This window comes from Arthrobacter sp. zg-Y20 (genome assembly GCF_030142075.1).
Lineage (GTDB): Bacteria > Actinomycetota > Actinomycetes > Actinomycetales > Micrococcaceae > Arthrobacter_B.
In genome coordinates this window covers 3,131,207-3,187,782 of sequence record NZ_CP126241.1, presented here as the reverse complement: position 1 = coordinate 3,187,782, position 56,576 = coordinate 3,131,207, and the positions used below count along the sequence as shown (strand labels likewise).

General features: G+C 66.4%; 53 protein-coding genes and 1 other RNA gene (1 of these 54 cut by a window edge). 24 read left to right on the top strand and 30 right to left on the bottom strand.

All coding sequences use genetic code 11. From position 1 onward, the window contains the following. The 3 genes from QNO06_RS15260 to QNO06_RS15250 all read left to right on the top strand — a co-directional run. Nucleotides 1-255 carry the final stretch of a GNAT family N-acetyltransferase gene (locus QNO06_RS15260; protein WP_227911889.1) on the top strand. The gene continues 297 nt to the left of window position 1, outside the view, so the window shows 255 of its 552 coding nt (coding positions 298-552); the start codon falls outside the window, past its left edge; the stop codon is at nt 253-255. 70 nt (nt 256-325) lie between these two features. After that, nucleotides 326-1,198: an ABC transporter ATP-binding protein gene (locus QNO06_RS15255; protein ID WP_227911888.1), complete on the top strand. Its 873-nt coding sequence runs from the start codon at nt 326-328 to the stop codon at nt 1,196-1,198. Continuing rightward, on the top strand, nt 1,195-2,070 hold the full coding sequence (locus QNO06_RS15250; RefSeq protein ID WP_227911887.1) for an ABC transporter permease: 876 nt from the start codon (nt 1,195-1,197) through the stop codon (nt 2,068-2,070). The genes QNO06_RS15255 and QNO06_RS15250 overlap by 4 nt, the downstream gene beginning before the upstream one ends. Before the next feature lie 96 nt (nt 2,071-2,166). On the opposite strand, the gene QNO06_RS15245 is transcribed toward QNO06_RS15250, so the two are convergent. Together QNO06_RS15245 and QNO06_RS15240 are read right to left on the bottom strand one after the other, a co-directional pair. After that, entirely contained in the window at nt 2,167-2,610 is a 444-nt protein-coding gene (locus tag QNO06_RS15245; protein WP_227911886.1) for a hypothetical protein, read from the bottom strand. A gap of 39 nt (nt 2,611-2,649) precedes the next feature. Continuing rightward, nucleotides 2,650-4,284 (bottom strand): HNH endonuclease signature motif containing protein, encoded by a 1,635-nt coding sequence (locus QNO06_RS15240; protein WP_227911885.1) that lies wholly within the window; start codon nt 4,282-4,284, stop codon nt 2,650-2,652. A gap of 246 nt (nt 4,285-4,530) precedes the next feature. Here QNO06_RS15240 and trxB point away from each other — a divergent pair, with 246 nt between their 5' ends. Next, nucleotides 4,531-5,508 carry a thioredoxin-disulfide reductase gene (gene trxB / locus QNO06_RS15235; protein WP_227911884.1) on the top strand — a complete coding sequence of 326 codons (978 nt, stop codon included), beginning with the start codon at nt 4,531-4,533 and terminating at the stop codon, nt 5,506-5,508. 68 nt (nt 5,509-5,576) lie between these two features. Here trxB and QNO06_RS15230 read toward each other — a convergent pair whose 3' ends face one another. From QNO06_RS15230 to QNO06_RS15200, 7 genes are all read right to left on the bottom strand, one after another. Beyond that, nucleotides 5,577-6,851, bottom strand: a complete 1,275-nt coding sequence (locus QNO06_RS15230) for an Nramp family divalent metal transporter (RefSeq protein WP_227911883.1) — start codon at nt 6,849-6,851, stop codon at nt 5,577-5,579. A gap of 250 nt (nt 6,852-7,101) precedes the next feature. Then, complete coding sequence (locus tag QNO06_RS15225; protein WP_227911882.1) at nt 7,102-7,464, bottom strand: DUF1622 domain-containing protein; 363 nt, start codon at nt 7,462-7,464, stop codon at nt 7,102-7,104. A 39-nt stretch (nt 7,465-7,503) separates the two neighbouring features. Continuing rightward, nucleotides 7,504-7,806 (bottom strand): hypothetical protein, encoded by a 303-nt coding sequence (locus QNO06_RS15220; protein ID WP_227911881.1) that lies wholly within the window; start codon nt 7,804-7,806, stop codon nt 7,504-7,506. Between the two features lie 54 nt (nt 7,807-7,860). Continuing rightward, nucleotides 7,861-8,259, bottom strand: coding sequence for a hypothetical protein (locus QNO06_RS15215; protein ID WP_227911880.1), 399 nt, complete (start codon nt 8,257-8,259; stop codon nt 7,861-7,863). Between the two features lie 139 nt (nt 8,260-8,398). Next, nucleotides 8,399-9,865 carry an amino acid permease gene (locus QNO06_RS15210; RefSeq protein ID WP_227911879.1) on the bottom strand — a complete coding sequence of 489 codons (1,467 nt, stop codon included), beginning with the start codon at nt 9,863-9,865 and terminating at the stop codon, nt 8,399-8,401. Between the two features lie 218 nt (nt 9,866-10,083). Continuing rightward, nucleotides 10,084-10,992 carry an SMP-30/gluconolactonase/LRE family protein gene (locus QNO06_RS15205; protein ID WP_227911878.1) on the bottom strand — a complete coding sequence of 303 codons (909 nt, stop codon included), beginning with the start codon at nt 10,990-10,992 and terminating at the stop codon, nt 10,084-10,086. Nucleotides 10,993-11,125: 133 nt separating this feature from the next. Continuing rightward, nucleotides 11,126-11,785, bottom strand: a complete 660-nt coding sequence (locus QNO06_RS15200) for a nucleoside/nucleotide kinase family protein (protein ID WP_227911877.1) — start codon at nt 11,783-11,785, stop codon at nt 11,126-11,128. A 177-nt stretch (nt 11,786-11,962) separates the two neighbouring features. On the opposite strand from QNO06_RS15200, the gene QNO06_RS15195 reads away from it, so the two are divergent. The 4 genes from QNO06_RS15195 (at nt 11,963) to QNO06_RS15180 (ending at nt 16,061) form a co-directional block, all read left to right on the top strand. Beyond that, nucleotides 11,963-12,451, top strand: a complete 489-nt coding sequence (locus tag QNO06_RS15195; protein WP_227911876.1) for a hypothetical protein — start codon at nt 11,963-11,965, stop codon at nt 12,449-12,451. Nucleotides 12,452-12,519: 68 nt separating this feature from the next. After that, nucleotides 12,520-12,816 carry a hypothetical protein gene (locus QNO06_RS15190; RefSeq protein WP_227911875.1) on the top strand — a complete coding sequence of 99 codons (297 nt, stop codon included), beginning with the start codon at nt 12,520-12,522 and terminating at the stop codon, nt 12,814-12,816. A gap of 163 nt (nt 12,817-12,979) precedes the next feature. Continuing rightward, a complete protein-coding gene (locus QNO06_RS15185) occupies nt 12,980-14,344 on the top strand; it encodes an MFS transporter (protein ID WP_227911874.1) in 1,365 nt (454 codons plus the stop codon). Nucleotides 14,345-14,402: 58 nt separating this feature from the next. Beyond that, nucleotides 14,403-16,061: a thiamine pyrophosphate-binding protein gene (locus tag QNO06_RS15180; protein ID WP_227911873.1), complete on the top strand. Its 1,659-nt coding sequence runs from the start codon at nt 14,403-14,405 to the stop codon at nt 16,059-16,061. 133 nt (nt 16,062-16,194) lie between these two features. On the opposite strand, the gene QNO06_RS15175 is transcribed toward QNO06_RS15180, so the two are convergent. The 5 genes from QNO06_RS15175 to QNO06_RS15155 are packed head-to-tail and all read right to left on the bottom strand — an operon-like array spanning nt 16,195 to nt 22,532. Further along, a complete protein-coding gene (locus tag QNO06_RS15175; protein WP_227911872.1) occupies nt 16,195-18,591 on the bottom strand; it encodes a bifunctional salicylyl-CoA 5-hydroxylase/oxidoreductase in 2,397 nt (798 codons plus the stop codon). Nucleotides 18,592-18,627: 36 nt separating this feature from the next. Further along, nucleotides 18,628-20,253, bottom strand: a complete 1,626-nt coding sequence (locus tag QNO06_RS15170; protein ID WP_227911871.1) for an AMP-binding protein — start codon at nt 20,251-20,253, stop codon at nt 18,628-18,630. Nucleotides 20,254-20,294: 41 nt separating this feature from the next. Then, the gene (locus tag QNO06_RS15165) at nt 20,295-21,164 is read right to left on the bottom strand and encodes an acyl-CoA thioesterase (RefSeq protein ID WP_227911870.1); all 870 of its coding nucleotides are present in this window, start codon (nt 21,162-21,164) and stop codon (nt 20,295-20,297) included. Continuing rightward, nucleotides 21,161-21,631, bottom strand: coding sequence for a cupin domain-containing protein (locus QNO06_RS15160; RefSeq protein WP_227911869.1), 471 nt, complete (start codon nt 21,629-21,631; stop codon nt 21,161-21,163). Before QNO06_RS15160 ends, QNO06_RS15165 begins: the two co-directional genes overlap by 4 nt. A gap of 43 nt (nt 21,632-21,674) precedes the next feature. Then, entirely contained in the window at nt 21,675-22,532 is an 858-nt protein-coding gene (locus QNO06_RS15155) for a fumarylacetoacetate hydrolase family protein (protein WP_227911868.1), read from the bottom strand. 161 nt (nt 22,533-22,693) lie between these two features. Between QNO06_RS15155 and QNO06_RS15150 the strand changes: the two genes are divergently transcribed. Then, nucleotides 22,694-23,095, top strand: a complete 402-nt coding sequence (locus tag QNO06_RS15150; RefSeq protein WP_227911867.1) for a RidA family protein — start codon at nt 22,694-22,696, stop codon at nt 23,093-23,095. 16 nt (nt 23,096-23,111) lie between these two features. Here the strand turns inward: QNO06_RS15150 and QNO06_RS15145 are convergent, their stop codons facing one another. Continuing rightward, nucleotides 23,112-23,978 carry a PaaX family transcriptional regulator gene (locus QNO06_RS15145; RefSeq protein ID WP_227911866.1) on the bottom strand — a complete coding sequence of 289 codons (867 nt, stop codon included), beginning with the start codon at nt 23,976-23,978 and terminating at the stop codon, nt 23,112-23,114. A 205-nt stretch (nt 23,979-24,183) separates the two neighbouring features. Here QNO06_RS15145 and ssrA point away from each other — a divergent pair. The 3 genes from ssrA (at nt 24,184) to QNO06_RS15130 (ending at nt 26,161) form a co-directional block, all read left to right on the top strand. Next, nucleotides 24,184-24,553: a transfer-messenger RNA gene (gene ssrA, locus QNO06_RS15140) on the top strand. Between the two features lie 163 nt (nt 24,554-24,716). Beyond that, nucleotides 24,717-25,760: a glucose 1-dehydrogenase gene (locus tag QNO06_RS15135; protein WP_227911865.1), complete on the top strand. Its 1,044-nt coding sequence runs from the start codon at nt 24,717-24,719 to the stop codon at nt 25,758-25,760. Nucleotides 25,761-25,858: 98 nt separating this feature from the next. Then, complete coding sequence (locus QNO06_RS15130; protein WP_227911864.1) at nt 25,859-26,161, top strand: hypothetical protein; 303 nt, start codon at nt 25,859-25,861, stop codon at nt 26,159-26,161. Between the two features lie 6 nt (nt 26,162-26,167). Here QNO06_RS15130 and QNO06_RS15125 read toward each other — a convergent pair whose 3' ends face one another. Beyond that, nucleotides 26,168-26,800, bottom strand: a complete 633-nt coding sequence (locus QNO06_RS15125) for a restriction endonuclease subunit S domain-containing protein (RefSeq protein WP_227911863.1) — start codon at nt 26,798-26,800, stop codon at nt 26,168-26,170. Nucleotides 26,801-27,078: 278 nt separating this feature from the next. Here QNO06_RS15125 and QNO06_RS15120 point away from each other — a divergent pair, with 278 nt between their 5' ends. Further along, nucleotides 27,079-27,876: a trimeric intracellular cation channel family protein gene (locus tag QNO06_RS15120; RefSeq protein ID WP_227911862.1), complete on the top strand. Its 798-nt coding sequence runs from the start codon at nt 27,079-27,081 to the stop codon at nt 27,874-27,876. Between the two features lie 95 nt (nt 27,877-27,971). Continuing rightward, entirely contained in the window at nt 27,972-29,351 is a 1,380-nt protein-coding gene (locus tag QNO06_RS15115; protein WP_227911861.1) for an NAD-dependent succinate-semialdehyde dehydrogenase, read from the top strand. 7 nt (nt 29,352-29,358) lie between these two features. Here the strand turns inward: QNO06_RS15115 and QNO06_RS15110 are convergent, their stop codons facing one another. From QNO06_RS15110 to QNO06_RS15090, 5 genes are all read right to left on the bottom strand, one after another. Next, entirely contained in the window at nt 29,359-29,850 is a 492-nt protein-coding gene (locus QNO06_RS15110) for a GtrA family protein (protein ID WP_227911860.1), read from the bottom strand. A gap of 139 nt (nt 29,851-29,989) precedes the next feature. After that, nucleotides 29,990-31,552, bottom strand: a complete 1,563-nt coding sequence (locus tag QNO06_RS15105; RefSeq protein WP_227911859.1) for an ATP-binding protein — start codon at nt 31,550-31,552, stop codon at nt 29,990-29,992. A 6-nt stretch (nt 31,553-31,558) separates the two neighbouring features. Further along, nucleotides 31,559-32,338, bottom strand: coding sequence for an alpha/beta fold hydrolase (locus QNO06_RS15100; protein WP_227911858.1), 780 nt, complete (start codon nt 32,336-32,338; stop codon nt 31,559-31,561). 125 nt (nt 32,339-32,463) lie between these two features. Beyond that, nucleotides 32,464-32,703 carry a hypothetical protein gene (locus QNO06_RS15095; RefSeq protein WP_227911857.1) on the bottom strand — a complete coding sequence of 80 codons (240 nt, stop codon included), beginning with the start codon at nt 32,701-32,703 and terminating at the stop codon, nt 32,464-32,466. A 197-nt stretch (nt 32,704-32,900) separates the two neighbouring features. Continuing rightward, nucleotides 32,901-33,434 carry a dihydrofolate reductase family protein gene (locus QNO06_RS15090; protein ID WP_227911856.1) on the bottom strand — a complete coding sequence of 178 codons (534 nt, stop codon included), beginning with the start codon at nt 33,432-33,434 and terminating at the stop codon, nt 32,901-32,903. Nucleotides 33,435-33,632: 198 nt separating this feature from the next. Between QNO06_RS15090 and QNO06_RS15085 the strand changes: the two genes are divergently transcribed. Next, a complete protein-coding gene (locus tag QNO06_RS15085; RefSeq protein ID WP_227911855.1) occupies nt 33,633-35,426 on the top strand; it encodes a thiamine pyrophosphate-requiring protein in 1,794 nt (597 codons plus the stop codon). Nucleotides 35,427-35,586: 160 nt separating this feature from the next. Here QNO06_RS15085 and QNO06_RS15080 read toward each other — a convergent pair whose 3' ends face one another. From QNO06_RS15080 to QNO06_RS15070, 3 genes are all read right to left on the bottom strand, one after another. Further along, nucleotides 35,587-36,873, bottom strand: coding sequence for an ammonium transporter (locus QNO06_RS15080; RefSeq protein WP_227911854.1), 1,287 nt, complete (start codon nt 36,871-36,873; stop codon nt 35,587-35,589). A 234-nt stretch (nt 36,874-37,107) separates the two neighbouring features. Beyond that, nucleotides 37,108-37,704, bottom strand: coding sequence for an HdeD family acid-resistance protein (locus tag QNO06_RS15075; RefSeq protein ID WP_227911853.1), 597 nt, complete (start codon nt 37,702-37,704; stop codon nt 37,108-37,110). A gap of 159 nt (nt 37,705-37,863) precedes the next feature. Next, the gene (locus QNO06_RS15070) at nt 37,864-38,568 is read right to left on the bottom strand and encodes a phosphoribosyltransferase (RefSeq protein ID WP_227911852.1); all 705 of its coding nucleotides are present in this window, start codon (nt 38,566-38,568) and stop codon (nt 37,864-37,866) included. Nucleotides 38,569-38,680: 112 nt separating this feature from the next. On the opposite strand from QNO06_RS15070, the gene QNO06_RS15065 reads away from it, so the two are divergent. From QNO06_RS15065 to QNO06_RS15045, 5 genes are all read left to right on the top strand, one after another. Then, nucleotides 38,681-39,433, top strand: coding sequence for an SDR family NAD(P)-dependent oxidoreductase (locus QNO06_RS15065; RefSeq protein ID WP_227911851.1), 753 nt, complete (start codon nt 38,681-38,683; stop codon nt 39,431-39,433). 446 nt (nt 39,434-39,879) lie between these two features. Further along, nucleotides 39,880-40,836: an ATP-grasp domain-containing protein gene (locus QNO06_RS15060; RefSeq protein ID WP_227911850.1), complete on the top strand. Its 957-nt coding sequence runs from the start codon at nt 39,880-39,882 to the stop codon at nt 40,834-40,836. Between the two features lie 138 nt (nt 40,837-40,974). Further along, nucleotides 40,975-42,675: a long-chain-fatty-acid--CoA ligase gene (locus tag QNO06_RS15055; protein WP_227911849.1), complete on the top strand. Its 1,701-nt coding sequence runs from the start codon at nt 40,975-40,977 to the stop codon at nt 42,673-42,675. 250 nt (nt 42,676-42,925) lie between these two features. Next, nucleotides 42,926-43,891 carry a YsnF/AvaK domain-containing protein gene (locus QNO06_RS15050; RefSeq protein WP_227911848.1) on the top strand — a complete coding sequence of 322 codons (966 nt, stop codon included), beginning with the start codon at nt 42,926-42,928 and terminating at the stop codon, nt 43,889-43,891. A gap of 157 nt (nt 43,892-44,048) precedes the next feature. Next, complete coding sequence (locus tag QNO06_RS15045; protein WP_227911847.1) at nt 44,049-44,525, top strand: hypothetical protein; 477 nt, start codon at nt 44,049-44,051, stop codon at nt 44,523-44,525. Between the two features lie 36 nt (nt 44,526-44,561). Here QNO06_RS15045 and QNO06_RS15040 read toward each other — a convergent pair whose 3' ends face one another. Then, nucleotides 44,562-44,939 (bottom strand): hypothetical protein, encoded by a 378-nt coding sequence (locus tag QNO06_RS15040; RefSeq protein ID WP_227911846.1) that lies wholly within the window; start codon nt 44,937-44,939, stop codon nt 44,562-44,564. A 174-nt stretch (nt 44,940-45,113) separates the two neighbouring features. Beyond that, the gene (locus QNO06_RS15035; protein WP_227911845.1) at nt 45,114-46,013 is read right to left on the bottom strand and encodes a LysR substrate-binding domain-containing protein; all 900 of its coding nucleotides are present in this window, start codon (nt 46,011-46,013) and stop codon (nt 45,114-45,116) included. 139 nt (nt 46,014-46,152) lie between these two features. Here QNO06_RS15035 and QNO06_RS15030 point away from each other — a divergent pair, with 139 nt between their 5' ends. Both QNO06_RS15030 and QNO06_RS15025 read left to right on the top strand, forming a co-directional pair. Further along, nucleotides 46,153-49,620, top strand: coding sequence for a bifunctional proline dehydrogenase/L-glutamate gamma-semialdehyde dehydrogenase (locus QNO06_RS15030; RefSeq protein WP_227911844.1), 3,468 nt, complete (start codon nt 46,153-46,155; stop codon nt 49,618-49,620). 176 nt (nt 49,621-49,796) lie between these two features. Next, nucleotides 49,797-50,561: an SDR family NAD(P)-dependent oxidoreductase gene (locus QNO06_RS15025; protein ID WP_227911843.1), complete on the top strand. Its 765-nt coding sequence runs from the start codon at nt 49,797-49,799 to the stop codon at nt 50,559-50,561. A 30-nt stretch (nt 50,562-50,591) separates the two neighbouring features. Here the strand turns inward: QNO06_RS15025 and QNO06_RS15020 are convergent, their stop codons facing one another. Next, nucleotides 50,592-50,834 carry a hypothetical protein gene (locus tag QNO06_RS15020; protein WP_227911842.1) on the bottom strand — a complete coding sequence of 81 codons (243 nt, stop codon included), beginning with the start codon at nt 50,832-50,834 and terminating at the stop codon, nt 50,592-50,594. A gap of 128 nt (nt 50,835-50,962) precedes the next feature. Between QNO06_RS15020 and QNO06_RS15015 the strand changes: the two genes are divergently transcribed. Beyond that, entirely contained in the window at nt 50,963-51,295 is a 333-nt protein-coding gene (locus QNO06_RS15015; RefSeq protein WP_227911841.1) for a DUF6221 family protein, read from the top strand. Between the two features lie 66 nt (nt 51,296-51,361). Next, nucleotides 51,362-53,536: a 4-alpha-glucanotransferase gene (malQ, locus tag QNO06_RS15010; RefSeq protein ID WP_227911840.1), complete on the top strand. Its 2,175-nt coding sequence runs from the start codon at nt 51,362-51,364 to the stop codon at nt 53,534-53,536. A 2-nt stretch (nt 53,537-53,538) separates the two neighbouring features. Here the strand turns inward: malQ and QNO06_RS15005 are convergent, their stop codons facing one another. The 3 genes from QNO06_RS15005 to QNO06_RS14995 form a co-directional block, all read right to left on the bottom strand. Beyond that, a complete protein-coding gene (locus QNO06_RS15005; RefSeq protein ID WP_227911839.1) occupies nt 53,539-54,774 on the bottom strand; it encodes an ABC transporter permease in 1,236 nt (411 codons plus the stop codon). Next, nucleotides 54,771-55,652 (bottom strand): ABC transporter ATP-binding protein, encoded by an 882-nt coding sequence (locus tag QNO06_RS15000; RefSeq protein ID WP_227911838.1) that lies wholly within the window; start codon nt 55,650-55,652, stop codon nt 54,771-54,773. Before QNO06_RS15000 ends, QNO06_RS15005 begins: the two co-directional genes overlap by 4 nt. A 109-nt stretch (nt 55,653-55,761) precedes the next feature. Next, nucleotides 55,762-56,517 (bottom strand): response regulator transcription factor, encoded by a 756-nt coding sequence (locus QNO06_RS14995; RefSeq protein ID WP_227911837.1) that lies wholly within the window; start codon nt 56,515-56,517, stop codon nt 55,762-55,764. Nucleotides 56,518-56,576: the final 59 nt, after the last annotated feature.

Below are 56,576 nucleotides of genomic sequence, written 5' to 3'. Positions count from 1 at the left end.
CTTTGTGGGCTCGTGTTTACCGGGCACGCCGGCAGTGTCCGGTTTGAAGGCCAGACGCGGGAAGACAACATTGCCATGCGGAAAACGTTCTTGCGCGCCGGGTTCGTCAAGGAGGCCCATTACCGTCAGGCATGGCCGACGGCGGACGGTTCCCGGGTTGCATCGGTTGCCTATGCGATACTTCGGTCGGATTGGGAAACCAACACAGTAACCCCGCTGGAATTCGACGATTTCCCCTTTTGTGATCCCCAGTAACCGAGGAAACCCTTTGGCAGCTACCACTCCCGCTATTTCTGTACGCGGATTAACGAAACGCTTCGGTAGCGTGGCCGCTGTCGATGATCTGTCCTTCGAAGTGGCCGCCGGAACCGTCTTTGCTTTCCTCGGGGCCAACGGCGCGGGGAAGTCCACCACCATCTCCTGCCTCACCACGGTCCTGCCGTTCGACTCCGGCACGGTGGAAGTGGCCGGAAATGATGTGCTGCGCAGCGGCACCGGAGTCCGTGAAACCATCGGGGTGGTGTTCCAGGACTCCATGCTGGACCCCATCCTGACCGGCCGCGAGAACCTGCAGACCAGGGCGCGCTTCTATTCCCCTGACAAGGCGGCCAACAATGCCCGCATCGAGGAGCTGAGCCGGATGGTCGGATTGGAGGACTTCCTTGACCGCCGCTACAGCACCTATTCGGGCGGCCAGCGCCGGCGGGTGGACATTGCCCGCGCCCTGCTGCACGCGCCGTCGATCATTTTCCTGGACGAACCCACCGCCGGCCTGGATCCGGCCAGCCGTGCTCTGGTCTGGTCCACCATCCACGACCTGCGGGAAAACCACGGCCTCACCGTTTTCCTCACCACGCACTACATGGAGGAAACCGAGGAAGCGGACCGGGTCTGCGTGATCGAGAAGGGCCGGATCATTGCGGACGGAACACCCACCGAGCTGCGGGCAAAGTACAGCCGCAGCATCCTCTCGATCAGCTCCGCCGACCCGGAGGCACTGCGGCTCCTCGCGCGCGGCGCCGGAGTCGACGTCGTGGGTGAGGAGTCGAACGTGCTCCGGCTGGCGGTGGACCGCTCCGACACTGCCCGGGAGCTGCTGGCCGGGCACGGCGAAAACGTACTGGACTTCGAGTTCCGCCACGGCACCATGGACGATGTGTTTCTGGCCCTGACCGGCCGTCGGGGGGAAGCGGAATGAACGTAGTTATGGACATCACCGGACGGAACTTGCGCCTGTACTTCCGGGACCGGCTGAACGTCTTCTTTTCCCTCCTCGGGGCTCTGGTCCTGTTCCTGCTGTACACCCTGTTCTTGGGCAACCAGCAGACCCAGGGGCTGGCCGAGAGCTTTCCGCAAGCCGCCGAAGAGGACATAAAGGGCTTCGTGGACGCCTGGATGTTCGCCGGGATTGTGGGCATCACCGCTATCACCACCGGACTTGCCGCCGTGAACGTGATTGTGGACGACACCGCCACCGGCCGCTTCCGCGACTTCCTGGTGTCGCCCATCAGCCGCGGCCAGCTGGTGCTGGGGTACCTGCTGTCCACGGTAGCGATAGCGCTGATCATGACCACGGTGGTGTTCGCCGTGAGCCTGGCCTACCTGGGCTTAGTGGACGGGGTGGTGCTCGCTGTGGGGCAGGTGGCCCGCTCCTACGGCTATCTGGTTCTCAGTTGTGTTGCGTTCGGGGCGTTGAGCTGCTTTGTGGTGACGTTCGTCCGCACGCCGGGGTCCTTCGCGGCTCTGTCCACGCTGGTGGGCACCATTCTCGGTTTCGCAGCCGGGTCCTACATTCCGGTGGGTGCCTTTCCCGAGGGTGTGCGGAACTTTGTCAGCGCGCTGCCGTTTATGCAGGCGTCCATGGTGGTGCGCCAGGAAATGACCGAAGGGCCCATGGATGCGGTGACGGACCAGCCGGGGGCGGTCGCGGAGGTAGAGCGTCTCTTCGGCATCACCGCCTATGTGGGGGACTGGGCCGTGCCCACCGGATATGTGCTGTTTGTCCTGGCGGCGATGGTGGTGGTCTTTTCGGTCCTGGCCGCGCTTCGGATCCGGTCCCGCATTCGCTGAGCAGCGTCCGACGCCGGTGCAGGTTCGAGGGCGCGGCAGGCACGACGGGGCGGCAGGCACGACGGCGGCCGCTGACGGATCCGTTCGGCGCGTCCGTCAGCGGGCTGCCTCGATCCGCAGGGCCAAGTTTTCCAAGCCTGCGCGGATCATGGAGCCATAGCCGTCGCTGTCCAGCACCTCTGCGGAGGAGAGTCCCAGGACAAGGTGGCGGTGTGCCGGTTCGGGCTCGCCGCGGCGGAGATAGCCATCCCCGAGGTTCAGATGCAGTGAGGGTGCAAACCCGCGGGCGGAGGGGATGCCGAGCGGCACCAGGTCCTCGTCCTTGACGCCTGCATGCTCGGCCAAGGCGGCCTCGTCCCAGGCGATTTCCGCTGCCAGGTCAGTTTCCGTGTCCGCCAGATAGTGCGCCAGGACGCAGCGGTGGGCGTGCTCGCCCGGAACGGTACCCTCCCAGCACTCGAGGAGACGGCGTTTGCCCTCGGCCCGGTCCCCGCTCAGGGCTACCCCCACGGCGTCTGTGATTTCTGCCCACGATGTCATCCGGGAAGCCTAACCGACTCCAGTCAGAAACCCGCAGGCTCAGAACGGTGCAGGCTCCGCACTTGGATGGTCAGCGGTGGGGCGTTCGGTTTCCAGGAAAGGATCAGTGCGGTAGGTGCGTCCGGCCGGTGAGGTCCACTCGATCACACCCGGTGTTGGCTGGTGGGCTTTCCAATAGCCCAGGGTCTTGAAGCGGTGATGCCGGCGGCACAGGTGCGCCAGGTTTCCGTGGTCGGTGGGACCGCCGTCTGCCCAGTCGGTGGTGTGGTCTATTTCCGTGACGGCGGTGCTAACCCTGCAACCGGGGAACCGGCAGGTCCCGTCGCGGGCGCGTAGCCAGCGGGCCAGCCCGGCGGGGACTTTCCGGCGCCTGCCCACCGCGAGGATTTCGCCTGTCTTCGGATCCTGGGCCAGACCTGTCCACCCCACCGCGTTGCGGGCCAGTCGGCGGGCTTCTTCGGCGCTGATCGGACCGTAGCCGTGGAGCTCAGCCGGCTCCTCGTTGGCGCCAAAGAGGGTTTCGGCGTTGATCAGGACCATGATTTCGGCCCGCGGCAGGACTGTTGAGGCGTCGGGATCGGCATCGGCAGGTCCACTGCCCGCTCCGCCGGCTGCTCGACTGCCCGCTCCGCCGGCTGCTCGACCGCCCGCTCCGCCGGCTGCTCGACCGCCTGCACGGTCGGCTGCTCGACCGCCTGCTCCACTGCCTCCTTCGCCGCCTGCTCCGCTTCGTGCACCTGACGGGGCTGAGCCGAGGCCGCCCATCAGCAGCTGGGCCAGGACATCGGCGCGCAGCTGGTCCGCAGTCCGGGAGTCACCGCCGGCCTGTTCACCGCGGGCTGCAGTGCTCAAGGCCGTGTAGATCTGCTGGGCTTCCGCGGCCCGCAAATGCGCCGACAGCCACGACATGCCGTCCTCGTCCCGGTCCAGGACGACGCGCCGCTTATCGAAGGCAGTCAGATGCCGTTCAGGAACAGTCTCCGGGTATTTGCGCTCCCTTAGCCGCCTGGCCTTGGCACAGAACTGGCTCCTCGTTACGCCCTCGGCTTTGCCCAGCAGTTCGGACTCGAACCCGGGAAGCTCCGACGCCGGAATGTTCTCACACTGGTCGAGCACCACTTGAGCGTGCCCGTAGCTGAAGCGTCCGTCTTCCAGTCCGGCCAGGGTGGCGGTATGGGTGCTGCAGAGCCTGTCCGCTTCGAACATCATCCCCTGCGCGGTGGTCTGCGGGACGTTCAGAATGGCTGCGCATTCAGAGGCCGCGAGGCTGAACGCCTGCCCGGCTTCTTCCCGGCCCAAATCCTTGCAGAGACCGGACCGGAAGAGTTCCTCCATATGGTGGATCAGGCGGGCCTCCTGTGCCTGCGTCCACCGAACCAGATGGACCACGCGGGCCAAAACATCGCAGGTGGTCTGTTCGTCAAAGGATTCAAGGTTCTGCAGGGCCAGCAGTCCGCTGAACCCGTCCGGAAAGGCGGTGGCCGCATCCGCGCCTGCGGCAGAATCGCCGGACCGGGAGCCGCCGTCGGCCGCTTCAGCACGGATATCTGCCCGGAAAACCGCGAGTGTGCGCTCCGAGTCGGAGGCATCCGCCTTACCAGCCTGGCCTTTAGCCGACTGGTGTACATACCCTGCTTCTTCGGTTATCCGTTCGGTGTTCCCGAGCTGATCCATGCCCCAAGGATTTCATCCGGCACTGACAATTCCGGCCCCAAAACAGGCGAAAAAGGGGTGCATGCTCACACCAAAAATACCTGTCTTGAGGACCTGGCTACTTACCTTCCCCTGCCGCCGTCCTTGCGGCCGCTGCCGGCTCCTTTGCCTGATCCGGCAGCGCGAATATGCGGCCGGGGTTCCGACCCTAACCGGTTCCCCGCCAGACTTGAAGAAACCCGCGACGCCGCAGCGAAGGGACACCCCATGGCCACCGACTCCGTCCTCATCATCGGCTCCGGACCCGCCGGGTACACGGCCGGGATCTACGCGGCGAGGGCCGGGCTGAAGCCGCGCATCCTGGCCGGCTCGGTCACCGCTGGCGGGGCGCTGATGAATACTACCGAGGTGGAGAACTTTCCCGGCTTCGCCGACGGCATCCAAGGCCCGGACCTGATGGAAAACCTGCGCCGGCAGGCGGAGAAGTTCGGTGCGGTGGTGGAGTACGACGACGTCGTCTCGGTCGAGCTGGCCGGCCACACCAAACGGGTGGCCACTGGAGGCGGGAAAACCTACAAGGCCCGCAGCGTCATCCTCGCCACCGGTTCCGTATACAAGGAGCTGGGACTGCCCGAGGAGAAACAGCTCAACGGGCGGGGCATTTCCTGGTGCGCCACATGCGACGGCTTCTTCTTCCGGAACCAGCCCATTGTGGTGGTGGGCGGCGGGGATTCGGCCATGGAGGAGGCACTGTTCCTGACCCGGTTCGGGGAGTCGGTGACCGTCGTCGTACGCCGCGATGCCCTGCGTGCCTCGCGGATCATGTCCCAGCGCGCCCGCGACCACGGCAAGATCCGCTTCGAGTTCAACAGCGAGGTCACCGCCATCCACGGCACGGACAAAGTCACCGGAGTGACGCTGACGGACACCGTCACGGGGAGCACGCGGGAGGTGCCGGCTACCGGTATCTTCGTGGCCATTGGCCACGCGCCGCGCACCGATCTGCTGGCCGGGCAGGTGGACCTGGACGAAAACGGCTACATCCGGGTGGCCGCCCCCACCACGCAGACCAACCTCGACGGTGTGTTCGCGTGCGGCGACGCGGTGGACCACCGGTACCGGCAGGCGATCACCGCGGCCGGCACCGGATGCTCGGCGGCGCTCGACGCCGAGCGGTACTTGGCAGCAGTGGAAGATGCGGACAGCATTGCCACCGCACTGGTGGAAGGCTCCCTGCAGGGCTAGGCATGCGGGCCCAGCCCTGTCCGGACGTACCGGAGTCCGGACGTACCGGGCCGGGTGCCCTCCTCAGCTCAGGCGCCGGTAAAGGTCAGCACCAGCAGCGTGACGTTCAGTGTGACCAGCAGCAGTGAGACCAGCACGCCCAGTGCCGTGGTCCACCAGTGGTTGCGGTGCACACCCATCACCGCCTGCTGCGCGGTCAGCCAGACCAGCGGTATCAGGGCAAACGGGATGCCGAAGGAGAGGATGACCTGGCTGAGGATCAGGGCCCAGGTGGGATCGATGCCGACGGCGAGGATCGCCAGGGCCGGAATCAGCGTGATCAGGCGGCGCAAGAGCATCGGGATGCGGATTTTCAGCAGCCCCTGCATGATCTCCGCTCCCGCGTAGGCGCCCACCGACGTCGACGCCAGCCCGGACGCGAGCAGCCCCACGGCGAACAGTGTGGCCACCACTCCGCCCAGGGACCCGGCAATGGCGGCATGCGCGCCCTGCAGCGTGTCGGTCCCGTCCACTCCCTGCAGGGAGCTGGCGGCCAGCAGCAGGATGGCCAGGTTCACTGACCCTGCCACCGCCAGGGCAATGGTGACGTCCACCTTGGTGGCCTTGATCAGCCGCGGGGTGGTCAGCGTGTCAGTGCGTCCGGGGAACCGGTCGCGGGTCAGGGCCGAGTGTGCGTAGATGGCGTGCGGCATTACGGTGGCGCCCAGGATGGAAGCTGCCAGCAGCACCGATTCGCTGCCTTCAAAACGCGGGACCAGGCCTTCGGCCACCCCGCCAGCGTCCGGTGGGCTGACGAACACCCCTACCGTGAACCCCACCACGATCACCGCCATCAGGGTGACAATGACGTATTCGAAGCCGCGCTGGCGGCCGCTGTTCTGCAGCTGCAGCACCACAATCGAAATGATGCCGGTAATCAGTCCGCCCAGGAACAACGGCAAGTCAAAGAGCAGCCAGAGGGCGACGGCGCCGCCGATTACCTCCGCCACGTCGGTTGCCATGGCCACCAGCTCGGCCTGCAGCCAGTACAGCCGGCGGGCGGGCTTCCGGCCGATCCGCTCACCAAGCAGTTCCGGCAGGCTGCGGCCCGTGACCAGGCCCAGCTTGGCTGAAAGGTACTGGATGAGCCAGGCCATGATGTTGCCGACTACCACCACCCAGACCAACAGGTAGCCGAACCGGGCCCCAGCGGTCATGTTGCTGGCAACATTGCCCGGGTCCAGATAGGCCACACCGGCTACGAGCGCGGGCCCGAGCAGCCACAGGATATTGCGCGGCCGTCCTGCCGAGCGGGTGCCGGGGTCCGGCACAACGGTCTCTGGGGAAGGGACTGTACGAGCCATGACAGCAACCTAACACTCAAAGTTCGGTGCGCCTAACAATTTTTCCAGGTCTGCCTTGTCACCGGGTGGATTGGTGTTCCGGACGCTGACTAACCAGGTGGCCTTGGATCGGTTCAGGTGTGCTTTGGGCGCATCGGATGCCCGGGGCACTTAGGGCTGGGGTGCGTAGGCCTGCTGACCGGGCTGGTTGGCGAGACCGAAGGGGCCCTTGCTGGCCTGCGGACCGAAAGGACGGAACTGTTTCGGTGGACTATTCGCTGACATTCGATAATTCGCCGGGCGGGCGCTTCCACGGCAGATATCCCGTGACCTCCAGCTGCAGCGAATAACTCAGAAAGGTCCGGATCAGCACAATGACCGCCAGCACTCCCAGTGATTCAAACGTGGGGGTCACGGCTACGGTGCGGATGATGTCCGCAGCGACGAGGAGTTCCAGTCCCAGCAGGATGCTGCGGCCCAGCCGCTGCCGGTAATCCGCGTAGACCCGGGGCTTCCTTTGAGCCAAGGCGACGACGGCGGCAACGCTTGCGGCAATGGCTCCCAGCACTATGGCGGCAACCCCGGCCAGGTCCACCAGCTCCCCGACCGTTTCGATAAAGTGCTTGAAATCCATTCCAACTATCAGCTCCTCCCGGAGCGCCTGCGTCAAGGGTCAGGCGGCTGCTGGGGAGGGGCTGTAGTAAAAACGGAAATCGTCGTACGGATCCCGCCAGGCGGAGTCGTCGCGGGGAATGCGCTGCACCGCCGGTGCCGGTACCCAGCGGTTGTGGGCCACGCCGTCGTCGTCAATCCAGTGCAGGAGCACCTGGGTGCGGGTCCAGGCCACGGCCTTGCCGTCCACGGTTCCGCCGCCGCGGGTGGTGCACCGAACGTACGGTTCCCGGCGGTAATGGGCGTGGGTGACAGGTGTGGTGGGAACAGCGGAGAGGGCGGAGGTGCCGGCGGAGGAGCTCATGGATAAACCATGGCAAGTGGCACTGACATTTCTGCCGGTGCGGGGGAGAGACGGCTAGGAAGCCAGGTCCCGCCATTTCGCAGCAGCACGGCCGGTGAGCTCCGCGCCGCGTTCAGCAGCTCGGCGGGGCATCATGCGGATCACGGGGGCAAGGCCTGCAGCGGGTGCGGTGCCCTCGTGCCGCTCGGCGGCGTTCGCCGGTTTCCCGGGGGCCTTCATGGCAGACCGGTTCAGCACCAGGTAGGCAACGCAAATCGGCAGGAAAAGCAGCGAAATCAGGGTGAGGGCACCGAGCGCGAAGACAGCCAGGGCGGCATGCACGGGGGAACCGAACAGGGCGCCGACCAGGTCAGCAGCCCCGAACAGCATCCACAGCCAGAAGACGCCGATCAGTACAAGACCGCTGCGCGCCCGGCGGTAGAGCATGGCCGACCGCTTCCGGGTGGAAGGCATGGCCTGAGACTGACTGCCCATTTCGGTTTTTCTCCCCAACTAAAGGTCCCTATCTGGACCTATGCAGATAATAGCCGTTTTTGGCCGAATTGGGAGATGGGCTTTTACCGCCGAGGCCACAAGGGCGCTTCCCGCCGGCTCAGCTTCCTGGCTGGGGATCTGCGCGCAGCTGGGAATGCCGCGGACTGTTGGGGTTCAGCAGGGAGTGGCGGTAGCCGTAGAACCCGTACACGGCCATGCCGATCACCAGCCAGATGGCGAACCGCAGCCAGGTTTCCCAGTGCAGCTGCAGCATCAGGAAGCCGGAGGACAAGACCCCGAATGCCGGGATCCATGGCATCAGCGGCAGCCGGAATTCCCGCGGGGCTTCCGGCTGGCGGTAGCGGAGCACAATCACGGCAACACTTACCACCACAAAGGCGGCCAGGATGCCGATGTTCGTCAGGTCGGCCACGGCGCGGATGGGGAAGAACCCGGCGAGCAGGGCCGAGGCACCGCCGGCAATCCAGGTAACCCGCTGCGGAGTGCCGCGCCGGTCGGTGCCGGCGAACCAGCCCGGCAGCAGCCCGTCCCGGCTCATGGAGAACCACACCCGGGTGACGCCCAGCAGGAACGTGAGCATCACGGTCAGGATGGAGAGCACCGCGAAAGCCGAAATGACGGTGGCAATGACCGGCAGCCCCACGGACTGGAAGGCCGACGCGAACCCGGCCGTTGGGCTGATGTCCCCGTAATTCTGCATCCCGGTGAGCACCAGGGTGGCCAGGATGTACAGGACCATGGCCACGCCCAGGGACAGCAGGATGGCCTTGGGCATGTGTTTTTTGCCGTCCTTGGCTTCCTCTGCTGCAGTGCTCATGGCGTCGTAGCCGAAAACGGCGAAGAACACAGTGGCGGCACCGGTGAACACGGCGCCGAATCCGCTGGGCAGGAAGGGCGTGTAGTTGTCCGTGTTGATGAAGAAGAAACCAAGACCGACGATGAACAGGATCAGCAGCACCTTCAACCCCACGGCCACCAGCTCGAACCTGCCGAAGGTCTTGGTGCCGCGGCTCAGGATGAAGGTGATGAACAAGCAGACGACGGCGGCGGGCAGGTTGATCAGACCGCCCTCCACGGTGTCACCGGTCCCCTGCATCCACACCGGCATGTCGATACCGAAGCCCGCCAGGAACTCGGTGAAGTACCCGGAAATACCAATGGCGACCACCGCCACGATGGCCGTGTACTCCAGGAGCAAATCCCAGCCGATGAACCAGCCGATCAGCTCCCCCAAAGCCACGTACCCGTAGGTGTAAGCGGACCCGGCCCGCGGCACCATGCCGGCGAACTCAGCGTAGGAAAGCGCGGCAGCCGCACTGGCCAGACCGGCGACGAGGAAGGAAATCAGCACGGCCGGACCCACCGGGGCAGCGTCCGGTCCACCGTTGGCCACCAGGCCGGCGAGGGTGAAAATGCCGATGCCGATAATTCCGCCCACCCCGATGGCGGTCAGTTGCCACAGGCCCAGGCTTTTGAACAGCTTGTTGCCGGTCTTCTCGTCGTCGATCTCTTCGATGGGCTTGCGGCGGAGGACGGAACCTCCGCGGCCCGCAACTGTGGACATATCTGCTCCGTTCCGTACGCGGCAGTGCCGGGACCGGGTGCCGGGCACCCGCTAGGGCAGAAGTATGGACCCCTGCACTGCCATCCGGGTACCCCTGCGCCGTTATCTGTTCAACCGGCGCGGGCACCGTCGGGAAACGGGCAGGCAGCAGGGCACGCAAGCGTTGCGGGCCCGGAAGCCGGAAGACCGGATCGGACGGGCCGCCTAGCGCGGGCCGCCTAGCGCTGGCCGCGCAGGGCCGCGGCGGCGTCGCTGGCAGTGGTCCGGATCCGGTAGAGGCTCGACGTCGCGGTCATGTACAGCGTGCGGCCGTCGGCGCCGCCGAAGCAGACGTTGCTGACCGTTTCCGGCACCGGAATGTGCAGGAGCACTTCCCCTGCAGGGGAGAAGACCCGCACCCCGTCGCCGCCGGAAGACCAGATATTGCCGTCGGTATCCACCCGGAAACCATCCGGCACGCCCGGGGCCACCCGCACGAAGACGCGGCCGTTTTTCGCCTGCCGCCCGTCGACGACGTCGTAGGCGCGGATGGGGTTGCCCGCAGGCTGCGCCGGCCCGGCGGGGGAGACGGTTTCCTCGGCGGTATCCGAAACGTACAGGACGGACTCATCCGGCGAGAACGCCAGGCCGTTGGGCGCCATGATGTCCGTGATGACTGCGGTCAGTTCCCCGCTGGCCGGATCGAAGCGGAACACGTACCGGTCCCCGTATTCCAGCTCTCCGCCGTGGCCTTCCGCCGGATTGTCGATGCCGTAGGAGGGATCCGAGAACCAGACGGTGCCGTCGGACTTGACCACGACGTCGTTGGGGGAGTTGAAGCGCACCTCGCCGAAGCGGTCCACCAAGGTCTGAACGGTGCCGTTGGTATCGCGCTCAATGGCCCGGCGTCCGTGCGAGCACTGGACCACGGAGCCGTCGGCGTCGAGTGCGCGGCCGTTGGTGAATTCCACATCCCGGCCGTACACGCTGAGCTCGCCCGTGGTTTCGCTGTATTCCAGGATTCGGTTGGACCGCACGTCGCTGTACCGGACAGCATTGCGCTGCGGAACCCAGGTTGGTCCTTCGGCCCAGACCGCCCCGGTGCCCACCTGCTCCAGCTCGGCTCCGTCTTCCAGCAGTGCGTCCATGCGTTGTCTCCTTTTCGCAGCCCCTGCGGGCCCAAGCGTGTGCGGTCTGCGTCCTTTTATACGCGAGGCGGCCGCCGGTCCCAAGCCGGGCAGCACCGCGGATGTGCTCCGGGGTTGCGAAGCGCGCGCAAGGCTAGGCGACCCAACCGTGGATCAGGAGGTCGGCGTGCTGCCGAAAAGCGCGCACCAGGTCCGCGTTGGGCTGGTCCACGTCCCGCACCCACGCTGCTGCCGTCACTGGGTCCTTGCCGAAACGGATGTGCCGTTCCACCAGGCGTTCCACCCGCAGTTCCTCCTCGGGTTCGCAGAACCAAACCTCAGCGCAGCGGGAACGGACCTGCCGCCATTCCGGCCGGTCCAGCAGCAGGTAGTTGCCCTCGGTGAGGATGACGCGTGCGGCGGGGAACACCGGGATGTCCCCGGCCAGCGGCTGCTCCAGGGTCCGTTCAAACCCCGGGGCGTAGACGACGGCGGTGCGCGGAGCGGTCAGCCGCTCCAGCAGTGCGGCGTACCCGCCGGCGTCGAAGGTCTCCGGTGCGCCTTTGCGCTGCAGCAGGCCCAGGCGGGTCAGTTCCCGGTCGGAGAGGTGGAAGCCGTCCATGGGCACATGGGCAAAGCGGCGCGATTCCAGGGGTTGGTCCTCCGGATTCAGGGCTTGGACCAGTGCTTCCACCAGGGTGGTTTTTCCCGCTCCGGGCGCACCGGTGACGCCGACGATCACAGGCCCGTCCGTGGTCCCGGCCAACGCCAGGAGCCGCGTTTTCAACTCGGTCAGGGTGGTAGCACTGGACACGGTCCTTCCGCTCCTCCTCCGTCCCGGTCTGCTCCGGACAGGTCTTTTCTTCATGCAGGTTCCGGTTTGGCCCAGTCTATGGCGGCGATGCCGGTCCACCCGGGACATTGGCCGTGACTTCTCCTACGCTGTGTGCCCAGGAGAAAACCCAAGGGAAAACCTGCCTAGGAGGCGGCCGTGGGCCGTGGACGTACGCTTTTGAAGGCCGCCGCGCAGGGCGCCGTCGCAGGTTTGGCCGGGGTGGCCGTGATGACCGCAGGCGAAAAGGCCGAACAGGCACTGACCCGCCGGCCCAACTCCTACGTGCCGGGCCGGACCCTGCTGAGCATGCTGGGCAGGCACCCGGCTCCGGACGCGCAGCCGCCGATATGGAACCACGCGATGCACTGGGGAACCGGCGCCGTGCTCGGCGGACTGCGCGGCATCTGGTCGGTGACGGGCATCCGCGGTCCGGTGGCCAACACCACGTTCACCGTGGTGCGTCTGGCAACGGACCAGACACTGGAAAACGCCACCGGCATCGGCGCGCCGCCCACCTCCTGGCCGCTGCCCGAAACGGCCGTGGATGTGTGGCACAAAGCCGTCTACGCCTGGGCCACCGGGCTTGTCTCAGACGCCTGGATCGCCCCGATCCTGGAATCCCGGCAGGGCACCACCAGCCACTGACCCGAGGCGTGCGGGCCGCACCCGTCCCGGCCTAAGCTGGGGATGTTGCCTATCCGAGGAGAAATACGTTGTCCCTGCTGACCCCCTTGATTACCAGCGCCGGCCTGATCGGCGGCTACAAGACCGCCCGTGATACCGGGAACCGCCAGCTCGGCGGAGCCGTCCTCGCCGCGGCGGGCGCCGCCGCCTTCGCCCTGTGGAAGCGCGACGCCGGCACGGGCACCGCTGCCGCACTCACCACCGGCTACGTTGCCGCCTTCGGCCTGTCCCACCCGCTGGCCAAGAAGATGGGCGCCTGGCCGTCCGTCTTCACCGTAACCGGGGCCGTCGCCCTGGCTTCGCTGGTCTTCGGCCGGAAGCGCTAGCCGCAGCGAAAAACACAAGTACCCATAGGGCCGGACAGGAATACCTGTCCGGCCCTATCTGTGGGTGGCGGCAGCGGCAGAAAGTAATTCTATTTATCTATTGTGACGATCGTCATAGTCTGTCAATAATGGAGCGTCCAAGCACTGCAACGCAAGGAGCACCGTGGCTACACAGGCACCATCATCGACTGAATGGAACATTCCCCGCCGCACCACGGGCCTGGTGCTGTTTGCCTGCTGGCTGGCAATCCTGGCCGAGGGATACGACGTCGGCGTCCTCGGCGCCGTGCTTCCCGCACTCGCGGAATACAAGGAATGGGACCTCTCACCCCTTGAACTGGGCGGGCTGGGCGCTTACGCACTGGTAGGCATGCTCTTTGGCGCCCTGTTTATCGGCACCCTCAGCGACATCATCGGCCGCAAGAAAATGCTGCTGCTTTCCATGCTGATCTTCACCGTGACGCAGGCGGGCGCCGCGATGGCACCCACCCCGGAAATGTTCGGCCTCTTCCGCTTCCTGGGCGGACTCGGCATGGGCGGCGTCATCCCGGTGGCTGCCGCGCTGACCATCGAGTACTCCGCACCGAAGAAGCGCTCTTTCAACTACGGCTTGATGTATTCGGGCTACTCGCTGGGCATTGTTGCCTCGGCACTGGTCGCCATGGCCCTGCTGCCGGCATTCGGCTGGCGGGCAGTCATTGCCGTGGGGGCGCTCCCGGTGGTCATCCTGCCCGTCGTGGCCTACCTGCTGCCCGAATCGCTGGAGTACCTCGTCTCCAAGGGCCGGATCACGCAGGCCAAAGCCCTCGCCGCACGCCAGAACATCCCCAACTACAACCCCGCACCGCCTGCCCGAGGGACGGCGGCAATTCCCTGGCGCGAAGTCATGGCCACCATGTTCTCCAAGCGGTTCCTCCGGTCCACGGTCTTCTTCTGGATCTCGCTGTTCTGCGGCATGGTCCTGGTCTACGGCCTCAACACCTGGCTGCCGCAGATCATGCGCAAGGCCGGCTATGACCTGGGATCCTCGCTGACCTTCCTTCTAGTCTTCAGCCTGGCCTCCGCCATCGGTGGCCTGGTCCTGGGATACGCCGCAGACCGGGTGGGGCAAAAGCGCATCCTGGTGGTCTTCTACATCCTCGGTGCAGCGGGAATCCTGCTGCTGATGTTCCCCAACTCCATGGTGGTGAACCTGGCCTTCGTTGCCTTCGCTGGCATTGGATCCATCTCCACGTCCTTGGTCCTCACCGGCTATATTGCGGACTACTACCCGGCGGCCACCCGAGCCACGGCCACGGGCTGGGCGCTCAGCTTCGCGCGGATCGGTGCCATCAGCGGTCCAATCATCGGCGGCTGGATCGCCGGTGCCGGAGTTCCGTTCGAATGGAACTTTGCCGTCTTTGCCATCATCGGCCTGGTTGCCGCCGGCGCGGTCGCCATGATCCCCAAGCGGGTTCCCCAGCTGGACGGCCTGGCTGCGGATACCGCCGTACCGGCCGCCTCCCCTGCGGCCGGTTCCACCAAATAAACCTACGGCTGGTGCCCGGCCGCGTGCCGGGCACCAGCCCTGTCCGCGGAGGACCTGCATGAACGTAGCGCAGCTGGTGGGCCGGACCTTGGCGGAACTGGGTGCCGGGCACTGCTTCGGCGTGGTGGGGTCGGGAAACTTCACCCTGACAAATTCTCTGCGCGAGCACGGAGTAGCGTTTACCGCCGCACGGCATGAGGGCGGCGCTGCCACCATGGCGGACGCCTATGCCCGCATGTCCGGCCGGGTGGGCCTCGTCTCGGTGCACCAGGGGTGCGGGCTGACAAACGCGGCAACAGGAATAGGCGAGGCGGCCAAGTCCCGGACACCGGTGATCGTGCTGGCTGCCGAGGCCCCGTCCGCGTCCGTGAACTCAAACTTCAGCATGGATCAGGACAGCTTCGCCCGGTCCGTCCTGGCCGTTCCCGAACGGATCCACTCTGCCCGGACCGCAGTCGCGGACACGGTCAGGGCCTATCGCCGGGCAGTTAATGACAGGCGCACGGTTGTGCTGAATCTTCCCCTGGACGTACAGGCCCAAGCAGTGCCGCAAATTCCTTCGCAGCCGGTCCCCGCCCTGCGGCGGCCCGATCCGGTGCGGCCGGGTGCAGGATCTGTTGCCGCGCTCGCAGACCTGCTGGAAAAGGCCCGGCGTCCGGTAATCATTGCCGGCCGGGGAGGCAGAGGGGCACGGAACGAACTGCTGGCGTTGGCCCGCCGCAGCGGTGCCCTGGTGGCTACCTCCGCGGTGGCCAAGGGGCTGTTCAACGCAGACCCGTTCAGCCTGGGCATTTCCGGCGGGTTCGCCTCACCCCTGGCGGCTGAGCTGATCACGGACGCGGATCTGCTGGTCGGTTTCGGCTGCGCCTTGAATATGTGGACCATGCGGCACGGGCATCTTGTGGGCCCCGAAACCGCCGTGGTCCAGGTCGATCTGGAGGACGAAGCGCTCGGCGCCAACCGTCCGATCACCTTGGGAGTGCAGGGCGACGCGGCCGAAACGGCGACGGCGGTACTTGCGGAACTGTCCAGCCGCGGGAACGCGGCGCGCACCGGGTACCGGACCGACGCCGTCCGCCGGCGCATCGCCGCCTCCATCCGGTGGCGGGATGAGCCGCTGGTGGATTCCTCAGCCGGCGGCAGGATCGATCCGCGCGTCCTGACCCGCAGGCTAGACGAGCTGCTGCCGGCAGAACGGATTGTTGCTGTGGACTCCGGCAATTTCATGGGCTATCCAAGCCAGTTCCTCGACGTTCCGGACGAGTTCGGGTTCTGTTTCACGCAGGCGTTCCAGTCCGTTGGCTTAGGCCTGGCCACCGCGATCGGAGCAGCTGTAGCCCGCCCGGACCGTCTCCCGGTCCTCGGGACCGGAGACGGCGGCTTCCACATGGCCCTGGCGGAACTGGAAACCGCCGTGAGGCTCCACCTGCCGTTGGTCTGCGTTGTGTACAACGATGCCGCCTACGGAGCAGAGGTCCATCACTTCGGTGCGGACAATCCGCATGCTGACATGGGCACGGTGGTGTTCCCGGAAACGGACGCGGCAGCCATCGGACGTGGTTTCGGTGCAGACGGGCTCACCGTCCGAAAGGCCGAGGACCTGGAAGCCGTAACTCAGTGGCTGGCATCAGGCCCGCGCCGGCCGCTGGTCATCGACGCCAAAATCACGTCGGACAACGGTGCCTGGTGGCTCGCCGAGGCCTTCAGCAGCCACTAAGCAGCCACTAAGCAGCCACTAAGCAGCCACTGAGCAGCCCGGCCAAAGAGAGCCTGCCAAGAGCCCGGCAAAAGCACAAAGGGAAAGGTCCCGTCTCTTGTAAAGACGGGACCTTTCCCTTGGAGGGGGCGGTTTATACGCCCGAAGCCAGGACTTCCGCAGACCGGGCGGCGTTTGGTGTCCACCGCACGTGCGTCGCAGCGGATTCCGGTTCCAGTTCACGCAGCAGCGACAGCCGGGGCCGGACGGCGTCGGTCCGGGCACTGGGCGGCTTGCGCCGGCCGGCCTTGAACGGCAGGGGCCAATCCGCTCCCGGCCCCCGGTAGTCCTGCTCCGCCGCGGCCTGCAGCGTCCACTGCGGGTTGTACAGGTGGGTGCGGCCCAACGCGCAGAAGTCGGCGCGCCCCGCGAGCAGGATGGAATTCACGTCGTCGTAGGAGGAAACAGCGCCGACGGCGATAACGGCCACGCCGGCAGCAGCTGCCGCCTGGTTGCGGATTTTGTCCGCAAAGGGTGTCTGGTAGCTGCGGCCGAACGCCGGCTTTTCCTCCTTCGAGACCTGGCCGGAGGACACGTCGATTCCGTCTGCCCCGTGGGCGATGAACGCACGCGCGATCTCCACGGCGTCGTCGTCGGTGTTTCCGCCCTCAACCCAATCCGTGGCGGACAGTCGGACGGTGAGCGGGCGCTCGGCCGGCCAGGCCGCCCGGACGGCGTCGAAAACTTCGAGGGGATAGCGCAGCCGGTTCGCCAGGCTGCCGCCGTATTCATCCGTGCGCCGGTTGGAGAGCGGGGAGAGGAAGGAGGACAGAAGGTATCCGTGCGCGGCGTGGAGTTCGAGCAAATCAAAGCCGGCATCGGCAGCACGGCGGGCCGCGTCGGTAAACTCCGCCAAGACCTGCTGCATGTCGGATCGGTCCATTTCCCGCGGCACGTTGCAGTTCTCGCCGTAGGGAAGCGCCGACGGACCCATCACGTCCCAGCCGTCCTCCAGCGGAACATCAATACCCTCCCACATGAGCCGGGTGGACCCCTTGCGTCCGGAGTGCCCGATCTGCGCACCGATCTTGGCCGTGGACTGCTGGTGGACAAAGTCCACGATCCGCCGCCAGCCGGCAGCTTGCTCATCGGAGTACAGGCCGGTGCAGCCCGGGGTGATCCGGCCGACGTCGGACACGCAGACCATCTCGGTCATCACCAGTCCGGCGCCGCCCAGCGCCTTGCTGCCCAGGTGGGTGAGGTGGAAGTCCCCCGGCAGCCCGTCCACCGCCGAATACATGTCCATGGGGGAGACCACTATGCGGTTCTTGAGTTCCAGGCTGCCGATGCGGGCCGGCTGGAACATGGCCGGTGCCACGTCCTGCACGCCGGCGGACTCGGCGAAGGCCTTGTCCGCCAGGGCGGCGAAGCCAGGGTCGCGGAGCTTGAGGTTGTCGTAGGTGATGCGGCGGCTGCGGGTGAGCAGGTTGAAGCAGAACTGCACCGGATCCTGGCCCGCATACTGGCCGATGTTCTCAAACCATTCGAGCGAAGCCTGTGCGGCACGCTGGGTGGATTCCACCACGGGACGCCGCTCCGCCTCATAGGCCGCCAGCGCGGTCTCCACATCGGGATGCTCGTGCAGGCAGGCAGCCAGCGCCAAGGAGTCCTCCATGGCGAGTTTGGTGCCTGAGCCGATCGAGAAATGCGCGGTGTGGGCGGCGTCGCCAAGCAGGACGATGTTCCCGTGCCGCCAGTTTTCGTTGCGCACGGTGGTGAAGTTCAGCCACTTGGAGTTGTTGGACAGAACGCTGTGTCCCTGCAGTTCGTCCCGGAAGATTTCCGTGATCCGGGCGATTGCTGCTTCGTCGCTGACGCCGGGAGGGAACACCTGCCCTTCAGTTTCGTCGAAGCCGGCCGAACGCCATACATCCTCATGCATTTCGACAATGAAGGTGGAGCCCTGGTCCGAATACGGGTAACCGTGGATCTGCATGACGCCGTGCTCGGTGTCCTTGATGAAGAACTTGAAGGCCTCGAACACAAGGTCGGTTCCCAGCCACATGTACTTGGAACGGCGCAGGTCCAGCGACGGTTTGAAGGAATCCGCGTAGGCGCCGCGGATGGCGGAATTGAGGCCGTCGGCGGCGAGGACCAGGTCATGGGTGCGGCTGAGCTCGGCGACGTCGGGGGCCAGCGTGGAGAACCGGACGTCGACGCCGAGGTCTCCGCACCGCTGCTGCAGCAGTTCGAGCAGTTCCTTGCGGCTCATGGCGGCGAAGCCCTGTCCGCCCACGGTGTGCTGCTCACCCCGGAAATGGATGTCGATGTCCGTCCAGCGGGCAAAACGCCGGGACATGGCGGCGGCAATCTCGGTGTCCGCGTTCCCGATGCCGCCAAGGGTCTCGTCGGAGAACACGACGCCGAACCCGAACGTGTCGCTCGCGGCGTTGCGCTCCCACACGGTCACCTCGTGCGCAGGATCCAGCTGCTTCATCAATGCGGCAAAGTAGAGCCCTCCGGGGCCGCCGCCGACAACTGCGATCTTCATGGTGTGTCCTTTCAATACCGGGTGTCCGGTGTGGATCTAGGCCTGGGCCGTTTCAACGATTTCGCGGAGCTTGAAATGCTGGAGCTTGCCGCTGGGGTTCCGGGGCAACTCGTCGACAAACGAAATGGCGCGCGGATACTTGTACGGCGCGATCACCTGTTTGACGAAGTCCTGCAGTTCGACGGCCTTCGCGTCCCCCGGCGGAACGTTCTCCCGCAGCACCACAAAGGCGAGGACTATGGATCCCCGTTCGGGATCGGGGCGGCCGATCACAGCGCTTTCCAGTACGTCGGGGTGCTGGTTCAGGGCGGCCTCAACTTCCGGGGCGCCGATGTTGTAGCCGGAGGAGACAATCATGTCGTCGGACCGGGCCTGGTAGTAGAAGTAGCCGTCGGCGTCCTGGCGGAAGGTATCCCCGGTGACGTTCCAGCCGTTGACCACATAGTTTTCCTGCCGCGGGTCATCCAGGTACCGGCAGCCGGTGGGACCAATGACGGCCAGGCGCCCGATCTCCCCGGGGGCCACTTCCTCGTCATCGGGTCCCAGGATGGTGGCCCGGAAACCGGGCACGGTACGTCCGGTGGCACCCGGGCGGATATCGCTGCCCGCAGCGGAAATGAAGACGTGCAGCATTTCGGTGGAGCCGATTCCGTTGACCAGTTCAAGACCGGTCTCCTTCTTCACTTCCCGCCACGTTGCCTCCGGCAGATGCTCGCCGGCCGAGACGGCCATGCGCAGCGGGCGCAGCAGATCGGCGAGCCCTTCCTTGATGATGGCCCGGTAAGCGGTGGGCGCGGTGAACAGCACGGTGGCACCGGCCTTCCGGCTCAGTTCGGCCAGCTGGGCCGGAGTGGTGCGCTCGGTCAGCAGGGCGCTGGCACCGAACCGGAGCGGAAAAACCACCAGTCCGCCGAGGCCGAAGGTGAAGGCCAGGGGCGGTGAGCCGGCGAAGACATCATCGGCAACCGGCTGCAGGATGTGCCGCGCGAAAGTGTCGGCATTGGCCAGGATGTCGCGGTGGAAGTGCATGGTGATTTTGGGTGTGCCCGTGGTTCCGGAGGTGGGCCCCAGCAAGGCAACATCGTCGGCGGCAGTCTGCACGTTGGTGAAGCTGGCGGGTTTGGCTGCAGACAGGACGGTGAGGTCGCCGTCGTCGTCGCCGCCCACCGGGACCACCGGCACCTCGCCGGCCGCGGTCCTCATGTCCGCCAGGAACCGGTGGTCGCAGAGCACCGCCGTGGGGCGGGTCAGTTCCATCAGTGTGCCGATTTCCCCGGCACGAAGGGCAGGCATGGTGGTCACCACAACGGCGCCCGCCTTCAGTACGCCCAGCCAGCAGGCCACGAGCCACGGGTTGTTGGGCGCGCGCAGCATCACCCGGTTGCCCGGAACAACGCCAAGGTCTTCGGCCAGTACCCGGGCAACCTGGTTGGAACGCTCAAGCAGCAGTCCGTAGCTCCACCGCTCACCGTCCGGGGTCAGCAGCGCGGTGCGGTCGGCGCCCATCGCGGCAGCGGTGTCATCAATCAGTGCTTCAGCAGCGTTGAGCCGGTCGGGGTACTGCAGTTCGGGAAGGGTGAACTCCAGCACCGGCCATTGTTCCCCGGGCGGAAGGTGGTCGCGCGTGAAGGTGTCCTGATGGGCCGAGGGGGATAGTTCCATGGTGCCTCTTTCCGTAGCTGGGCTGGTGTCCCTGGGATGGGTTAGGAGCGGGGACCGCGGATCATGCCCTCCTGGGCCACCGTGGCCAGCAGGGTCCCGTCCCGGGTGAAGAACCGGCCCGCTGCCAGCCCCCGGTTGTTTTGGGAGGAAACGGCGTCCTGGGCGTAGAGCACCCAGTCATCGACCCGGCCGTCACGGTGGAACCACATGGCGTGGTCCAGGCTTGCGGTGGTCAACCCGGGGGTTGCCCAGGCCAGTCCGTGGGCCCGGAGCAGGGGTTCCAGGATGGTGTAGTCACAGACATAGGCCAGGGCCGCACGCTGGATCGCCGGATCATCGGGGAGTTCCGAGAAAGCCTTGACCCACACGGCCTGGTGGGCGGTGACGCCGCTGCCGGTTTCCAGGTACAGCGGTCCCGGAACATGGCGCATGTCGAAGCTGCGGCCGGCCGACCAGTAGCGGGCGTCGTCGCCGTCGTGGCCGTCCAGCACGTCGGCGGCGCTGGCGAGGGACTCAGGATCCACGCCTGCGTACGACGCCGGCAGGTCCGGCTCATACTCCGGGCCGTCTTCGGGCACGTGGAAGGACCCGAGTGCTGCGTAGACCGGCTTTCCGTTCTGGTAGCCCCGCACCTGCCGCGTGGAGTAGCCGCGCCCGTCGCGCAGGAGCTCCACCTCGTACCGGACCGGAATCCCCACATCCACCGGCCGCAGGAAGTAGCTGTGCATGGAGTGCAGCCGGCGGTCCGCGGCGGCTGACTGCATCATGGCCAGCGCACCCTGCGCCACCATGTCCCCGCCGTAGGCCTTGGGCCAGGGAACGTACTGGGGCATGGCGGTGTAGGCCTGGTCAAAGATCTCCGCCACGGTGGGCTTGAGCTCGATGGCCTGCAGGAAGGTGTCCGAGTTCACGAGCGGCGGTATCCGTCCAGCGTTTCGTCCGGCACGTCGTCCAGGTTGACCACAATGTTTTCCGGGGTCCGCGCGGTGAGCCAGACGAGCTCCTCTGTGACCGACATGTTGGCCTCCACATGGGGCATGAAGGGGGGCACGAAGACCCAGTCTCCGGCTTTCATGTCCAGGTACTCGGAGTAGTCCGCACCGAAATAGATGCGTCCGTGGCCGCGGAGGACATAGCCGCCGGTTTCCGCTTCGCCGTGGTGATGCGGGAGCGACCGGTAACCGGGCACATTGGATACCTGCCCGAACCAGATTTTGGTGGCCGGAGTGTGCTGGATGCTTACGCCGGAGACCCGGACGCAGTCCCCGGACTGGGCGGTGTTGGTGTCTTCCTCCCCGGCCCGCGTCACCACGGGCACCACCTGCCCGTCGGGGCCGGCATAAACGGAGTTGTCTCCTTCGACGCTGTACGCGGTCATGATTTTCCTTTCCTGGCACCGTGGGCGCCGGTGGGTGGATGCTCTAGGCGGTGACCCGGGAGGAGACCCGGATGTGGTTTTCCAGCCGGCCGATCCCGCCCACCTCGGTGGTGAGGACATCGCCGTCGGACAGATAGCGGGGAGGATTCATGCCCATGCCCACTCCGCCGGGGGTCCCGGTGAGGACAATGTCGCCCGGACGCAGCTCGGTGAAGGTGGAAATATAGGAGAGCAGGCGGGCGGCGCTGAAGACCAGGCTGGCCGTATTGCCGTGCTGCATGCGCTCGCCGTTGAGGTAGCAGCTGACCTCCACTCCGGCCTCCGGATCCAGTTCGTCGGCGGTGACGAGCATCGGCCCCAGGGGCGTGCTCCGGTCAAAGGCCTTGCCTTGGAACCACTGCAGTGTCCGGTTCTGCCAGTCCCGCATGGAGATATCGTTCGCCGCGGTGTAGCCGGCAATTCCTGCTGCTGCTTCAGCCTCGTCGGCATGGCGGAGGGCGGTTCCCACCACGACGGCGAGTTCGCCCTCCCAATCCACGCTTTCACTGCCGCTGATGTCCAGGTCCGCGAAGGGGTCGGTGAGGGTGTCCGCGAATTTCGCGAAGAGTGTGGGGAACCGGGGAAGCTCCCGGCCCATCTCCAAGATGTGCTCGCTGTAGTTCAGGCCGCAGCAAATGACCTTGGCCGGCACCGGGAGCGGGTTGAGCAGCGTGGTCCCTTCCCGCGGGACGGAACGGGCGACGGCGTCCGATGCGGCGGCCTGCCGGGTTGCCTCTTCGCGCCATTGGTCCTGCTGAAGCAGGGCGCTGAGGTTTGGTGCGTCCAAGGGGAGGTAGCTTCCGTCCGGCAGCACAACGGCCGCGCTTGTGCCGCCCCCGGCGGCTATGGTTGCCAGCTTCATATGCTCTCCCTGCCTGTGTCTTCCCCGGCCGTGGAAGCAGTCCCGAGGAATATGTCGACTTTGTGACTGGCGTCACGTAGGCTCAATGTAGCACGGTGCAAATGGCTTGAACAGAGGCATTTGCACGCAGGAAAGTGATCCGCTCAGGAGGAAAAACCGCAATGCAGAATAAGGTCATCAACCCCTCTTCGCTGCCCAAACCGTCGGGGTATGCGCACGGCGTGCTGTCGGGGAACACGGTCTATCTGGGCGGGCAGACTGCCCTGGATGCAGAGATGCGGATTGTGGAAGGCGGTGTGGTTGCACAGTTCCGGCAGGCCTTCGGCAATGTGCTGACAACGCTGGCCGAGGCGGGCGGTCGTCCCGAGGATCTGGTATCCGTGACCATTTACCTCACGGATGTGGACGACTACATGGCCAACGGCCGCGAAATTGGCCGTATCTGGCGTGAGATGGCGGGGTCGGAGTATCCGGCGATGGCCGGGATCGGTGTCAGCCGGCTGTGGCAGAAGGAAGCGGTCATCGAGATCCAGGGCGTCGCCGTAATCCAGGACCGGGACTAGCCGGGACGAGCCGGAACTAGGGAACGTCGTCGATGACGGCGGTCGCGTGCGCTTCGGCCAGCGGACCCAGAACGGAGTGCAGCCGGGAAAAGAGGTCGTGTGCCTCCAGCGCATTCCAGTCCTTGGAGAGCAGCTCCACCGGCAGCCCCGGGTCCAGGTACGGGAGCCGACGCCATTCGGTGAGCAGTAGCAAGTGGTCCACGAACGCGCGGGCCATGCGGTCCGCAACGGGCTGCCCGCCGTCGAGCCAGCGTTCCAGCAGCGGTTGCTGGAGGCGGATGAACTCGGCGTACTGAAGCTCGAGCGCCGGCAGGTCCCACCACTGCGCCACATTGGCCCGCATGTCACTGCTGCCAACGTGGTCGGCGAGGAAAAACTCCAGGTACTGGCCCATACCGCGGTTTTCGAAGTAGGACAGAACCGAGGGACGCAAATGTCCGGGGGCAATCCATAGCCCCGGGGTGACTGATCCGAAACCCATCCGCACCAGTGAGCTGCGGATCTTGTGCCGGATATTGCGCTGGGATTCAGGGACGGTGAAGGTGGCGAGCAGCCAGGGATCCTCAATGCCGGCGCGGCGGGGATGGAAAATCCTCTCGTCACCTTCGCGGAAGGTGTCCTGCATCCCGGACGACAGGGCGTATCCGCTGCGGCCCTGGACGGTCACACTTTCCAGGACACCCCGCTTCTTCAAGCGTGAGATGGAGGAGCGCACCCCCGCCGGACCGACACCGGCGTCCTGTAGAAGCCGGATGATGGTGGCCACCTGAATGCCTGCTCCCGGGGTCCGGGCATAGAGGCCAAACAGCGTAACGATCAATTGGTGGTGCCGGGGCACCGTGCCTTCCTGCATTTCCGCCGCAGGCGGCACTTCCTTGATCATTCCGTTATGGTACAACGCGCCGGACCTGCGGCTTGACCCCCGGCCGCCGGGCAGCGCAGCATGTACTGCCGGCCCGGAAATCTGCCGCAAACGGCGGGAATCATCCGCGCGCCGCCGTCGTTATACCCAATGCTGGACCGAGAGGGCCGGCAGTTGAGGTAACACGCAGTTGAAGAAACACCGGAAGTACTTGGCAACTGAACACGGGGATGATCGGTTTCGACGATGTTTGTTGAGCCAGGGGAAGCGGGCCGAGAACGCAGAGTTATCTCGTTAACGCTCTCTGCAAAAAAATAAGTGCCAAACCTATGCGCACTGACTTCGCTCTCGCTGCCTAAGCAGCCGGAGTAGTCCGTCAGCCCGGAGTCGCTCTCGCTCCGGATGCTGGCGTCGTTTAGAGGGCCACTGCTGAATACCTCTGCCGTCGGGGTGTTCGGGACTTTATGACGGCTGGGCCCGGATCAGCCACTCGTTTGCAAGATGGCTGGGGCCGAGAAAATCCGACGCATACTGCGCCCGGAGAAGCCCTGACAATACAACACCGGACGGGGGTTCGATTCCCCCCATCTCCACCGTATGTTGCGCCGAGACATCCTTTACGGGTGAGTCGGGTCAACGTTGACACCCCGGTCTTCGGACCGGGGTGTTTTTCTTTGTCCGGCGGCATGCGCTTCCAACGCCGCGTTGAGCGGGCGCTAATCTGGGGGGAAGAAACTCGGTACGCGTGAAGGGACACCCATGCAGGCATTGACCATTACCCCCGGGCAGAAGGATTCGCTGGACCTGGCGGACCTGCCGGAGCCGGAAGCGGCCGAAGGCAGCGTACTGGTGGAAACGCTTGCTGTGGGGCTGTGCGCCACGGACCGGGAAGTGATCGCGGACGAGTTCGGTACTGCTCCCGAGGGCCGGGACTACCTGGTGATGGGCCACGAGAACCTGGGCCGGGTGCTGGAAGCGCCGGAAGGCTCCGGGCTGGCCGCGGGGGACCTGGTGGTGGGGATTGTCCGCCGTCCCTGTGCGGAGAACTGCCGTGCCTGCGCTGCCGGTGAATGGGACATGTGCCATACCGGCAATTACACCGAGCACGGCATCGAAGCCCTGGACGGCTTTGCCCGCGAACGCTGGCGGGGTGAACCGGAGGACATGGTGAAGCTGAAGCCTTCCCTGGAACGCGTGGGCGTGCTGCTGGAACCGGCCACCATCCTCGCCAAGGCATGGGAACAGGTAGACAGGATTGGCAGCCGCGCCTATTTCCGCCCGCACGTGGTTGCCGTAACCGGTGCAGGACCGGTGGGCCTGCTGGCCGCGCTGCTGGGCATCCAGCGCGGAATGGAGGTGCATGTCTTCGACCTGGAAGAAGGCGGACCCAAGGAAGCCCTCACCAAGGAACTCGGTGCCGTATTCCACACCGAGTCCCTCGCCGAATCCGGCGTCAGTGCCGATATCACCATCGAGTGCACCGGTGCTCCCGCCGTGATTCGCGAGGTGTTGCAGAACGGCGCCAAAAACTCCGTCACCTGCCTGACCGGGGTCTCCGAGGAAGGCGGTGAAGAGTCCTTGGACCTGGGGGCGCTGAACCTGTCCCTGGTGATGGACAACCGGGTGGTTTTCGGAACCATCAACGCCAACCGCCGGCACTACCTCAAGGCGGCGGAGGCACTGGCCAAAGCCGACACATCATGGCTGGACAAGATAATTTCCCGCCGAGTTGCGCTGGCCGACTACGAGCAGGCCTTCGAAGACCGCGACGGCGACATCAAGGTGGTGCTGGACCTGGCCTGATCCGTCCGGGAGGGTATTCAGCGGGGCCGGCTTCAGTGGTAGACAGGAAGAACCAGGGCCGCCCGGCGGCCGCGGCAACCCGCATTGGAGGGACGCTGATGACCAAGGAAACCGACCTTCCCATCATGCCCGGCGGTTCGGACGCCGACCGGGCAGATCAGGACATTCCTACCGTTCCGGGCGCCGGTGACGCCGGCCCGGCCGGGGAAATCCACCGCGACGGTTCAGAGGCGGACGGAATGGACCAGGACATGATTCCCGGGGCGGGCGACGCCGGCCCCAGTGGCCCGGTCTATCCCGAGGGGTCCGAGGCCGACATCCTGGAACAGAAGGCGGAGGTCCCGGTGGATGACGACGGCTATCCGCAGGGATCCGAAGAAGACGATTCAAACGAGCGCTAGCGGGGGTCAGGCACCGTCGGGGTAGTACAAGTCGCTTATGCCGTAGGTGGGATCCAACGGGGAGCGTTGCATCTGGTGGTCCGCGGGGTGTTCCAGGCAGCTGGTGCGCAGGAAGACCATGACGAAGTGCTCCGGGTTGGATTGGCCGCGTTCGTAGGTGACCGTGGCGCGAAGGCCTCCGTTGCTCAGCACTATTTCGCGGACAACGCCATCGGTTTCCTCGGAATCTCCGGCCTCGCGGGAGAAGGTCCATCCCTCCTGTTCCAAGGTGGAGACAAGTTGCTCCAGTGCCGCGTTGGCTGCGGTGGCGTCCTGCGGCGTCGCGCTCAGTTCCGACATCCAGCTTGTTTGCTTTTGTTGTTCCTCGATTTCGGGGCGAAGGCAGGAGATTTCCCGCAGTTTGTCGACCGCCAGTTCTGCGGCGCCTCCCGTCCCCTGCTGCAGCAGGGGAACCAGTTTCTCCAGCTCCTGCTGGATGTCCGCGAACTCTTCCGCGGAAAGAGGTGCTGCCGTGGATGTCTCCGTTTCTTGGGATTCTGCCTGCACCGACGGCGCGCATCCTGCGGCAGCGGCGGTGATCAAAAGTGCCAGTATGACGGCGCCGGAGCGGCCGCGGGACCGTGGAGTCAATTCGCTCACTGTTCCAGGCCTTTCACGCCCAGTTTTCCATTCGCATAACTCCGGGTGCTCTTCGCGGTGTCCTCGATATACAGACTCATGCATCAGTCTGAAACTTCATTTCCATCCCCCTGGATCTGACCGAATGACTGCCCCCGAGTATTGCATGAGTCCATTTGTGCGGCCATGAGCCGAAGTGTCCATACCGCCCTGCTGAGGACGCCCCGGATCCGCCTGGAGCCGCAGACCACCGTAGAATGGACGGCGGCAACACGGCCGGAGGAAACAGCAGGAGCGGCGTGAACTTATTCGACCCGGCGGAGGTTTTCGACGCCGTTGACCTCGCCGGAGTGCTGGCCAACGGGGTGTTGGGCGGAGCCGTGGCACGACAGCTGCGGATGGACCCGGTGGGCTTCATTGTGCTGGCCCTTACCTCTGCCCTGGGCGGCGGTGTACTCCGCGATACCTTGCTGCAGGCCGGTACACCCGTGGCCCTGACCAACCCCGCCTACCTGTTCACGGCCATTGCCGGTGCTTTCATCGCGTACGCCATTGAACTCAAGGGCAAATGGGCCAACCGCTTCCTGATTGTGATCGACGCCCTCGCACTTGGCTGCTGGGCAGCAACCGGTACCGCCAAGGCCCTGGCCGTGGACCTGGACTGGCTGCCTGCCATCCTGATCGGCGTCGCGACGGCGGTGGGCGGCGGCATGATCCGCGACATTGTGGTGGGGCGCGTCCCGGCAATCTTCGGCGGCAACACCCTGTATGCCACCGGCGCGCTGGTGGCGGCCGCCGAAATGGTGGTCCTGTACAGCCTGGGAATGCAGAACGTGGGCATGGGCGTGGCCATCGGCACCTGCGCGGTCCTGTGCATCATGGCCCGGCGCCGCGGCTGGCGGCTGCCCGGCCCGGGCGAGTTCACCGTCAAGCTGCCCCGCCGCACCCGCCCGGCCGAGCGGCAGGCAGCAGGTTGGCCGCGGCCCACACTCCGGCGCCCCCGCCTGAGGCCACGGCCCCGCCCTGCATCCGGGGAAGGCGCCGCGGAAGGAACCGGGCACAAGAACCCGGACCAAGATGACACCGGACGCGAATAACTGCGCTTATTTGCGCTAAAACGCTGATTCCGGACGATTTAGTCCCGAAAAAATCCACTTTTGCAGACTCGCTACGCCGGAGTAGCGTGGCCGTTATGACTGCTTACAAAAGCGTAAATCCCGCCACTGGAGAGACCCTCCAGGAATTCCCCGAAGCCACCGATGCTCAGATCAGCCAGGCCGTCACGTCCGCCCACGAGGCGTACCTCGCCTGGCGCAACGAACCGGTAGCGAGCCGGGCAAAGGTTGTTGCCCGGGTTGCCGAACTGTACCGGGAGCGCGCCGACGAACTGGCCGCACTCATTGCCACGGAAATGGGCAAGCCGCTGACCCAGGCGAAGGGCGAGGTAGCCCTCTCCGCGAACATCTACGAGTACTACGCCACCGAGGGCCCCGGCTTTATGGCCGACGAACAGCTGGCACCCAAGGGCGGCGGCACCGCCGTCGTCCGTACCCTGCCGGTCGGCCCCCTGCTGGGGATCATGCCCTGGAACTTCCCCTACTACCAGGTGGCCCGCTTCGCCGGCCCCAACCTGGTGCTGGGCAACACCGTGCTGCTCAAGCATGCCAACAACTGCCCGCAGTCCGCGCTGGCCATGGCACAGATCTTCGCCGACGCCGGCGTGCCCGAAGGTGCCTACATCAACCTGTTTGCCACCAATGAGCAGGCCGCGGACATCATCGCGGACCCGCGCATCCAGGGTGTATCCCTGACCGGCAGCGAACGGGCAGGCGCCGCCGTTGCCGAGGTGGCCGGCCGGAACCTGAAGAAGTACGTGCTGGAACTGGGCGGCAGCGATCCGTTCATTGTCCTGGACAGCCCGGACCTGGATGCCACCGTCAAGGCGGCCGTGGCCGGCCGCATGAACAACGCCGGGCAGGCCTGCAACGCCGCCAAGCGGTTCATTGTGATGGAGGACATCTACGAGGAGTTCGTGGAGAAGTTCACCGCAGGGATGGCGGCCATGGAACCCGGCGACCCGCTGGATCCGGAAACCCGGTTCGGCCCGCTTTCCTCGCAGGCCGCAGCGGACGGGCTGGTGGAACAGATCCGCAACGCCGTTGAGCAGGGGGCAACGCTGCGCACCGGCGGCGGACACATCGACGGCCCCGGCGCTTACGTGCAGCCCACCGTGCTCACCGACGTCACCCCGGACATGCGGGCCTTCTCCGAGGAGCTGTTCGGACCGGCCGCCGTCATCTACAAGGTGGCCAGCGCGGATGAGGCCGTGGAGCTGGCCAACAACTCACCGTTCGGCCTGGGCGGCACCGTCTTCAGCGCCGATGAGGACAAGGCACTGGAGGTGGCGGACCAGCTGGAAAGCGGCATGGTCTGGATCAACGGCACCGCCAGCACTCAGCCTGACCTGCCCTTCGGCGGCGTCAAGCGGTCCGGCGTCGGCCGCGAGCTGGGCCGCTACGGCATGGACGAGTTCGTCAACAAGAAGCTGGTCCGCACCCCGGCCAAGCGCTGAGGACGGACTAGGCCGCGCGGGTGCTTTCCGGTTCCGCGCTTTCGGGCTCCGGCCGGGAAGCATCCGCGTGGTCGCTGGGTCCGTTGAACACCACGTAGCGGTAGGCGAAGTACCGGAAGATGTTGCCCAGGGCAATGCCCACGATGTTGCCGGAGATGTTGTCCGCGAACTGGCTGCGGTAGCCCAGGACGTAGTGGGAGACGTACAGGCAGCCGGTGGCGATGAACAGGCCCACCAGGTTCGTCAGGCCGAAAAGCAGGGATTCGGTGCGGATGCTGCGGGTCCGCAGCTTGCGGAAAGTGATGTAACGGCTGCCCAGCCAGGAGACGGTGGTCGCTGCCAGGACGGAAATGGTCTTGGCCAGGATGGGGCTGTCCTGGATCAGGGTGGAGGAGAGGATGTTGAACAAGCTCACATCCACCACGAAGGCCACGGCTCCCACAGCCGAGAAGGAGCCGAGGCGGCGGGCGATCACGCGCACCTTGTTGGTTGTAGCCATTACCGAATCCGTTCAACGCGTTCGCACCGGGACGCAGCTTCCTGCCCAAGCCGTGCAATTACGCAGGTGAGGGACTTTTACCTTCGGATGATTGCACACCGTGCATTTGGCCGCAAAATCGGGTCAAACGCAAGCGGAATCAGGGCAGTGTGACCGTAAAGACAGTTCCCTTGCCGGCTTCGCTCTCCATGGCGATGGTGCCCCCGTGCTCCTCCACAATGCGCTTGGTGATGACCAGGCCCAGCCCCACGCCGGGGATCTGTGCGCGGCGGGCGGTGCCGGAGCGGAAGAACTTGGTAAATACCTCCGCCTGCTCGGCTTCAGTCATGCCGATACCGCAGTCGGCCACCTGCAAAATGGTGGCACCCGCGTCAGTGCGCCAGGCGCGGATCGTCACCCGGCCGCCGTCGGGCGAGTACTTGACCGCGTTGGAGAGCAGGTTGTCCAGCACCTGGGAGATGCGTTTGGGATCCACCATGGCCGGCAGGGACTCCGGGACCTGGGCGATCAGCTCGACGGCGTTGATCTCGGCCCGCGGCTCGGCGGAAGTGATGCAGGAGCGGATCAGTTCGCTAAGGTCGGTGACTTCCTGCTCCACGCTGGTGGACCCCGCAGCGGCGGAAAGCAGGTCGGAAACCAGATGCAGGAGCTTCTCCGAGTTCCGCTGAGCGACCTTAAGGGAGGACGCCACATAGGACGGAATGGAATCTTCTTCGTCCAGCGCCAGCTCCAGGTAACCCATGATCGAAGTCAGCGGGGTACGCAGCTCGTGTGAAACGTTGGCCACGAAGTCGTCCTTGGCGGCCACGGCGTTGACCAGCCCGGTGACATCGCTGTAGGCGATCACCGAGCCCCGGAACGCGTCGTCGTCGCCCTTCATGGACCGGGCAGATACGCTCAGGGCCTTCTGCTCCTCGCCCTCGCCGTACCAGACCAGCTGGTCCGAGAAGGACTGTCCGCGGCCCGCGCGCTGCACGGGACGCTGCTCCAGCGGGACCGGCGTAGAGCGGTCGGGGCCGAAAATCAGCATTTCGCCCTCGGTGGGACGCTTGGTGAAGTAGGGGGCGGCCAAACGCTCATGCAGGCGCTGGCGCGAGTTGGTCAGGATCCGCCGTCCGTCCTCGTCAATAACCACCACACCCACCCGGACCGTGTCCAGGATGGTCTCCAGCATGGATTCCTTGCGCAGGCTCTCCAGCAGCGAAGCCTGCAGCACCCCGTCCTTTTCCTGCAGCACCACGGCCTGGGCGGTGAGGCTCGCTTCCGCCGCAGCACGGGCAGACTCGGCGTCCTCAGCCGTGCGCAGCGCCGAGATCAGGTCCCGTTCGTACAACCGGCGCTCGTGCGCGTAAAACGCGACAATCTGGTCAAGGGCGGGCCGGTCGCCGGCTGCCGGCGTGCGGGTGGCGGAAAGCAGCACCGGAATGCGCTGGCCTGCGGGTCCCATGAGGTCGACGGCGAGTTCGGCGAACGCCTTATTCATTCCCAGCTGGGGCATGGCATGGGTGGTGTAGACAATCCGGTCACCCACCGGCAGCAGCTTCAGCAGGCTGGTGCCGCGCAGCTCTTCAATGGATTTACCGATCCATTTGAGCACCATGGCGTTGGCGGACACCACGGTGCCGTCTTCCAGGGTGAGGATGTGCCCGGCGGGTGCGTTGTTGAACAGTTCCTCGTAGTCGAGCGGGAAAAGCCGGTCCACCGCGGGCTACTTTGGCTGCTGCAGGAAGTCGAGGATGATGTCTGCGGTCTCGTCGGGGGCGCTGACGTGGGGAAGGTGCCCGGTGGCCTTCATCTGCACCAGGGTGCTCTGCGGCATCCCGTCACGGAGGTACCGGCCTACGTGCTCGGGGCAGAGCAGGTCCGAGGAGGCCTGCATGATCAGGGCCGGAACGGCAACCCGGGCCAGGAGGTGGCGGACGTCGGAGAGGAACGCCACCCGGGCGAACTGGCGGGCGATGGTCGGGTTCACCCGGCAGAAGCTGCCCTCCAGCTTGGCGCCGAGGGCGGGAGTTTCCGGGTTGCCCATAATGACCGGCGCCATGTTTGCCGCCCAGACCAGGTAGTTGGTGTCCAGGGACTCCAGCAGATCATCGAGGTCGGCCCGGCTGAAGCCGCCTTCATAGCCGTCCTCCGGGTGGTCCATGTAACTGGGGGACGGGGCCACGAGAATGACCCGGCCCAGCCGTGCGGGTGCTGCGGCGGCGGCAGCAATAGCCATCATGGCGCTTACGCTGTGGCCGATAAACGTGACGTCCTGCAGGTCCAGTTCCTCGCACAGTTCCAGGACGTCATCCACATAGCCGTTCAGGCTGGAGTACTTGGCCGGAGAGTAAGCAGCGGCATCGGAATTGCCGGCGCCCACGTGGTCGAAGACAACCACTTTGTACTCATCCGTGAAGCGGGGAAGAACGCCCTCCCACATGCCCTGGTCGCAGCCGAATCCGTGGGCGAAAAGCAGTACCGGGCCGTCGGCGCGTCCCAGCACTCGAACATTGTTCCGAGTGCGGATATCAGTTGTCATGTGCGTTTGCGCCTGCTTTTCTTCTGATGCAATGTCCGCCCCTGCCCCACAGCGGATTCAACTGCACACTTTACAGGTTCCCGGCAGCTCTAGACGCCATATTGGTTCCGTTCGGAAATGCGTTTAGCGTGCGGCTCCGCCGGGGATTTCCGATCTTCAGGCCACTGGTTATCCGCGGCTTCCCGGGCAACCCGGATGGTGGCTATCCATCCCCACACGCTGGTGGTTTTTCCGACGTAGCCGTGCCCGTACCAGCGTTCCTGCCCGGCGTCGTTGGGCTGAGCATCCCCGGTCACCTGCAGGCTTCCACCACCTGCAAACATGCCCAAGCGCCCGACGGCGACTGTACGGGAACAATGTCGCCCACCTCGAGCGCGGTGGCGGTGTGCAGGGAAAAGGGAAAGGTCCGGGCCGGCATGCTGCCATGGTGGCACGGAGGTGCGTAATTCGAATTGCGCAAAACACGGGAATTCCTGTTTTTGGTACTGGAGGCAGGCGGCCTCAATTGCTGCTGCGATCCTGCTCCTTAGCCCACGGCAAAGCGGAGTTCGGCCGCTCCGCCGTTGAACTGGGTGGTGGCCACCAGGTGCATGGGCGGGGTGGGTCCGTCCACCGGCAGCAGCCGCCGGCCGGTGCCCAGGGCAACGGGCATGTAGGTCACCCACAGTTCGTCCAGCAGCCCGGCGTCGGCAAACTGGGCCGCCACATTGCCGCCGCCCACCAGCCAGACGTCGCGTTCACCGGCAGCATCCCGGGCTGCGGCAAGCACCTCGCGCACGTCGCCGGACGCGAACCGCACGTCGGCCTGCGGGGGAGCGGACTCTTCCCGGCTGGTGAGCACCCAGCACGGCTGCCGGTAGGACCAGTTGTCCGGTTCCTCCGTGCGCAGCCAGCGGTAGGTTTCCCCGCCCATCACCACCGCCCCCACGCCGGCAATGAACCGGTCATAGTGCGCCTGGAACGCTTCGAAACCGAACTGCAGCAGCCAGTCCAGGCTGTTGTCCTCGGTAGCGATGAAGCCATCCAGGGACGAGGCGACGTAATAGATGACCTTGGGCATGCCGAAAGACTACCGGCGCCCCCGCAGTGCCGGGCAGTGGACGGTCCCAAACGGTAGCCCCGGGCACCGGATTGCGCCCGCCTTCCGGCGCGCTCCGCCAGCTTCTGGGATAGGTTGGGAAGCACGCACCATAAGCAGCCTGACTATTTTGGATCCGGCCGGCGGACGGCACCGGGCGGGACGCGGAAGGAAGAACATATGAGCGAGCGGCTCGTAGCTGACCTGATTGTCGACCGGTTGAAGGCCTGGGACGTCCAGCGGGTGTTCGGGTACAGCGGAGACGGCATCAACACCGTGCTGGGAGCCATGCGCCGCAGCGGGGACCCCGAGTTCATCCAGGTCCGGCATGAGGAAAACGCCGCCTTTATGGCCGTGGGGCACGCCAAGTACACCGGCGGCGTGGGCGTGGTGATGTCCACCCAGGGGCCGGGGGCCGTCCATCTGCTCAACGGACTGTACGACGCCCGGCTGGACGGGGTGCCCGTAGTGGCCATTGTCGGCCAGCAGTCCCGCAGCGTCCTGGGATCCTCCTACATGCAGGAGGTGGACCTGATGAACCTGACCCGGGACGTGGCCTCGGCCTTCCGGCAGCAGATCAATTCCCCCGAACAGGTTCCGCTGGTGCTGGACCGCGCCTTCAAGAAGGCCCTGGCCACCGGCACCCCCGCCGTCGTCATCATTCCGCATGACGTGCAGCAGGCGCCGGCGCCGGAACTGGAGCAGGAGCACGGCATCCTGGACACCGTCCCGGTGTTCCGCCCGGCCCGCATCCAGCCGCTCGAAGCGGATGTGCGCGCCGCCGCGGACCTGATCAATGCTGGAGAAAAGGTGGCGCTGCTGGTGGGGCAGGGCGCCCGGCATGCCCGCGCCCAGGTGGCTGCCCTGGCCGAAAAGATAGGCGCCGGCATCACCACCAGCCTGCTGGGCAAGCCGTACGTGGATGAAACCGCGCCGCTGGCTGCCGGCACCATGGGCCATCTGGGCACCGCCTCCGCAGGGTACGTGCTGAACAACTGCGACACGCTGCTGATCATCGGCTCCAATGACCCGTGGACCGAGTTCTATCCGACGCCCGGATCCGCCCGCGCCGTGCAGATTGACCGGGACGCCTCGGCCATCGGCAACCGGTATCCGGTGGAGGTAGGCATCACCGGAGACGCCGGTCCAACACTGGATGCCCTGCTTCCGCTGCTGGACGCCAAACCCGACGCACCGTGGCGCGGCAAGGTGGAGGAAAGCGTACGCCGCTGGCACGAACTGGCCCGCGTCCGCGCCATGACCGAAGCGGACCCAGTGAACCCCGAACGTGTGGTCTATGAGCTGAACCGGCGGCTGCCGGCCAACGCGCAGGTGGCGGTCGACGTCGGCAGTTCGGTCTACTGGTACGCCCGGCACCTGCAGCTTCCCGAAGGCGTGCCGGCGCACCTCTCCAGCACCTTGGCAAGCATGGGCTGTGCGGTGCCATACGGCCTGGCCGCCAAGCTCGCTGCCCCGGACCGTCCCGTGGTGGCGCTCTCCGGTGACGGTGCCATGCAGATGGCCGGGGTGGCCGAACTGATCACCCTGAGCAGGCTATGGCAGAAGTGGGAGGACCCGCGGTTTGTCATCTGCGTGCTGAACAACCGGGAGCTGGCCGAGGTGACCTGGGAGCAGCGTGAAATGGAGGGCGACCCGCGGTTTGAGGACAGCCAGTCGCTGCCGGACTTCAAATACGCCGAATACGCGAAGCTGCTCGGCCTGGAAAGCATCCGGGTCGAGGATCCGGAACTGCTGGGAGAAGCCTGGGACGTGGCGCTCGCGGCCGAGCGGCCGTTCCTGATCGAGGTTGTCACCGATCCAGCCGTGCCGCTGCTGCCGCCCTTCCCGGCCGGTGCGGCGCAGGCGGAAACCATGAAGGACGGACTGGACCAGGAAGGCGCCGCCGGTGAACACTCCCGCCGGATGCTGGAAATCTACCTGGCCCAGGAAGAGGGCTTGTACGGGGACCTCTGAGGCCCGGCGCTGAGCCCGTTGCGGCGAAGGCCCCGCGCTCCGCCCGGCGCTCCGCCCGTTGCTGAGCCCGTTGCTGCGAAGGCCCCGATAACGGAACGGGCGCACCCGGCCGGGTGCGCCCGTTCCTCCTTTCGGCGGACCGGACCTGCCTTCGAGGGGGCTAGGAGCGGGTCGGCGCGCCGAGTTCCACGGGTTCTTCGTCATTGAGGTAGGCGGATTCGGAGTGGGCAATCAGGTCAATGCCCTTGAGCTCGCTCTCCTCCGGGATGCGCAGGCCTATGGTCAGCTGCAGCACCTTGGCAATAAGCCACGTGACCGCGAACGAATAGGCCAGCACCGCGAGGCAGGCCACGGCCTGGATGCCCAGGAGCGAGAAACCGCCGCCGTAGAATAGGCCGCTGACCCCGTTGGGGGCGGCGTCCGTGGCGAACAGGCCGATCAGCAGGGTGCCGAGCAGGCCGCCGACAGCGTGGACACCCACCACGTCCAGGGAGTCGTCAAAGCCGAGCCGGAACTTCAGCTCGATGGCCAGCGAGCAGACCAGTCCCGCAATAGCGCCGATGGCCACGGCGCCCAGCGGGCTGACCGCGCCGCAGGCCGGGGTGATGGCCACCAGTGCTGAGATCAGGCCCGACGCCGCGCCCAGGCTGGAGGACCGGCCCAGCCGCATGCGTTCCATCAGGGCCCAGCCGAGCAGTCCCGCGGCAGCCGCGACGGCAGTATTAAGGAATACAACCGCGGCGGAATGTCCGGCGCTTAGGGCGGATCCGGCGTTGAAGCCGTACCAGCCGATCCACAGCAGGCTGGCCCCCAACAGGATCAGCGGGCGGCTGTGCGGCTGGCCATGGCTGTGCGGCCAGCCCTTGCTGCGGCCCAGGACCAGGGCCAGGGCCAGGGCGGCCACCCCGGCGTTCAGGTGCACGGCGGTGCCGCCGGCAAAGTCGATGGCGCCCAGCTGGTTGGCGATCCAGCCGCCCACCACGGTGCCGTCCTCGTTGTCGAAGGCGAAGACCCAGTGCGCGAGGGGGAAGTAAACCAATGTGGCCCATAGTCCGGCAAAGACCATCCACGCACCGAACTTCATCCGGCCGGCGGCGGAACCGGCCACCAGGGCGGTGGTGACGCAGGCGAACATCAGCTGGAAGGCGGCAAACAGCGCCAGGGGAATGGACGCTGCCGGGTCCTCGGTGAGCAGCGCGGAAAGGCCGAAGAACTCTGCCGGGTTACCCAGCAGGCCCAGGCCCCCGAGCGAATCGCCAAACGCTGCGGAATACCCGTACAGCACCCATAGGACGGCCACCAGGCTGGCTCCGCCGAAGCACATCATCATCATGTTCAGGATCCGCCGTGAACCCACCATGCCGCCGTAGAAAAAGGCGATCCCGGGGATCATCAGGCAGACCAGTGCCGAACTGGCCAGCAGCCAGGCCGTGTTTCCAGAGTCCATGGAGGTACTCCCGTTCGGGTCGGGGGCCCGGGTCTGCATGGGCGCTGCGTCAACAGGGCCGGGCAACAGCCGGGCGGGGGATGATGGACGGATCAGCCCCCCGGTACTGACCGGCGCCCCCGGTGGATGCGGGGCACTGATTCCATGGTGGTGCCGGGATGTTACGAACGGGAGCGCCGCCGGGTTAGCGCTGTGTTAACGCTGGCTGGGCACCTGCTGGGAGCTTGCTGAACGTCAGGCGTTGCGGGGCATGCCGCGGCCGAAGGTGAAGGCCCGGACAATCTGGATGATGCCCAGCACCACCAGGAAGATCCCTCCGTAGATCACCAGGACAGCCAGGGATTCCACCGGGATAAAGAGGACCACAATACCGGCGAGGATGCTCAGGACACCGAGCACAATGGCGAACCAGCGGGAGCCTCCGCGGTCGGACTCGGCCAGGCTCATAACGCCTTCCACAATCCAGGCAATACCTATGACCAGGGCCAGCGCGGTCAGGGATGCAGCGGGATTGCGGATGGCGATCACACCCACGGCCACCAGGGCCAGCCCCACCAGGATGTTCAGGATCTTCAGCCCCGGGCCCAGTCCGGTGAAGACGCCCAGCAGGATGCGGATGGCGCCGGCCACCACAAAGTAGAGGCCAAAGAGGACGGCCAGGACCTCAAGGGTTGCCCCGGGCCAGAACAGGACCAGCAGGCCCAGGACCACCGAGACCACCCCGATGGTTGCCAGTCCGAGGCGGATCCCGCGGATAGCGGATTTGGCCAGGGTGAGGGCGTCCAACGCGAACCCGCCCTCTTGATGGAAAGCGCTGCCTGATGTGGACATCAAGACCTCCTGAGAGTTTCCCCCAAGCGGCTCCGGCAAATACCGGCCTGTCCAGTATCTGCCGCGGGCCGCGCCTTTCTCTAGGGAAGGCTGTCGGAACCGGTCAGCACGGCCCGGATCATGCCGGCGACGGCGGCCATGCCCTCTTTATTGGGATAGTCAGGACAGGCCCGGTGCCCCTGGCATGCCAAGCAGTTCGCGCACCTGCGCGTCGGTGGTCTGCGGGAAGGAGCGGTAGGCAAGTCCGACGGCAGGCAGTCCGCTGGGCGCCCACGGCACCACGACGTCGTCGGCCCCGAATGCGGGCAGCTCTGCGGCACCGCCGCAGGACATCGGCGCCGCAGCCACCAGCCGGGCAGGGTCCAGCTGCCGCACGGCGCCCAGCGCGGCGCGCATGGTGGCCCCGGTGGCGATGCCGTCATCCACCACAATGACCGTGCTGCCCCGCAGCCGGCGGGGCGGGGCACCCTGCCGGAACAGCTCCTCCCGCCGCCTCACCTCGGCCAGCTGCTCGCCCGAAGCTGCGTCGAACAGCGCCTCGGCCTCCGGATCGCGGGTCCGCCAGTACGCCAGGACATCCTCGTTGCGCACCATGCTGGTCACCCCCGCAATTCCCGCCACCGCTCCGGCCGCCAGCTCCGGCTGCGGCGGATATCCGACCTTGCGCACCACCACCACGTCCAGGGCGGCTCCCAGGCTGCGGGCCACTTCGGCTGCCACCGGGACCCCGCCGCGCGGCAGTCCCAGCACCAGCAGATCCGTGCTGCCCGCATACCCGGCCAGCGCCGCGGCGAGCTGGCGTCCGGCGTCGGCCCGGTCCTGCCAGCCCGGGCGGGGATTGTGCTGCTGAGGGGGATCCGGCATAACCAGCCATTTTCCGGAAAAGGGGATGGTCCTTTCACGCTAGGCGCGGACGCAGCCGGCCGGTAGGGGCCCTCGTTGCCAAAGCCGCGCCGGGCATAGCAAAGTGGCCGGTATGACGCAGACCGCAGTAATTACAGGAGCAACATCGGGTATCGGGGCCGAGTTCGCCCGCCAACTGGCCGAGCGGGGCTACAACCTCGTGCTGACGGGACGGAACACCGAACGGCTGGAGGCCTCCGCCGCTGAACTGGCCCGGCGGTACTCCGTCAAAACCGAGTACCTCGGCGCCGACCTGTCCACCGACGACGGCGTGGCCGCCGTCGCCGCGCGTGTGCGGGAACCGGACGTGCGCGTGCTGGTGAACAACGCCGGCTACGGACTGAAGAACGACTTCGCGCACAACAGCCTGGACGCCGAAGTGGACCACCTCAATGTGCTGGTCACCGCACCGCTGAAGCTGAGCCACACCGCGCTGAACAGCATGCAGGCCGGCGGGGGCGGACGAATCATCAACGTGGCCTCGCTGGCCGGCTTCCTGCCGCGGGGAACGTACAGCGCCGCGAAGGCCTGGGTCATCAACTTCAGCCGCTGGGCCAACATTTACTACAAGGACCGCGGAATCACCGTGACGGCGGTATGCCCGGGGTTTGTGCACACCGAATTCCACCAGCGCATGCAGATGGACAAGACGGTCTACCCGGGCTGGATGTGGCTGCAGCCCGAACGCGTGGTGCGGGAGGGGCTGGCCGCAGCCTTTGCCGGCAAGGGAGTGTCGATTCCGTCCAAGCGGTACCGGGCGCTCGCCGCGGTCAGCGGTCTCGCCCCGCAGGGGACGGTGGCCCGGATCGCAGGCCGGGGTCGGTAACGGGAAGCGGACGACGACGCGCGGTGCGGGGCGGCGCGACGGCTGGGGGCTGGGGGTCGGCTGGGCTGGGGGTCGGTTGGTCTGCGAGCCCGAAAAGGCAAAAATTACCGTTTTTCGGCCGGAAATCGGTAATTTTTGCCTTTTCGTTTGGTGGGCCGGTGTTGGGGAAGCGGTTTTCCCACGCGCTGGTGCTGGTGGGACGGGTGTTTCCCCACGCGGCGCAGCAGTAACACTTCGTGGGAAATTGGATGCGGCAGGAAAGGCGGGGCGGGACACCCACCCAGACCGGCCAACGCCTGTGACTCGGGACGTCATGCGGGCTGGCCGTTGCCCGGCCACGGGCCTAGGGTGACTGTGCGGTTCCCGGCGGCGCCGCCCCGGCCAGGCGTGATCCGGACCCGGGATGCTGTTCCCCACGGCTGTTCCCCACGGCGAAAGTGAGTCCCATGAGCACCCCCACGGTTTACGCACTGCACGAGAACCCTGAATGGTTTCCGCCCTTCGCCCGGGCCTTCGAGGCCGAGGGCGTCCATGTGGAGGAATGGCTGCTGACCGACGGTGTGCTGGACCTGGATGCGGTCCCGCCGGAGGGAATTTTCTGGTCGCGGATCAGTGCGTCGTCCCATACGCGGGACCACGGATTGTCCAAGGACTATGCCCGGGCCGTGCTGTCCTGGCTTCAGGCACACGGCCGGCGGACCGTAAACGGCCGCCGGGTCCTGGAACTGGAGATGAGCAAGGTGGACCAGCTGACCGCCCTGCGGGCTGCCGGCATCGACACCCCGCGCACCGTTGCCGCCGTCGGACGCCACCAGATCCTGGCGGCGGCCAAGGAGTTCGAGACCCCTTTCATCGTCAAGCACAATCAGGGCGGCAAGGGCCTGGGCGTGCGGAAGTTCGAGTCCCACGGTGAGCTGGCGGACTACGTGGCGTCAGCGGAGTTCGAGGAACCGGCGGACGGAATCACCCTGGTGCAGGAGTACATTTCCGCTGCCGAACCGTTTATCACCCGCGTTGAAATTGTGGGCGGGGAGTTCATTTATGCGATCAAGGCGGACACCGCCCGGGGCGGCTTCCAGCTCTGCCCGGCCGACGCCTGCGCCATTGACCCGGCCACCGGGAGGCCCATCATGCCGCCGGGCGCCACCATTGCCCCGGACGCCGACACGCAGCTGTTCAGCCTGCGGAAGGACTTCGACTCCCCAGTGATCGGGAAGTACCTGGAGTTTGCCCGCCGCAACGGGCTGGAGGTGTGCGGGATCGAGTTCATTGAAGCTGCCGACGGCCGGCTGCTGACCTACGACGTGAATACCAACACCAACTACAACGCCGCAGTGGAGGCCGTTGCCCCGCGGTCGGCACCGCGCGCGCTGGCCCGCTACCTGGCGTCCCTGACCGACTAGCTGCGTCCGCTTGGACCCGTTGACTGTTCCCCCACACCTCGGCGGCGGGACGGAACCGGCGTGGTTTGGGCCTCGTTATTTATCGGTGGAAGCGAGGCCTCGCTATAGTCAGTTTTAGCCAACTTAAGGAGCAACTCCATGTCCGTCGCCGCTGAGCGTGCCTCTGAACCCCTGTGGGTCAAGAACTATCAGAGCGGTGTTCCGGCGCAGATTGAACTGCCCACGGAATCCCTCACCGCCATGATGGAAGAAGCTGTAGAACGCTTCGGCAGCAAGGTGGCATTGGAGTTCTTCGGTGCCGAGACCACCTATAAGGATCTGGGGGACCGGATCAACCGTGCAGCCGAGGGACTGCGCCGGCTGGGAGTGCGCAAGGGCCACCGGGTGGCCATCATTCTGCCCAACTGCCCGCAGTACCTCATCGCGTTCTACGCCGTGCTGCGGCTGGGCGCCGTCGTCGTCGGGCACAACCCGCTGTACACGGAGCGCGAGCTCCGCCACCAGTTCGAGAACCACGGTGCCAAGGTTGCCATCGTGTGGGACAAGGCAGTGGAGAAGGTCCAGGACTTCCCCGGCGACGTTGCCGTGGAAACCATCGTGGCCGTGAACATCACCAAGGCCATGCCGCGCCTGAAGCGTATCGCCCTGACCCTGCCGCTGCCCTCCGTCCGGCGCACCCGCGAGGGGCTGACCGCCAAGACCGAACGCACCACCTCGTGGGAAGACCTGCTGGACAACGCCCCGCTGGCGCAGGACCACCCGCGCCCGCAGGTCACCGACCTGGCCGCGCTGCAGTACACCTCCGGCACCACCGGCGCTCCCAAGGGCGTCATGCTCACGCACTACAACCTGCGTTCCAACGCCCTGCAGGGCAAGGCCTGGATGCACGGCGCGCAGGAGGGCAAGGAAGTTATTTACGGCGTGCTGCCGATGTTCCATGCCTTCGGCCTGACCCTGTACCTGACCTTCTCGGTGCTCACCGGCTCCCGGCTGGTGCTGTTCCCCAAGTTCGACGTGGACCTGGTGCTGACGGCAGCGAAGAAGTCCCGCCCCACCGTCTTCTGCGCCGTGCCGCCTATCTACGAGAAAACCGCCACCGAATCGAAGAAGCGCGGCGTGGACCTGTCGACCATTCGCTACGCGATCTCCGGTGCCATGACCCTGCCGGCCGCCACGGTCAAGCTGTGGGAAGAGGTCTCCGGCGGACTGCTGGTGGAAGGCTACGGCCTCACCGAATCCTCACCGGTGGCACTGGGCAATCCGTTCGCCGAATCGCGGCGCAACGGCACCATCGGTGTGCCGTTCCCGAGCACCGAAATGCGGGTAGTGGACCCCGAGGCGCCGGAAAACGACGTCGAGCCCGGAGCTGCGGGCGAACTGCTGGTCCGCGGTCCGCAGGTCTTCGCCGGCTACTGGAACAACCCGGAGGGCACCGCGGAGGTGCTGCTCGACGGCGGCTGGCTGCGCACCGGCGACATTGTCACCGTGGATGAAGACGGCTTTGTGAAGGTGGTGGATCGGCGCAAGGAACTGATCATCACCGGCGGCTTCAACGTTTCCCCCACCGAGGTGGAGGACGTGCTGCGCACCCAGCAGTACATCCTCGACGCCGCCGTGGTGGGCTTGCCCCGGGCAGACGGCGGCGAGCAGGTAGTGGCCGCCGTCGTCCTGCAGGAAGGTGCCGAGCTGGATGAGGCCGCGCTGCGCGCCTACTGCCGGGAGCGGCTCACCCCTTACAAGGTGCCGCGGAAGATTGTCGCCATCGACGAACTGCCCAAGTCCATGCTGGGCAAGGTGCTCCGGCGCCAGGTGCGGGACTCCCTGCTGCAGGACGCCTAGCTCCATCATCGTTTTCGCGGGGGCATGAGGTTTACGCCTCGCGCTTCGGGTACCTATTGACGGTTCTCCGGCCGAGGGGCTGGAATTGTAAGTGGGCTTGGTATGTGTGCCAGGTCACTCACAAGTCAACCAACCGGCCACCCGGAGCTGCAGGCGGAAACCGACCGCTTCGCTGTTTTCCTCCACAGGCCGGGGGTGAATTACCGCCGGTCAACCGACTCGGCGGATTCGCTGTCGCGAGGAGAACAAGATGATCACGAATCAGCAGGTCGAAGGACTTATGACCGGTTCGGGCAACGTACTGGGCCCGAACGGTGACAGGATCGGTTCCGTCGGCACCTTCTACCTGGATGACCAGACCGACGAACCGGCATGGGTCACGGTCAACACCGGCCTTTTCGGCACGTCTGAAACGTTCATTCCCCTGAGCGAGGCAACCGTTGAGGGCGTTGACGTCCTGGTGCCCTATTCCAAGGAAGAGGTCAAGAACGCGCCGCAGATCGAAAGCGACGGTTCGATCAGCCCCGAAGAAGAAGTCACGCTGTACCGCTACTACGGGTTCAGTTACGACGACGGTTCCACCGAGTCCTTCAGCGAGACGGACACCATCACCACGGACAGCGGAACCAGCGGCATGAGGGACGCCGACGCCGGCCTGGTTTCGGATGAGCGCACCGCCGGTACATCCACCGGGTCGGGCACGTCCAACCTGTCGGACCACTCGCGGTCGGGTGCAAACATCGACGATGCCATGACCCGGTCCGAGGAGCGGCTGAACGTCGGCACCGAAAACCGTGCGGTAGGCAAGGCCCGGCTGCGCAAGTACATCGTTACCGAGACCGTCACCCAGCAGGTGCCGGTCAGCCACGAGGAAGTCCGGATTGAGCGCGAGCCCATCACGGACGCCAACGCGGGCGATGCCCTCTCCGGTGCCGAACTCACCGAGGACGAGCACGAGGTGACCCTGCACGCCGAGGAGCCGGTGGTGTCCAAGCACACCGAGCCGGTGGAGCGGGTACGGCTGGACACCGAGACCGTCACTGATACCGAGAGCGTTTCCGAGGAGGTCCGCAAGGAGCAGATCGACACGGACGTCAACGACAGCGACATCCGGCGCGGGAAGTCGGGCGGGTCCGGGTCCGGCGGGTCCGGGTCCGGCGGCTCCGGGTCGGGCGGCAGCTCGGGCTCGGGTTCCGGGTCCGGCCGCGGCCGCTAGCGTCCGGCACAGCAATTTAGTACGCACGACGACGGTGGGTCCCGGGTTTTCCGGGGCCCGCCGTTTCGTTGTGGCTCCAGGCGGCACGCCGGAAGGTTTCCCGTCCCCGTTGTTACCCGCTAAGGTGGGGCAACTGTCTTCGATTCCCGGGGGAACCGTGCGAAAAACCGCCGCCATTGCGACCCTTGCCCTGATGCTCACCACCGGTTGCAGTGCGGCAGGGACGGAAACCGAACCCGCCGGGGCACCGGCAGCGCCTTCCGCTACCCCCGCGCCTTCCGCCACTCCGACGGCGTCGGCAAAGGATTCACTGGAGCAGTCCTGCCGCAAACTCCTCGGGCCGGAGGGCAAAGGGGTGCTTTCCCAGGCCAGCTATTTCGTGCGAATCAATGAGGGTACCTACGGATTCAACGGGCCGGCAGAAAGCGCCCGCACAGTGGAGAAGCAGATCCGCAGCATCGCCCTCACCGCGCCGGAGGGTCTGGATGTGCAGTTGGATGGGCTGGTCTCGTCCTTGGGTAAGGCCATCATTGCGGCCGAAAGTCAGGCTGCCGGATCGAGCTTCGACATGTTCGCCTGGCAAAGCACCATTGCGGACCTCCAAGCAACGTGCGCGCCCTACGAAGTGGGCTGAGTCCGGCTAAATGCCAGGTCTTGACGGCGTTCCCGGTTACGGATCCACCACTACCTGGACGGCATCCTCATAGATAACGGTTCCGGGATGTGCCGACCGGACTTCCTCCCATTGAACTCCGTAGCGGGCCAAGAGGGCGAGGTACCCCGGAACCCTGGCCAGCAGATGAACGGCCGTGCTCTTGAACCAGGCCTGCGCGTGCGGGTGGAGATCCCGGTCATACACCGAGGGGTCTGACACGCACGGATCCGGGTAGGCGGCGTTGTACCAGGCGTTGGCACTGGCCAGCCACTCACTGTCGTCCCGGGACAGCTTTTCCTCTGCGGCCAGGCTGTTGGCTAAGCCAAAGATCCCCACCCTGTTTCCGCGGCGGCTGAGTTCTGTCGCCTGGTACCTCACAAATGCTGCGTCCATGGACCGAATCCTTGCACGGCGAACGGCGAACGGCGATTCCGGAGTTCCGCACTTCGGAAACCCTGACACTTTGGGAAATCCCTGCCAGTTTGGGAAATTCCTGCCAGTGCGCAGCGGAGGGATTTCCCAAACCGGCAGGAGAATCCCAAACCGGCAGGAGTACACCCCAAGCCCCTACGCCACCAGCCGGGCCGTCCGTTCCAGCACTTCCCGGCAGGCACGGATGGCCGGACGCTGGCTGCCGGCCTCACGCACCGAAGTGAAGATGGTCCGCCGCGGTTTGCCCGGCAAATCCAGCAGCCGCACGGTCGGGGGCCGGCCCGTCCAGACCAGCTCCGGCATCAGCCCGACGGCGTTGCCGGACTCGATCAGCCGAATCTGCGCCTGCAGGTCCGCCGTTTCATACCGCACATCCGGTTCAAACCCGGCCTGCCGGCAGGCCTGCTCCGCCCAGTGCCTCGAAGCTGCACCGCGGGGCTCCATGACCCAGGCCAGGGAGGCAGTGTCGGCAATGGAGCGGATATCCGGCCCGCCCAGGTTCTCCGCAGGCACGGCCAGATGGATGGCGTCAGTGGTCAGCTGTTCCCGGTCCAGCCCGGGATGCCTCGGAGCGGCGTGCCCGGGGTACTGCTCGGCAATAACCAGGTCGAAGTCCCGGGCCCAGGTTTCATACAGTGCCGTTTCCGGTTCGCGCTGGGTCATTTCAATACGCACCTCGGGGTAGTCCCGGCCCAGGATGGTCAGCGCGTCCGGCATCAGCGCCAGCGCGGCGGACTGGAATACGGCCACCCGGACCGTGCCGGCAACCGTGGTCAGCGACTCGGCCAGATCCGCCTCGGCGGATTCCATGGAGTCCAGGATGCGGGCGGCGTGGTCCACCAGGATTTCCGCCTGCGGCGTCAGTGTCACCCGGCGGCCGGTCTTGCGGAGCAGCTCCACTCCCACCTCCTTTTCCAGCAGGGCCAGCTGCTGGGATACGGAGGACGGACTGAAGTTCAGCGCGGTGGCCACAGACGCCAAGGTACCCCGGACCTTCAATTCACGCAGAAGCCGCAGCCGGCGGATATCGAGCACGGGAACCCCTCGTAGAACGTTCAGGAAAGCTGACCAGTATTGGTCGGAAAAGATCGCTTTATCTAATTGAACTACAAGCGGATACTGAGTCAGTACCTCGGGGGAACCCCACTTGTTAGACGAAAAGAGCACCAGGAAAATGACCGACACCTTTGAGGACCGCGCCACCGCCGATGCCGTCCCCAACGCCGCGCTGGCAGAGCAGTCCGTAGCCCTCGTCCGCCGCTGGCTCACCGAGGCCGCAGCCGTCCCCGTGGACGCCTCCGCAGCGCAGCTGGCCGGCGTCCTCAAGGACCCCGACGGCCTCGGTTTCACCGTGGGCTTCGTGGACGGCGTCGTCCGCCCCGAAGACATCCGCGTCGCCGCCCGCAACCTGGCCGCCCTGGCCCCGCGCGTGCCCGGCTTCCTGCCCTGGTACATGCGCGCGGCCGTCCGCGCGGGCGGCATCCTGGGCCCGGTGGTGCCGCAGATCGTCATTCCGGCCGCCCGCAGGGTGCTGCGCGAAATGGTCGGCCACCTGATTGTGGACGCCACCGACGCCAAGCTGGGCAAGGCCATCGCCGGCATCCGCAAGGAGAACATCCGGCTGAACATGAACCTGCTGGGCGAAGCCGTCCTGGGCCAGCATGAAGCCGCCCGCCGGCTCGAGGGCACACACGCACTGCTGGCCCGCGACGACGTCGATTACGTCTCCATCAAGGTCTCCGCCACCGTGGCCCCGCACTCGCCGTGGGCCTTCAACGAGGCCGTGCAGCACGTCATCGAGTCGCTGACTCCGCTCTTCCGCCGCGCCGCGCAGTCCCCGGTGAAGAAGTTCATCAACCTGGACATGGAGGAATACAAGGACCTGGAGATGACCATGGCGGTCTTCACCGGGCTCCTCTCCAACCCCGAGTTCCGGGATCTCGAAGCCGGCATCGTGCTCCAGGCCTACCTGCCGGACGCCCTCTCGGCCATGATGCGGCTGCAGGAATTCGCTGCCGCCCGCCGTGCCGAAGGCGGAGCCGCCATCAAGGTGCGGGTGGTCAAGGGCGCGAACCTGCCCATGGAGCAGGTGGAAGCCTCCCTGCACGGCTGGCCGCTGGCCACCTGGCACACCAAAGCGGACAGCGACACCAACTACAAGCGGGTCATCAACTACGCCCTGCACCCGGACCGGATCTCCAACGTGCGGATCGGCGTGGCCGGGCACAACCTGTTCGACGTCGCCTTCGCCTGGCTGCTGGCCGGGGAACGCGGCGTGCGGGACGGCATCGAATTCGAAATGCTGCTGGGCATGGCCGCCGGCCAGGCCGAAGTGGTGCGCCGCGACGTCGGCAGCCTGCTGCTCTACACCCCGGTGGTGCACCCGGCGGAGTTCGACGTCGCCATCGCCTACCTGATCCGCCGCCTTGAAGAGGGCGCCAGCTCCGAGAACTTCATGTCAGCCGTCTTCGAGCTGGCCGAGAACGAGGCCCTGTTCGAGCGGGAAAAGCTGCGTTTCCTGGCCTCGCTGGAGAACCTGGACACCGCCGTTCCCGCACCGCACCGCGTGCAGGACCGCAGCATGCCGGCCGCCGCTGCCGCCGCGGACAGCTTCGACAACACTCCGGACAGCGATCCGTCGCTGCCCGCCAACCAGGCCTGGGGCCGCGGCATCCTGGCGCGTGTGCCCGGCTCGGACCTGGGCGAGGCCGCTGTGGCCGCCGCCGCAGTCAGCACCGAAGCCGAGCTGGAAGCCGTCATCAACACCGCCGTCACCCAGGGCAAGGCCTGGGGTGCGCTCAGCGGTGCGGAGCGGGCCGAAGTGCTGCACCGCGCCGGTGAAGTCCTAGAGGCCCGCCGCGCCGACCTGATGGAGGTCATGGCCGCCGAGACCGGCAAGACCCTGGACCAGTCGGACCCCGAGGTTTCCGAGGCCATAGACTTCGCGCACTACTACGCCGAGCTGGCCCGTGAACTGGACACCGTGGAAGGTGCCCGGTTTGTGCCCTCCCGCCTGACCGTGGTCACCCCGCCGTGGAACTTCCCGGTGGCCATTCCCGCCGGCTCCACCCTGGCAGCGCTGGCCGCCGGGTCCGCCGTCGTCATCAAGCCCGCCCGCCAGTCCGCGCGCTCCGGCGCCGTGATGGTGGAAGCCCTCTGGGAAGCCGGCGTCCCGCGCGACGTGCTGCAGATGGTCCAGCTGGGCGAAAAGGAACTGGGCCGCCAGCTGATTTCCAACCCGGCCGTGGACCGCGTGATCCTCACCGGCGGCTACGAGACGGCCGAACTGTTCCGCTCCTTCCGCCCGGACCTGCCGCTGCTGGCCGAGACCTCCGGCAAGAACACCGTGATTGTCACTCCGAGCGCTGACTTCGACCTGGCCGCCCGTGACGTCGCCGCCTCCGCCTTCGGGCACGCCGGGCAAAAGTGCTCGGCCGCCTCGCTGGTAATCCTGGTCGGCTCCGTGGCTAAGTCCCCGCGCTTCCGCAACCAGCTGGTGGACGCCGTGCAGTCCCTGAAGGTCGGCTACCCGGAGGATCCCACCACGCAGATGGGCCCGATCATCGAACCGGCCGCCGGCAAGCTGCTGCGCGGCCTCACCGAACTGGGCGTTGGGGAAACCTGGCTGCTGCAGCCCGAACAGCTCGACGAGAGCGGCCGGCTGTGGAGCCCGGGCATCCGCACCGGCGTCCGCCGCGGCTCCGAGTACCACCTCACCGAGTACTTCGGCCCGATCCTGGGCGTGATGACGGCGGACACGCTGGAAGAGGCCATCGAGATGGCCAACGACATTGACTACGGCCTCACCGCCGGCCTGCACTCGCTGGACCCGGCGGAGATGGATGTATGGCTTCACCGCATCTCTGCCGGCAACCTCTACGTGAACCGCGGCATCACCGGCGCCATTGTGCGCCGCCAGCCCTTCGGCGGCTGGAAGAAATCGGCCGTGGGCGCCGGCACCAAGGCGGGTGGCCCCAACTACCTCATCGGGCTGGGCAACTGGGAAGCGGTAGACGGCACCTCCGAGGCAGCCCTTGAGCTCCCCGCAGCAGCGCCGGCGGCACGCCTGGTAGCTGCGGCGGAATCGGCCGCGTCGGCCTTCAGCGCCGACGACGCCGCCTTCCTCCGCCGCGCGGCGAACCGTGACGCGCAGGCCTGGAACAGCGAATTCGGCACCGCCAAGGACGTCTCCGCACTCTCCGCAGAGCGCAACGTGTTCCGGTACGTTCCCGTGCCGGTGACTGTCCGCCTGTCCGAGGGCCAGCCGGCGGCCCGGCTCGTCCGGGTGCTGACCGCAGCGCTGACGGCAGGGTCAACGGTGGCCGTATCCACCGCCGTCGACCTCCCCGCCGGCGTGCGGGCGGTCCTGACCGAACTCGGGCTCCAGTTCCGGGTGGAGGACGACGCCGCCTGGCTGGCTTCCGCCGCTGCCTCGCTGAAGAACGGCCGGGTCCGGCTGATCGGCGGTTCCGCCCGGGCCTTGGCCGAGGCGACCGGCGGCACCCCGGATATTGCCGTGTACGCCCAGCCGGTCACCGAATCCGGCCGCTTGGAGCTGCTGCCGTTCCTGCATGAGCAGGCCGTCAGCATCACGGCGCACCGCTTCGGCACGCCGAACCACCTTTCGGATGCGCTGATCTAGCTCCGCGGCCGCCTGCCGGGAAAAGCACCGCAGAAAAGTACAGAAGGGCGGGAAGCCGTAAGCTTCCCGCCCTTCTGTACATTCGCCCGGGCCCGCCCTTGTCCCCGCTGCAATGGCGGCTGATGATGGGGTGGCCGGGGTGTATCGGGCTTCGGCACGCCGTCCGGGAGGCAAACATGCAGCCGCTGCTTATGGGCAAGAACGCCGTCATCTACGGTGGCGGCGGGGCTATCGGCGGCGCGGTGGCGCAGGCCTTCGCCCGGGAAGGGGCCCGCGTGTTCCTTGCCGGGCGCACCCCGGAGCCGCTGCAGGCGGTGGCCGCGGCGATCAGGGCAGCCGGGGGAGTGGCGGACACGGCACTGCTGGATGCCACCAACGAGCGGGCCGTGAACCAGCATGCCGACGACGTAGCGGCCGCGGCGGGAAGCCTGGACATCTCCCTGAACGTAATTCAGCACGGAGACGTGCAGGGCACCCCCATGGTGGAAATGCCCGTGGCGGAGTACCTGCGCCCGGTGGACACCGCGGTGCAGACCTTTTTCCTCACCTCGCAGGCCGCAGCCCGGCACATGATGAGGCAGCGTTCGGGGGTGATCCTGGCCTTCGGCGGGTCCGGGGACCCCGTGCCGGGTCTGTACCTAGGCGGATTGCAGACCGCGTTCGAAGCCATGGAAGCGATGCGCCGGCAGCTCTCCAGTGAGCTGGGGCGCTACGGCATCCGGGTCCTGACCCTGCGCACCGGGGGCATTCCGGAAACCCTGCCGGAAAATATGGAAGGTGCCGGCGAGATTGCCGACACCATCACCAACGCCACCATGCTGGGCCGTGCCGCCACGCTGGACGACGTCGGCTATGCGGCGGCGTTTGCGGCCTCGGACCGCGCTGCCAGCATGACTGCCGCCACACTGAACATCAGCGCCGGTGCGCTGATTGACCGCTGAGGCGTTGCCGCTCTGATCCTCGAAGCGGCACTAGACCTTCCAGAGCGAGAAGTCATCCATGCTGACGGCGGTCCGCACGTCGGTGGATTCGTCGCGGATCCAGACAGTGGCCAGTCCCGGGGCAGTCTCTTGTACGGAGCCGCGGAAATAGGTTTCCCCGCCGCTGCGGGCTTCCACGGTGTCACCGCGGTGAAGGGAACGGATGCTGCGTACGCGCTTGGCACGCACGGTTCGGGCCGAGGGGGCTGAAGGTTGGGCGCTTGCTACCGGCAAAGGGCGTCTCCTAGTGGGTTGATTCCTAGCGGGCTGATATTTATGCCAACAAACGCATATGCATCAAATATTCCCGATCACGCATGCAACCCTCACCCCCGGACGGCAGCCGCGGGTAGGATTCGGCCATGGATATCGTGGATTTCCTGGTCACACGCTTCCAGGAAGACATCTCCGAAGCCCGCAAACTCCTCGCCTCCCCGAACGTTTCCCTCTCCGACCGCTGGTATGAAGACCGCCTGCTGAAGGAATGCGAAACCAAGCTCATGCTCATTGAGATCATCGGCGGAGCACGCCGGCATGCCCTCTCCCGCATGATCCTGGACGAAGAGGACGAGGATGATCCCCGGTTCCGGGAAGAACTGGAATGGACGCGGCTGGCCCTGTCCGCCCTCGCCGCCGTGCACGAGGACCACCCGGATTTCCAGGACGCGTGGCGGCTCACGCAGGAACGCCCCTAACCGGCCACCAGGCGGGCCGTGGGGCCCGCGTATGCGTCGGAGCGCTTTGGGCAATAGATTGGTTCCATGAGTGCAAAGCCTACTGATCAATCTGTGCCGGACACCGATCTGCTCCACCAGCTCGCTGACTTCCACCACGTCGCCACCACGTTCAAGGGCTGGGACGGGTCCGAACAACAGGTCACGGACGCCACCCTGCGCCGGGTGCTGTCCGCCATGGGGCTGGACACGGCTACGGATAAGGATCTGGAACGGTCACTGGCACAGTCCCGGGCCGCCGTCTGGAAGGGGCCGCTGCCGCCCACCGCCGTCGTCCGGCAGGGCATCCCGGGCACTGTCGCGGTGCACCTGCCCGCCGGGAGTTCCGCACAGCTGACCCTCCGGCTCGAAGACGGCAGCGAACAGGACCTGGACTGGCCGGACACCCCCGAAGCGGAACTGGAGGTGGACGGCACTTTGGTGGCCCGCACCGCGGTGCCGCTGCCCGAGGGGCTGGAACTGGGCTGGCACCGACTGGAGCTGACGAGCGGAGCTACCCGGGCTGAGGCGGTCCTGGTGGTGACGCCGGACCGGCTGGGTACCGCCGACGCATTGCTGGCCAAGCGGGCCTGGGGAGTGCAGGCCCAGCTGTATTCGGTGCGCTCCTCCAGGTCCTGGGGCATCGGTGACCTGACCGACCTGGCGGACCTGGCCGCCGTCGCCGGCTCGGACTATGACGCCGGATTCGTCCTGATCAACCCGCTGCACGCCGCCGAGCCTGCGCCGCCCATTGAACCGTCCCCCTACCTGCCCACCACCCGGCGGTTCTTCAACCCGCTGTATATCCGGGTGGAAGCCGTGCCGGAGTACGCCTACCTGGGCGATGCGCAGCACCGGGCGGCCGAGGACACCGCCCGCAGCTTGTATGAGGCCAACACCTCCGCTGCCGAACTGGACCGGGACGCCAGCTTCGCCGGGAAGCTGAAGGTCCTCGAAGACGTCTACCGCGTCCCGCGCAGCCCGGCCCGGCAGCGGCAGTTCGAGGAATTCACGGCCGACGCAGGCCAGGGCCTGGAGAACTTCGCCCGCTGGTGTGCGCTGGCCGAGGAACTGGCGCCGGGCGCCCCGGAATGGGACGACGCCTCCGGTCCGGACAGCGAGTACGTGCTGGCGCAGTTGCCCAGGCTCCAGGAACGGATCGGCTTCTTCAAGTGGCTGCAGTGGATCCTCGACGAACAGCTCGAAGCCGTGCAGCAGGCGGCCCGGAAGGCCGGCATGGGAATCGGCGTCATCCACGACTTGGCGGTGGGGGTACACCCCGCCGGTGCGGATGCCTGGATGCTGCGTGACGTGCTGACCTCCGGCATTTCCGTGGGAGCCCCGCCGGACATGTTCAACCAGCGCGGACAGGACTGGAGCCAGCCGCCGTGGCACCCGGGCCGCCTGGCCGAGTCCGGCTACGCCGCATACCGGGACATGATCCGCACCATCCTCCGGCACGCCGGCGGGATCCGGGTGGACCACATCCTGGGCCTGTTCCGGCTGTGGTGGATCCCCCAGGACGCCGAGTCTCCCGGTGAGGGCGCCTACGTCTACTACGACCACGAGGCACTGATCGGCATTCTGGCCCTGGAAGCGCAGCGTGCCGGCGCCGTCGTCATCGGCGAGGACCTGGGCGTCTTCGAGCCGTGGGTGCAGGACTACCTGGCTGAACGCGGGGTGCTGGGCACGTCCATCCTCTGGTTCGAGCAGACCGAGGACGGCCCGCTGGCCCCCGAGGAGTACCGGGCGGGCGCGCTGACCAGCGTGAACACCCATGACCTGCCGCCCACCGCGGGATACCTGGCCGGAGAGCACGTGAACCTGCGCGATGAACTGGGCCTGCTGAACCGGCCCGTGGAAGAAGAGCGCCAGGCGGACAGCGAGGCGCAGGAAGCCGTACTGGAGGCGCTGCGCCAGCGCGGCCTGCTGCCCGCCGCCGCCGAGGGGCAGGTCGCGGGGCAGCTGCGCGGCGAGCAGATCCAGCAGACGGTGGAGGCGCTGCACGAGTTCATCCTGCAGACGCCCTCGGTGCTGCTCGGGGTTGCCCTGGCGGATCTGGTGGGGGAGAAGAAGACCCAGAACCAGCCCGGGACCGCCGATGAATACCCGAACTGGCGGATACCCCTCTGCGGTCCCGACGGAGAGGCGGTTCTGCTGGACGACCTGGAGAAAAACCCCCGGTTCCGGTCCCTGGCTGCGCTGATGCAGAAGGGGATCTAGGCCTACTCCTCGAGCTTCATGGCCTTGCGCAGTGTCAGCGAGCCGCCGCTCTGCATGACGGCCCGGCGGTAGATCCGTGCCGAGAAGGACAGCAGGCCGTAAGCTGCCGCCAGTGCCAGAACCAGTGAGGCAAGGGACTGCCACAGCGGCACTTCGGTGCTCAGCATCCGGATGGGCATGGCCACCGAGGAGATCACCGGGACAAAGGACGCGAGCACCAGCAGCTGCCCCTTGGCGAATATCCCCGCGAACAGGGCAGCCATGATCACCGCCATCACGGGGGTGGAGCTGCTGTTCAGGTCCTCGTTGCGGCTGGCCATGGAACCAAGCATGGCCCAGCCGGCAGCGAGGATCAGGAACCCGACCAGGAAGAAGACCAGGAACCAGCCCGAGACCGGGATGATGAAGCCCAGCGTCTCCGCGGTTCCGGTTAGGTTCATCGCCAGCAGGGCCGCCCCGGCGTACAGGGCCAGCTGGATGATGGCCAGCACGGTGTTGCCGGCCACCTTGCCGTAGAGCAGCTGGCGGATGGGGATGGCGGTGGCCAGGATCTCCACCACCCGGTTCTGCTTCTCCTCCAGCACCGAGGTGGCAATCGCCATCCCGAAGATGATGGTGGCCATGTAGAAGAGGAAACTGAACACGAAACCGACGGCGGAAGCCACCGAGGAGTTCTCGGCGTCGCCTTCGAGCAGGGCTTCGTCCAGCTTGCTGCCGGCGGTCAGTTCCTCAGCCGTGGTTCCGGCTGCGGCGGCGTTGGTGCTGATGACGTAGCTGGTCAGGGCATCCGCCACCGGTCCGCGCAGTTCCGCATCGATGTCTTCCCGGCCGGTGAGCGTCCAGGTGCCCTCCTCCCCGCGCAGCAGTGCGGCGTCGGCCTCTTCGTCGCGGACCAGTTGCAGGGCGGCGTCCTCGGAGTCCGCGGTCCGGACCTCGAAGGAGGTGTTCCCGTCATTTTCCTGTCCGACGGCGTCCGCGCCGGTGATGATCTCCGAACCGGCGGAATCAGTGACCGCCACGGTGAAATCGGAAGCGCGGGAGGACATGTAGCCGCTGAACAGGACGCTGCCGACAATCAGCACCATGGTGACCAGGGTGGAAATCATGTAGGTGCGGTCCCGCATCTTGACCATGACCTCGCGCAGCGTCACCACGGCCCAGGCAGGGGTGGTGCTGCCTTGTTCGGCGGTTTTCTCCGGGTTCTCTGGTTTCTCCGGGGTACGGGTTGCAGTGCTCATGCGGTCACCTCACGGTAAATGTCGCTCAGGGAGGGGCGGATGGGGGTGAATTCGTGCACCGTACCCCGCGCGACGGCGGAGGCGAGGGTGCGCTGGGCGCCGGAGTCGTCGTCGAACTCCACCAGGGCCGTGGGACCGGCGACGTCAATGACCCTCAGCCCGGCCTCTTCCCGCAGCCAGCCGGCGTCGGGGGAAACCGTGATGCGGTGCCGGCGGGGGACCGCGGCGCGCAGCTCGTCGCCGGAGCCCGCGGCCATCAGGCGTCCCTGCTGCAGCACCACCAGGTTGTCGCAAAGCCGGTCCACCAGGTCCAGCTGGTGGCTGGAGAACAGCACCGGCACACCGGCGGCGGTACGCTCGCGCAGCAGTTCCACCATGGAATCCACGGCCACCGGGTCCAGCCCGGAGAAGGGTTCGTCCAGGATCAGCGCGGTTGGCCGGTGCAGCAGGGATGCGGCAATCTGCACGCGCTGCTGGTTGCCCAGGGACAGCGATTCCAGTTTGTCCTTACTGCGGTCCGCCAGATTGAAGCGTTCCAGCAGGTCCAGGGCTTCACGGCGGGCCGCGGACTGGCTCATCCGGTGCAGCTGGCCCAGGTAGACCAGCTGGTCGATGATGGGCTGCTTGGGGTACAGGCCGCGTTCTTCGGGCATGTACCCGAAGGCTGCCCGCCGCTGGGCGGTCAAGGGGGCGCCGTCCAGCAGCACTTCCCCGGAGGTGGCGGTCAGTACGCCCATGATCATGCGCATGGTGGTGGTTTTCCCGGCACCGTTGGCGCCGACAAAGCCGGTCATCTGGCCGGACGGAATGTCGAACGTCACGTCGTCGACAGCCGTTTTCTCCCCGAAACGCCGGGTGAGGTTGCGGACCTGCAGCATGGCGGCTGCTCCTTTTCCCGGTGTGCCGGGCTCGGTGGTGTTCTGCTGCTTCCGAGTTTAGGCATCCGCCGAGCGGGGCGGATCGCCCGCCAGGGGGAATCCGCGGCGCCTACCCGGCGGCGGGTTTGTCCCCCGCAAGGATGAGCCCGGATTCGTAGGCGAAGACCACGGCCTGCACCCGGTCACGGACCTGGATCTTGGCCAGCAGGTTGGAGACATGGGTTTTGACCGTCGCCTCGGCCACGAACATGCCGGCGGCTATTTCCGCGTTGGACTGCCCGGCCGCCACATTCATCAAAACTTCACGTTCGCGGGCGGTCAGGGTGGCGAGCAGCTTCCGCTGGGCGGCGGTGGCGGCCGACGGCGCGGGCTGCGTTCCCGGGGATGCGGTTCCTTCCGGTGCGGTTGCGGGGCCGCCGCCGGGAACAAACTGTTCCTGGGCCTGCCGGGCAAAGCGTTCAATGACGCGCACCGTCATTTCCGGTGCCAGCAGGGCGTGGCCGCCGGCCACTGCGTGCACAGCTGCCACCAGGTCATCCGGATCGGCGTTCTTGAGCAGGAAACCGCTGGCTCCGGCCCGCAGGGCGTCGAAGAGATAGTCGTCGCGTTCAAAGGTGGTCAGGATGATGACCTTGGCCGTGCCGGCCCGGACGACTTCTTCCGTGGCACGGATCCCGTCCAGCTGGGGCATCTGCACATCCATCAGGATGACGTCCACCGGATGCGCAGCGGCGAAGTCCACCGCCTCGCGGCCGTTGGCTACCTGCCCCACCACCTCGATTTCCTCTTCCACGGAGAGCATCATGGCGAAGCCCGCCCGCACCAGCGCCTGATCATCGGCCAGCAGCACCCGGATCGGTTCCATCTCTGTGTCTCTTCCTTTCTGCCCGGGCACGGCCCGGGCAAATGGCAGCACGCTGCCGC

Excerpts from the sequence above, each read along its gene's own strand:
- QNO06_RS15250 (WP_227911887.1), top strand. The coding sequence starts at position 1,195 with ATGAACGTAGTTATGGACATCACCGGACGGAACTTGCGCCTGTACTTC.
- QNO06_RS15245 (WP_227911886.1), bottom strand. The coding sequence starts at position 2,610 with ATGACATCGTGGGCAGAAATCACAGACGCCGTGGGGGTAGCCCTGAGC.
- QNO06_RS15240 (WP_227911885.1), bottom strand. The coding sequence starts at position 4,284 with ATGGATCAGCTCGGGAACACCGAACGGATAACCGAAGAAGCAGGGTAT.
- trxB (WP_227911884.1), top strand. The coding sequence starts at position 4,531 with ATGGCCACCGACTCCGTCCTCATCATCGGCTCCGGACCCGCCGGGTAC.
- QNO06_RS15230 (WP_227911883.1), bottom strand. The coding sequence starts at position 6,851 with ATGGCTCGTACAGTCCCTTCCCCAGAGACCGTTGTGCCGGACCCCGGC.
- QNO06_RS15225 (WP_227911882.1), bottom strand. The coding sequence starts at position 7,464 with ATGGATTTCAAGCACTTTATCGAAACGGTCGGGGAGCTGGTGGACCTG.
- QNO06_RS15220 (WP_227911881.1), bottom strand. The coding sequence starts at position 7,806 with ATGAGCTCCTCCGCCGGCACCTCCGCCCTCTCCGCTGTTCCCACCACA.
- QNO06_RS15215 (WP_227911880.1), bottom strand. The coding sequence starts at position 8,259 with ATGCCTTCCACCCGGAAGCGGTCGGCCATGCTCTACCGCCGGGCGCGC.
- QNO06_RS15210 (WP_227911879.1), bottom strand. The coding sequence starts at position 9,865 with ATGTCCACAGTTGCGGGCCGCGGAGGTTCCGTCCTCCGCCGCAAGCCC.
- QNO06_RS15205 (WP_227911878.1), bottom strand. The coding sequence starts at position 10,992 with ATGGACGCACTGCTGGAAGACGGAGCCGAGCTGGAGCAGGTGGGCACC.
- QNO06_RS15180 (WP_227911873.1), top strand. The coding sequence starts at position 14,403 with ATGAACGTAGCGCAGCTGGTGGGCCGGACCTTGGCGGAACTGGGTGCC.
- QNO06_RS15175 (WP_227911872.1), bottom strand. The coding sequence starts at position 18,591 with ATGAAGATCGCAGTTGTCGGCGGCGGCCCCGGAGGGCTCTACTTTGCC.
- QNO06_RS15170 (WP_227911871.1), bottom strand. The coding sequence starts at position 20,253 with ATGGAACTATCCCCCTCGGCCCATCAGGACACCTTCACGCGCGACCAC.
- QNO06_RS15160 (WP_227911869.1), bottom strand. The coding sequence starts at position 21,631 with ATGACCGCGTACAGCGTCGAAGGAGACAACTCCGTTTATGCCGGCCCC.
- QNO06_RS15155 (WP_227911868.1), bottom strand. The coding sequence starts at position 22,532 with ATGAAGCTGGCAACCATAGCCGCCGGGGGCGGCACAAGCGCGGCCGTT.
- QNO06_RS15150 (WP_227911867.1), top strand. The coding sequence starts at position 22,694 with ATGCAGAATAAGGTCATCAACCCCTCTTCGCTGCCCAAACCGTCGGGG.
- QNO06_RS15145 (WP_227911866.1), bottom strand. The coding sequence starts at position 23,978 with ATGATCAAGGAAGTGCCGCCTGCGGCGGAAATGCAGGAAGGCACGGTG.
- QNO06_RS15135 (WP_227911865.1), top strand. The coding sequence starts at position 24,717 with ATGCAGGCATTGACCATTACCCCCGGGCAGAAGGATTCGCTGGACCTG.
- QNO06_RS15130 (WP_227911864.1), top strand. The coding sequence starts at position 25,859 with ATGACCAAGGAAACCGACCTTCCCATCATGCCCGGCGGTTCGGACGCC.
- QNO06_RS15115 (WP_227911861.1), top strand. The coding sequence starts at position 27,972 with ATGACTGCTTACAAAAGCGTAAATCCCGCCACTGGAGAGACCCTCCAG.
- QNO06_RS15110 (WP_227911860.1), bottom strand. The coding sequence starts at position 29,850 with ATGGCTACAACCAACAAGGTGCGCGTGATCGCCCGCCGCCTCGGCTCC.
- QNO06_RS15090 (WP_227911856.1), bottom strand. The coding sequence starts at position 33,434 with ATGCCCAAGGTCATCTATTACGTCGCCTCGTCCCTGGATGGCTTCATC.
- QNO06_RS15085 (WP_227911855.1), top strand. The coding sequence starts at position 33,633 with ATGAGCGAGCGGCTCGTAGCTGACCTGATTGTCGACCGGTTGAAGGCC.
- QNO06_RS15080 (WP_227911854.1), bottom strand. The coding sequence starts at position 36,873 with ATGGACTCTGGAAACACGGCCTGGCTGCTGGCCAGTTCGGCACTGGTC.
- QNO06_RS15075 (WP_227911853.1), bottom strand. The coding sequence starts at position 37,704 with ATGTCCACATCAGGCAGCGCTTTCCATCAAGAGGGCGGGTTCGCGTTG.
- QNO06_RS15070 (WP_227911852.1), bottom strand. The coding sequence starts at position 38,568 with ATGCCGGATCCCCCTCAGCAGCACAATCCCCGCCCGGGCTGGCAGGAC.
- QNO06_RS15065 (WP_227911851.1), top strand. The coding sequence starts at position 38,681 with ATGACGCAGACCGCAGTAATTACAGGAGCAACATCGGGTATCGGGGCC.
- QNO06_RS15060 (WP_227911850.1), top strand. The coding sequence starts at position 39,880 with ATGAGCACCCCCACGGTTTACGCACTGCACGAGAACCCTGAATGGTTT.
- QNO06_RS15055 (WP_227911849.1), top strand. The coding sequence starts at position 40,975 with ATGTCCGTCGCCGCTGAGCGTGCCTCTGAACCCCTGTGGGTCAAGAAC.
- QNO06_RS15050 (WP_227911848.1), top strand. The coding sequence starts at position 42,926 with ATGATCACGAATCAGCAGGTCGAAGGACTTATGACCGGTTCGGGCAAC.
- QNO06_RS15040 (WP_227911846.1), bottom strand. The coding sequence starts at position 44,939 with ATGGACGCAGCATTTGTGAGGTACCAGGCGACAGAACTCAGCCGCCGC.
- QNO06_RS15030 (WP_227911844.1), top strand. The coding sequence starts at position 46,153 with ATGACCGACACCTTTGAGGACCGCGCCACCGCCGATGCCGTCCCCAAC.
- QNO06_RS15025 (WP_227911843.1), top strand. The coding sequence starts at position 49,797 with ATGCAGCCGCTGCTTATGGGCAAGAACGCCGTCATCTACGGTGGCGGC.
- QNO06_RS15015 (WP_227911841.1), top strand. The coding sequence starts at position 50,963 with ATGGATATCGTGGATTTCCTGGTCACACGCTTCCAGGAAGACATCTCC.
- malQ (WP_227911840.1), top strand. The coding sequence starts at position 51,362 with ATGAGTGCAAAGCCTACTGATCAATCTGTGCCGGACACCGATCTGCTC.
- QNO06_RS15005 (WP_227911839.1), bottom strand. The coding sequence starts at position 54,774 with ATGAGCACTGCAACCCGTACCCCGGAGAAACCAGAGAACCCGGAGAAA.
- QNO06_RS15000 (WP_227911838.1), bottom strand. The coding sequence starts at position 55,652 with ATGCTGCAGGTCCGCAACCTCACCCGGCGTTTCGGGGAGAAAACGGCT.
- QNO06_RS14995 (WP_227911837.1), bottom strand. The coding sequence starts at position 56,517 with ATGGAACCGATCCGGGTGCTGCTGGCCGATGATCAGGCGCTGGTGCGG.